This window comes from Novosphingobium sp. LASN5T (genome assembly GCF_003856955.1).
Lineage (GTDB): Bacteria > Pseudomonadota > Alphaproteobacteria > Sphingomonadales > Sphingomonadaceae > Novosphingobium.
In genome coordinates this window covers 1-55,490 of the sequence record NZ_RQSI01000013.1, presented here as the reverse complement: position 1 = coordinate 55,490, position 55,490 = coordinate 1, and the positions used below count along the sequence as shown (strand labels likewise).

At 65.2% G+C, this 55,490-nt stretch carries 56 protein-coding genes, 1 tRNA gene and 1 other RNA gene (1 of these 58 running past the window's edge); 31 read left to right on the top strand and 27 right to left on the bottom strand.

Annotated elements, in window-relative coordinates:
* The 8 genes in view from EH199_RS10695 to EH199_RS10660 are tightly spaced (at most 27 nt apart) and all read right to left on the bottom strand, a layout consistent with a single transcriptional unit that may run on beyond the window.
* Positions 1–90, bottom strand: partial view of a flagellar basal body L-ring protein FlgH gene (locus EH199_RS10695; protein WP_190287228.1) — the beginning only. 600 nt of this gene lie to the left of the window's left edge; only the first 90 of its 690 coding nucleotides appear in the window; the start codon lies at positions 88–90; the stop codon falls past the left edge of the window.
* Positions 91–95: 5 nt separating this feature from the next.
* Positions 96–884, bottom strand: coding sequence for a flagellar basal-body rod protein FlgG (gene flgG / locus EH199_RS10690; protein WP_124809246.1), 789 nt, complete (start codon positions 882–884; stop codon positions 96–98).
* A 14-nt stretch (positions 885–898) separates the two neighbouring features.
* Entirely contained in the window at positions 899–1,642 is a 744-nt protein-coding gene (locus EH199_RS10685) for a flagellar basal body rod protein FlgF (protein ID WP_124809245.1), read from the bottom strand.
* Between the two features lie 9 nt (positions 1,643–1,651).
* Positions 1,652–2,446 (bottom strand): flagellar hook-basal body protein, encoded by a 795-nt coding sequence (locus EH199_RS10680; RefSeq protein WP_124809244.1) that lies wholly within the window; start codon positions 2,444–2,446, stop codon positions 1,652–1,654.
* A 27-nt stretch (positions 2,447–2,473) separates the two neighbouring features.
* Entirely contained in the window at positions 2,474–2,755 is a 282-nt protein-coding gene (locus EH199_RS10675) for a flagellar hook assembly protein FlgD (RefSeq protein ID WP_124809243.1), read from the bottom strand.
* A complete protein-coding gene (gene flgC / locus EH199_RS10670; RefSeq protein ID WP_124809242.1) occupies positions 2,755–3,171 on the bottom strand; it encodes a flagellar basal body rod protein FlgC in 417 nt (138 codons plus the stop codon). The genes EH199_RS10675 and flgC overlap by 1 nt, the downstream gene beginning before the upstream one ends.
* Positions 3,172–3,173: 2 nt before the next feature.
* The gene (flgB, locus tag EH199_RS10665; RefSeq protein WP_124809241.1) at positions 3,174–3,521 is read right to left on the bottom strand and encodes a flagellar basal body rod protein FlgB; all 348 of its coding nucleotides are present in this window, start codon (positions 3,519–3,521) and stop codon (positions 3,174–3,176) included.
* Complete coding sequence (locus EH199_RS10660; protein ID WP_124809240.1) at positions 3,481–3,750, bottom strand: hypothetical protein; 270 nt, start codon at positions 3,748–3,750, stop codon at positions 3,481–3,483. The genes flgB and EH199_RS10660 overlap by 41 nt, the downstream gene beginning before the upstream one ends.
* On the opposite strand from EH199_RS10660, the gene EH199_RS10655 reads away from it, so the two are divergent.
* From EH199_RS10655 to EH199_RS10615, 9 genes are all read left to right on the top strand, one after another.
* Entirely contained in the window at positions 3,736–4,461 is a 726-nt protein-coding gene (locus EH199_RS10655) for a MotA/TolQ/ExbB proton channel family protein (protein ID WP_124809239.1), read from the top strand. The genes EH199_RS10660 and EH199_RS10655 overlap by 15 nt on opposite strands.
* The gene (locus tag EH199_RS10650; RefSeq protein WP_124809238.1) at positions 4,458–4,907 is read left to right on the top strand and encodes a hypothetical protein; all 450 of its coding nucleotides are present in this window, start codon (positions 4,458–4,460) and stop codon (positions 4,905–4,907) included. The genes EH199_RS10655 and EH199_RS10650 overlap by 4 nt, the downstream gene beginning before the upstream one ends.
* Positions 4,907–5,494 carry a flagella basal body P-ring formation protein FlgA gene (locus tag EH199_RS10645; protein WP_223806611.1) on the top strand — a complete coding sequence of 196 codons (588 nt, stop codon included), beginning with the start codon at positions 4,907–4,909 and terminating at the stop codon, positions 5,492–5,494. Before EH199_RS10650 ends, EH199_RS10645 begins: the two co-directional genes overlap by 1 nt.
* Positions 5,495–5,583: 89 nt before the next feature.
* Complete coding sequence (flgM, locus tag EH199_RS10640; RefSeq protein WP_124809237.1) at positions 5,584–5,886, top strand: flagellar biosynthesis anti-sigma factor FlgM; 303 nt, start codon at positions 5,584–5,586, stop codon at positions 5,884–5,886.
* Positions 5,883–6,233 carry a flagellar protein FlgN gene (locus EH199_RS10635; RefSeq protein WP_124809236.1) on the top strand — a complete coding sequence of 117 codons (351 nt, stop codon included), beginning with the start codon at positions 5,883–5,885 and terminating at the stop codon, positions 6,231–6,233. The genes flgM and EH199_RS10635 overlap by 4 nt, the downstream gene beginning before the upstream one ends.
* 157 nt (positions 6,234–6,390) lie before the next feature.
* Positions 6,391–7,254, top strand: a complete 864-nt coding sequence (locus EH199_RS10630; RefSeq protein WP_124809235.1) for a transglycosylase SLT domain-containing protein — start codon at positions 6,391–6,393, stop codon at positions 7,252–7,254.
* Positions 7,255–7,260: 6 nt separating this feature from the next.
* Positions 7,261–9,378 carry a flagellar biosynthesis protein FlhA gene (locus EH199_RS10625; protein ID WP_124809234.1) on the top strand — a complete coding sequence of 706 codons (2,118 nt, stop codon included), beginning with the start codon at positions 7,261–7,263 and terminating at the stop codon, positions 9,376–9,378.
* Positions 9,375–10,106 carry a sigma-70 family RNA polymerase sigma factor gene (locus EH199_RS10620; RefSeq protein WP_124809233.1) on the top strand — a complete coding sequence of 244 codons (732 nt, stop codon included), beginning with the start codon at positions 9,375–9,377 and terminating at the stop codon, positions 10,104–10,106. Before EH199_RS10625 ends, EH199_RS10620 begins: the two co-directional genes overlap by 4 nt.
* Before the next feature lie 61 nt (positions 10,107–10,167).
* A complete protein-coding gene (locus EH199_RS10615) occupies positions 10,168–10,950 on the top strand; it encodes an SDR family oxidoreductase (RefSeq protein WP_124809232.1) in 783 nt (260 codons plus the stop codon).
* A gap of 25 nt (positions 10,951–10,975) precedes the next feature.
* Here the strand turns inward: EH199_RS10615 and EH199_RS10610 are convergent, their stop codons facing one another.
* Complete coding sequence (locus EH199_RS10610; RefSeq protein WP_370449683.1) at positions 10,976–11,611, bottom strand: L,D-transpeptidase family protein; 636 nt, start codon at positions 11,609–11,611, stop codon at positions 10,976–10,978.
* A 215-nt stretch (positions 11,612–11,826) separates the two neighbouring features.
* On the bottom strand, positions 11,827–12,621 hold the full coding sequence (locus tag EH199_RS10605) for a transglutaminase family protein (protein ID WP_124809231.1): 795 nt from the start codon (positions 12,619–12,621) through the stop codon (positions 11,827–11,829).
* 80 nt (positions 12,622–12,701) lie between these two features.
* Here EH199_RS10605 and EH199_RS10600 point away from each other — a divergent pair, with 80 nt between their 5' ends.
* Entirely contained in the window at positions 12,702–13,373 is a 672-nt protein-coding gene (locus tag EH199_RS10600) for a TIGR02281 family clan AA aspartic protease (RefSeq protein ID WP_124809230.1), read from the top strand.
* A 9-nt stretch (positions 13,374–13,382) separates the two neighbouring features.
* On the opposite strand, the gene EH199_RS10595 is transcribed toward EH199_RS10600, so the two are convergent.
* Positions 13,383–14,657, bottom strand: coding sequence for a DUF418 domain-containing protein (locus tag EH199_RS10595; protein ID WP_124809229.1), 1,275 nt, complete (start codon positions 14,655–14,657; stop codon positions 13,383–13,385).
* A 4-nt stretch (positions 14,658–14,661) separates the two neighbouring features.
* Positions 14,662–15,687 (bottom strand): SPOR domain-containing protein, encoded by a 1,026-nt coding sequence (locus EH199_RS25020; RefSeq protein ID WP_124809228.1) that lies wholly within the window; start codon positions 15,685–15,687, stop codon positions 14,662–14,664.
* Positions 15,688–15,945: 258 nt separating this feature from the next.
* Here EH199_RS25020 and EH199_RS10585 point away from each other — a divergent pair, with 258 nt between their 5' ends.
* From EH199_RS10585 to EH199_RS10575, 3 genes are read left to right on the top strand one after another with little or no spacing between them, the layout of a single operon-like run.
* Positions 15,946–16,668 (top strand): ParA family protein, encoded by a 723-nt coding sequence (locus EH199_RS10585; protein WP_124809227.1) that lies wholly within the window; start codon positions 15,946–15,948, stop codon positions 16,666–16,668.
* Positions 16,669–16,681: 13 nt separating this feature from the next.
* Positions 16,682–17,254: a hypothetical protein gene (locus EH199_RS10580; protein WP_124809226.1), complete on the top strand. Its 573-nt coding sequence runs from the start codon at positions 16,682–16,684 to the stop codon at positions 17,252–17,254.
* Positions 17,255–17,280: 26 nt separating this feature from the next.
* Positions 17,281–18,672: a tetratricopeptide repeat protein gene (locus EH199_RS10575; RefSeq protein ID WP_124809225.1), complete on the top strand. Its 1,392-nt coding sequence runs from the start codon at positions 17,281–17,283 to the stop codon at positions 18,670–18,672.
* Between the two features lie 21 nt (positions 18,673–18,693).
* On the opposite strand, the gene EH199_RS10570 is transcribed toward EH199_RS10575, so the two are convergent.
* Complete coding sequence (locus EH199_RS10570) at positions 18,694–19,923, bottom strand: dihydroorotase family protein (RefSeq protein WP_124809224.1); 1,230 nt, start codon at positions 19,921–19,923, stop codon at positions 18,694–18,696.
* Positions 19,920–20,963 carry an aspartate carbamoyltransferase catalytic subunit gene (locus tag EH199_RS10565; RefSeq protein WP_124809223.1) on the bottom strand — a complete coding sequence of 348 codons (1,044 nt, stop codon included), beginning with the start codon at positions 20,961–20,963 and terminating at the stop codon, positions 19,920–19,922. The genes EH199_RS10570 and EH199_RS10565 overlap by 4 nt, the downstream gene beginning before the upstream one ends.
* Before the next feature lie 84 nt (positions 20,964–21,047).
* Between EH199_RS10565 and sppA the strand changes: the two genes are divergently transcribed.
* From sppA to EH199_RS10545, 4 genes are all read left to right on the top strand, one after another.
* Positions 21,048–22,931, top strand: coding sequence for a signal peptide peptidase SppA (gene sppA / locus EH199_RS10560; RefSeq protein ID WP_124809222.1), 1,884 nt, complete (start codon positions 21,048–21,050; stop codon positions 22,929–22,931).
* Positions 22,932–23,040: 109 nt separating this feature from the next.
* Positions 23,041–23,125 (top strand) — tRNA-Leu (locus EH199_RS10555).
* Positions 23,126–23,200: 75 nt separating this feature from the next.
* Positions 23,201–24,781 carry a trigger factor gene (gene tig, locus EH199_RS10550; RefSeq protein ID WP_124809221.1) on the top strand — a complete coding sequence of 527 codons (1,581 nt, stop codon included), beginning with the start codon at positions 23,201–23,203 and terminating at the stop codon, positions 24,779–24,781.
* 148 nt (positions 24,782–24,929) lie between these two features.
* Positions 24,930–25,727 (top strand): lysophospholipid acyltransferase family protein, encoded by a 798-nt coding sequence (locus tag EH199_RS10545; protein WP_124809220.1) that lies wholly within the window; start codon positions 24,930–24,932, stop codon positions 25,725–25,727.
* Here EH199_RS10545 and EH199_RS10540 read toward each other — a convergent pair.
* On the bottom strand, positions 25,697–26,491 hold the full coding sequence (locus EH199_RS10540) for a GNAT family N-acetyltransferase (protein ID WP_124809219.1): 795 nt from the start codon (positions 26,489–26,491) through the stop codon (positions 25,697–25,699). The two genes, EH199_RS10545 and EH199_RS10540, sit on opposite strands and share 31 nt — an antisense overlap.
* 229 nt (positions 26,492–26,720) lie before the next feature.
* Between EH199_RS10540 and clpP the strand changes: the two genes are divergently transcribed.
* Positions 26,721–27,428 (top strand): ATP-dependent Clp endopeptidase proteolytic subunit ClpP, encoded by a 708-nt coding sequence (gene clpP, locus EH199_RS10535; protein ID WP_124809218.1) that lies wholly within the window; start codon positions 26,721–26,723, stop codon positions 27,426–27,428.
* Between the two features lie 158 nt (positions 27,429–27,586).
* Positions 27,587–28,843: an ATP-dependent Clp protease ATP-binding subunit ClpX gene (gene clpX, locus EH199_RS10530; protein ID WP_124809217.1), complete on the top strand. Its 1,257-nt coding sequence runs from the start codon at positions 27,587–27,589 to the stop codon at positions 28,841–28,843.
* 87 nt (positions 28,844–28,930) lie between these two features.
* Here the strand turns inward: clpX and EH199_RS10525 are convergent, their stop codons facing one another.
* The 5 genes from EH199_RS10525 to EH199_RS10505 form a co-directional block, all read right to left on the bottom strand.
* Positions 28,931–29,887, bottom strand: coding sequence for a cation diffusion facilitator family transporter (locus tag EH199_RS10525; protein ID WP_124809216.1), 957 nt, complete (start codon positions 29,885–29,887; stop codon positions 28,931–28,933).
* Positions 29,888–29,942: 55 nt separating this feature from the next.
* An RNA gene (gene rnpB / locus EH199_RS10520) (RNase P RNA component class A) lies at positions 29,943–30,367 on the bottom strand.
* A gap of 7 nt (positions 30,368–30,374) precedes the next feature.
* Positions 30,375–31,079, bottom strand: a complete 705-nt coding sequence (locus EH199_RS10515; RefSeq protein WP_124809305.1) for an N-acetylmuramoyl-L-alanine amidase — start codon at positions 31,077–31,079, stop codon at positions 30,375–30,377.
* Positions 31,080–31,095: 16 nt separating this feature from the next.
* A complete protein-coding gene (locus EH199_RS10510; protein ID WP_124809215.1) occupies positions 31,096–31,737 on the bottom strand; it encodes a histidine phosphotransferase family protein in 642 nt (213 codons plus the stop codon).
* A gap of 158 nt (positions 31,738–31,895) precedes the next feature.
* Entirely contained in the window at positions 31,896–32,291 is a 396-nt protein-coding gene (locus EH199_RS10505) for a Mov34/MPN/PAD-1 family protein (RefSeq protein WP_124809214.1), read from the bottom strand.
* Positions 32,292–32,532: 241 nt separating this feature from the next.
* Here EH199_RS10505 and EH199_RS10500 point away from each other — a divergent pair, with 241 nt between their 5' ends.
* From EH199_RS10500 to EH199_RS10480, 5 genes are all read left to right on the top strand, one after another.
* Entirely contained in the window at positions 32,533–33,576 is a 1,044-nt protein-coding gene (locus tag EH199_RS10500) for an acyltransferase (RefSeq protein ID WP_124809213.1), read from the top strand.
* Complete coding sequence (locus tag EH199_RS10495; RefSeq protein WP_124809212.1) at positions 33,573–35,519, top strand: acyltransferase family protein; 1,947 nt, start codon at positions 33,573–33,575, stop codon at positions 35,517–35,519. Before EH199_RS10500 ends, EH199_RS10495 begins: the two co-directional genes overlap by 4 nt.
* 350 nt (positions 35,520–35,869) lie before the next feature.
* Positions 35,870–36,517, top strand: coding sequence for a WecB/TagA/CpsF family glycosyltransferase (locus tag EH199_RS10490; RefSeq protein WP_223806610.1), 648 nt, complete (start codon positions 35,870–35,872; stop codon positions 36,515–36,517).
* A gap of 129 nt (positions 36,518–36,646) precedes the next feature.
* Positions 36,647–39,103 carry a sialidase family protein gene (locus EH199_RS10485; RefSeq protein ID WP_223806609.1) on the top strand — a complete coding sequence of 819 codons (2,457 nt, stop codon included), beginning with the start codon at positions 36,647–36,649 and terminating at the stop codon, positions 39,101–39,103.
* A gap of 1 nt (position 39,104) precedes the next feature.
* Entirely contained in the window at positions 39,105–40,469 is a 1,365-nt protein-coding gene (locus EH199_RS10480; RefSeq protein WP_190287223.1) for an O-antigen ligase, read from the top strand.
* On the opposite strand, the gene EH199_RS10475 is transcribed toward EH199_RS10480, so the two are convergent.
* The 5 genes from EH199_RS10475 to EH199_RS10455 form a co-directional block, all read right to left on the bottom strand.
* Positions 40,419–41,075, bottom strand: a complete 657-nt coding sequence (locus EH199_RS10475) for a hypothetical protein (RefSeq protein WP_190287222.1) — start codon at positions 41,073–41,075, stop codon at positions 40,419–40,421. The genes EH199_RS10480 and EH199_RS10475 overlap by 51 nt on opposite strands.
* A gap of 44 nt (positions 41,076–41,119) precedes the next feature.
* Positions 41,120–43,231 (bottom strand): AAA family ATPase, encoded by a 2,112-nt coding sequence (locus EH199_RS10470; RefSeq protein WP_124809209.1) that lies wholly within the window; start codon positions 43,229–43,231, stop codon positions 41,120–41,122.
* A gap of 66 nt (positions 43,232–43,297) precedes the next feature.
* On the bottom strand, positions 43,298–44,608 hold the full coding sequence (locus EH199_RS10465; RefSeq protein WP_190287221.1) for an outer membrane beta-barrel protein: 1,311 nt from the start codon (positions 44,606–44,608) through the stop codon (positions 43,298–43,300).
* A gap of 107 nt (positions 44,609–44,715) precedes the next feature.
* The gene (locus tag EH199_RS10460; RefSeq protein ID WP_124809207.1) at positions 44,716–45,171 is read right to left on the bottom strand and encodes a hypothetical protein; all 456 of its coding nucleotides are present in this window, start codon (positions 45,169–45,171) and stop codon (positions 44,716–44,718) included.
* Between the two features lie 94 nt (positions 45,172–45,265).
* Positions 45,266–45,958 carry a polysaccharide biosynthesis/export family protein gene (locus EH199_RS10455; protein WP_223806608.1) on the bottom strand — a complete coding sequence of 231 codons (693 nt, stop codon included), beginning with the start codon at positions 45,956–45,958 and terminating at the stop codon, positions 45,266–45,268.
* 11 nt (positions 45,959–45,969) lie between these two features.
* Here EH199_RS10455 and EH199_RS24975 point away from each other — a divergent pair, with 11 nt between their 5' ends.
* The 5 genes from EH199_RS24975 (at position 45,970) to EH199_RS10435 (ending at position 51,509) form a co-directional block, all read left to right on the top strand.
* Complete coding sequence (locus tag EH199_RS24975; protein ID WP_255420452.1) at positions 45,970–46,101, top strand: hypothetical protein; 132 nt, start codon at positions 45,970–45,972, stop codon at positions 46,099–46,101.
* 18 nt (positions 46,102–46,119) lie between these two features.
* On the top strand, positions 46,120–47,232 hold the full coding sequence (locus EH199_RS10450; protein ID WP_124809206.1) for an acyltransferase: 1,113 nt from the start codon (positions 46,120–46,122) through the stop codon (positions 47,230–47,232).
* Between the two features lie 180 nt (positions 47,233–47,412).
* Complete coding sequence (locus EH199_RS10445) at positions 47,413–49,986, top strand: hypothetical protein (RefSeq protein ID WP_190287220.1); 2,574 nt, start codon at positions 47,413–47,415, stop codon at positions 49,984–49,986.
* Between the two features lie 184 nt (positions 49,987–50,170).
* Positions 50,171–50,941, top strand: a complete 771-nt coding sequence (locus EH199_RS10440; protein ID WP_124809204.1) for a metallophosphoesterase family protein — start codon at positions 50,171–50,173, stop codon at positions 50,939–50,941.
* Between the two features lie 82 nt (positions 50,942–51,023).
* Positions 51,024–51,509 carry a Rap1a/Tai family immunity protein gene (locus tag EH199_RS10435; protein ID WP_124809203.1) on the top strand — a complete coding sequence of 162 codons (486 nt, stop codon included), beginning with the start codon at positions 51,024–51,026 and terminating at the stop codon, positions 51,507–51,509.
* 1 nt (position 51,510) lies between these two features.
* Here EH199_RS10435 and EH199_RS10430 read toward each other — a convergent pair whose 3' ends face one another.
* Complete coding sequence (locus EH199_RS10430) at positions 51,511–52,530, bottom strand: class I SAM-dependent methyltransferase (protein WP_124809202.1); 1,020 nt, start codon at positions 52,528–52,530, stop codon at positions 51,511–51,513.
* 152 nt (positions 52,531–52,682) lie between these two features.
* On the opposite strand from EH199_RS10430, the gene EH199_RS10425 reads away from it, so the two are divergent.
* Together EH199_RS10425 and EH199_RS24370 are read left to right on the top strand one after the other, a co-directional pair.
* A complete protein-coding gene (locus EH199_RS10425; protein ID WP_223806607.1) occupies positions 52,683–53,477 on the top strand; it encodes a metallophosphoesterase family protein in 795 nt (264 codons plus the stop codon).
* Between the two features lie 271 nt (positions 53,478–53,748).
* Positions 53,749–53,892 carry a hypothetical protein gene (locus EH199_RS24370; RefSeq protein ID WP_190287219.1) on the top strand — a complete coding sequence of 48 codons (144 nt, stop codon included), beginning with the start codon at positions 53,749–53,751 and terminating at the stop codon, positions 53,890–53,892.
* Positions 53,893–53,997: 105 nt separating this feature from the next.
* Here the strand turns inward: EH199_RS24370 and EH199_RS10420 are convergent, their stop codons facing one another.
* Positions 53,998–55,308, bottom strand: a complete 1,311-nt coding sequence (locus tag EH199_RS10420) for a sugar transferase (RefSeq protein WP_190287218.1) — start codon at positions 55,306–55,308, stop codon at positions 53,998–54,000.
* Between the last annotated feature and the right edge of the window lie 182 nt (positions 55,309–55,490).

Sequence of the window (55,490 nt, the reverse complement as noted above, 5' to 3'; positions counted from 1 at the left end):
CCATGCCGGGCCTGCGACGTTCAGCGCGAGCAGCGCCGCACCGACAAGCAGGGCCTTGCCGGCGCGCGCGCGATTGAAGGGAGCAAGCATCATGGTCACAGCGTCTGGTTCGCGTTCTTGAGCATTTCATCGACGGCGGAGATCATCTTGGAGTTGATCTCGTAGGCGCGCTGGGTCTCGATCATGTCGACCAGCTCCTGCACCACGTTGACGTTGCTCGCTTCGAGGAAGCCCTGCTTGATGTGGCCGCGGCCGTTGTCGCCGGGAATGCCGATCTGCGCGGTGCCGCTGGCGGCGGTTTCCATCAGGAAGTTGTCGCTGCTGGCGCGCAGGCCTGCCGGGTTGGCGAAGCTGGCGACCGTCAACTGACCGAGCTGCGTCGGTTCGGCATTGCCCGGCAGCGTGGCCGATACAGTGCCGTCCTGGGCAACCGTGATCGCCGATGCGCCTTCCGGAATCGTGATCGTGGGCTGCACGACATAGCCCTGCGCGGTGACGAGCTGGCCTTCGGCCGAACGGCTGAAGTTGCCCGCGCGGGTATAGGCCAGCTGACCGCCCGGCAGAGTCACCTGGAAGAAGCCATCGCCATCGAGCGCCAGATCCAGCGCGTTGTCGGTGTTCTGCAGCGATCCCTGCGATTCGATGCGCGTGGTCGACTGGATGCCGACGCCGGTGCCGAGGTTAAGGCCCGTGGCATAGGCGGTTTCGTTCGACGATTGCTGGCCGGCGACGCGCGCGTCCTGATAGGCCAGCGTGGCGAAGTTGGCGCGATCGCGCTTGAAGGCGGTCGTCCCGACGTTGGCGAGGTTGTTCGCGATCACGCGCATCCGCGTGTCCTGCGCCTCAAGCCCGGTGCGGGCGACGTGAAGGGCTGAACTGGGCATCGTTCGGTACTCCGTTAGCTGCTGATGCGCATGAGCGCGGCGCTGTTTTCATCGACCTCGCGCGCGGTCGAGATCAGTTTGGTGCGGATGTCGAAGCTGCGTTGCGCCTCGATCATCTGGACCAGGACGTCGGCCGGATTGACGTTCGACTGCTCGAGCGATCCGGTCACCACGCGGGCATCCTCATCGCCGGGCAGCACGCCGCCGCCTTCGACGCGGAAGAAGCCGTCGATGCCCTTCTTGATGGGCGACCCATCGGTGCTGACCAGCTTGATCCGGTCCACCACCTGCGGCGGCGTGTCGGGCGTCGCCGGGTCGGCGGCCATGACGCTGCCGTCGGGCGCGACGGTGATCTTCGAACCGAGCGGCACGGTGATCGGCCCTCCACTGCCGATCACCGGCCGCCCGTCGCCATTGACGAGCAGCCCGGTCGCGTCGACCGCGAGATCGCCACGACGGGTATAGGCCTCGGAACCGTCGTCCGCCTGGACCGTCAGCATGGTCTTGCCGTTCATCGCGATATCCAGCGGATTGTTCGTCGCGATGATCGCTCCCTGCTTCATGTCCGCGCCATAGACCTCGCCGTCCGTCATGGCCCGCGCCTCCAGGCTGGGGCCTTTCAGAGTCATTGGCGTGGTCGTGAGCATTTCGGCACGGAAGCCCACGGTCTGCGAGTTCGCCATGTTGTTGGCGATCATCCGCTGCTTCGTCATTGACGTGCTCATGCCCGAATAGGCGGTGTAGATCAGGCGGTCCATGGTTTAGCCTCAGCTCCGCAGGTTGATCACGGTCTGCGAGATCTGCGTGGCCGTATCGATCGCCTTCGCGTTCGCCTGGAAATTGCGCTGGGCCGTGATCAGCCCGACCAGTTCCTCGGCGATGTCGACGTTCGAACGCTCGACCGCGCCGGCGAGAAGCCCGCCGTACTTGCCGGTCGAAGGCGTGCCATAAGCGGCCGGGCCGGAAATGCCGGTCGCGCTCCAGTTCGAGGAGCCTTCCTGGCGCAGGCCGGTGGGCGTGGTGAACGAGGCCAGCGCGACCGTGCCGATCACGGTGTTCGAGCCATCCGCGTAGGACGCCGTGACATCGCCGTTCTCGGCGATGGTGATGCCGGCATATTCCGAACCGGCGCCGTTGGTCAGCGGGATCTGCGCGTCGGTCAGCGTGGAGCCGCCCGGAGCATAGATCTGCAGGCGGTTGTTCGTGTCGTCATGGATATAGCCGCTGCTGTCCAGGTCGAACGAGCCGTTGCGGGTATAATAGGTGTTGCCCGTCACCCCATCGCGCGTGGTGAAGAAGCCTTCGCCCGTGATGGCGACGTCGAGCGCGTTGCCCGTCAGGTCGGTGGCGCCGGCCTTGAAGTTCTGCTTGATCGCCGAAACCTGCGCGCCGATGCCGATGGTCATGGTCGGCGAGGTCTGCGCGGTGGTGGCCACGATATCCGCGAAATCGGTACGGCTCGATTTGAAGCCGTTGGTTTCCGCGTTGGCGATGTTGTTGCTGATGACGCCAAGATCGGTCTGGGCGTTCTTCAGGCCGGTGAGTGAAGTGTAGAAAGACATGGTGGAGGTCCTTTCCGGTTGAAGGTCTTAGCTCGCCGTGCCCGTGAGCTTGGTGTTCAGGGTGGCGATCTGGCTGGAGATGGTCTTGAGCGTGCTGCTCATGTCGTTCGAGGTCGAAAGGCTCGAGAACTGCGCGAGCTGCGCGACCATCTGGGTGTTGTCCACCGGGGCGGTCGGGTCCTGGTTCTGAAGCTGCGTGGTCAGCAGTTTCAGGAAGTCACCCGCGCCGAGCGAACCCCACGAGTTCTTGGCGGTGGACGTGTTGGTCGTCGAACCGGTGCCCGACGTGTTGGAAACGCTGCTGGTCATTATTTCATCCTCATCGTATCGAGCATCAGTTGCTTGGCGGTCTGCATCGCTTCGACAACATTCTGGTACTGGCGAGAGCTTTCGAGCATCTCGACCATTTCCGCACTTTCATCGACCGGAGCGGACCAGACATCGCCGTTCTGGTCGGCGAGCGGGTTGTCCGGCTGGTGATCCTTGATCGGCGTCGCCGACGAACGGTACACGCCGTTGACCTTGACGGTGGCGAGGCCCGTCGACCGGTCCAGTTCTTCGGAGAAGACGGGACGCAGCGGGCGGTAGGCCGTGCTTTCGCTGGACGAGACCGTGCCCGCGTTCGCGAGGTTCGATGCCGCCGCGTTCATGCGCACGAGCTGCGCGGACATCGCGCGGCCGGCCACGTTGAACAGCGTCATGGGGGAGGTGTTTGGGCCTGCCATGGTTATTCGCCCTTGAGCGCGCGCGTGACGGTGTCGATGCGTCCGCGGATGAAGGAGAGTGTCGCGGTGTATCCCACCGCGTTTTCGGCGAAGGCGGTCTGCTCGGTCGCCATCTCGACGGTGTTGCCGTCAAGGCTGGGCATGACCGGCACGCGATAGCGCGTGGCCGATGCCATCGCCTGGTCTTCGCTCGCGCCGGTGGCGCGCGCCTTCAGCGCCGCCTGGAAATCGATGTCCTTGGCCTTGTAGCCTGGTGTTCCGGCGTTCGCGATGTTGGACGTCAGCAGGCCCATGCGCTGCGACCGCAGCTCAAGCGCCTTGCCATGTATCCCGAAAAGACTGTCGCTCATCGTCGGTCAGCTCCGCATAGGTGTTGCCGACATCGATTTCGCAAGCATCGTGCCAAATCGTTTTGTCGCTCCCGGACATCGTCCAGCCGGCAAAATCGCGGCGCATTTCCGGCAAGGGTTTGCCGTTTCGCGGCAGGGACCGGCAAAGTTCGGCCACTCCCTGAAACCTCGGAAAACAAAGCCGTTCTTCGCCCCGAGCAGGAGTTCCTGATCCATGGATTTCACGCATTTCTACAATCCCGCCGCCGCCGTCATCGTCTTTGGCGGCACCGCGCTGGCCGCGGTGCTGCGCTGTGGCCTGACCGCGACCGCCACGACGGGGAAGGCGCTGATGGACCTGTTCCGGCCGCGCTTCCGTGCCGATGCCGTCCGCGCCGTCCTGGCCGGGCAGGCTGCCGACATTCGCGCGAACGGCCTGCTGCGCGCACAGCCATGCCGCAGCGGCGATCGCGAGTTCGATGAAGCCACCAACGCCATGCTGTCGGCCCGGTCGGTCTCCGGCCTGCTGGAAAAGCACGAGGCCTTTCGCGCCACGCGCGGGACGAAAGCGGGCGAGGCGGCGGGGATGCTGGCGCAGGCGGCCGATCTGGCGCCGGTGTTCGGCCTTGCCGGAACGCTCGTATCGCTGACGCAGCTGCCGGCCGACGGTGTGGCACGCGGCGCTTTTTCCAGCGCCATCGGGATGGCGGTGCTGACCACGCTTTACGGGCTGATCTTCGCCAATCTGGTGCTCGGTCCGCTGGCCAAGATGGTCGAGCGGCGCGCGCGTGACGAAGAAGCAGCGCGTCAGTCGGTGATCGACTGGCTGGTTCAGCAGGTCGCGCTCGCCACGCCGCGCCATGCGCGCCATGAGGCGGATCACCATGGTGGCCACACCGCTGCGCGCCACGGTGCGGACGAACATGTCGCGGCGGCGACGCGTGCGGGGGAAGCGGCATGATCGTTCGCCCGTCGACCGGCTGGCAGACCATTCTGGCCGACCTGTCGATGATCCTGTTCATGATCGCGGCTTCCGCGCTGGCCAACACGCCGGAGAAAGCGCAGCCCGTGGCGAAAGCCCATGCCGCCGCCGCTCATACCCCGCCGCCGGCACCCGTCCAGGCCTCGGTTCGCGCCGAGCCGGTGGGCGTGTGGTCCGATGGCGCGGGCGCTCCGCCTTTGGCGCAATGGCTTGCCGATCAGGGCAGCGATCCGCGTTTGCGCGTGACGATCGTGGTGCGCCATGGCCCCGGCGACCAGGCGGCCGCGTTCGCGCGCGCCGCGGCGCTGGCGCAGAGCGCGGGCGAACGCGGCAAAAACGCGCGCGTTGTCGTGGAGCCGGGCATCTCGCGCGGGGCTACGGTCACGCTTGGCTTCGATACCGAAGAAAGCGCATCGGCAACCTGATGGATGGCACGATGTTTGCTTATTTGCGTGAGACACTTACTTATCCGGGGTCCTTACCCATGACGCGCAAGATTCCTTCTTTTAGCTTTATGGCCATGGCGCTGGCTGGCGCCGCGATCGGCACGCCGGCACAGGCCCAGCGGGCCGGGCTTGCCGATCTGACCGATATCGACATCGCCGTGGCGCGCTTTACCGGTTCGCCGATCGGCGTGCCTGGGGGCGCTGCCTTGCCGGTGGATCGCCGGATGCGCCTTGCCGCCTGCCGTGCGCCACTGGCGCTCTCCTGGCGGGGCGGCACGCGCGATAGCGTGATCGTTCAGTGTCCGGACGCCGGCAGCTGGCGCATTTTCGTGCCGTTGGTCGGCCTTGCGCCGGCAACCCGGCAAGAAGCTGCCGCCCCGGCGGTTCTGCGCGGCGAAGCCGTGACGGTTTCCGTGACGGGCGAGGGCTTTGCGGTTTCCCAACCCGGAGAAGCCATGGATTCCGGGGCTGTTGGCGCGTGGATACGGGTCAAGACCTCGGCCAAATCCGACCCCGTGCGGGCGCAGATCGTGCGTCCGGGGCTGGTGGAACTACCGATCGAATGACCGCCATTCGGCAATTTTTTTCCGGGTGCCCTTAACGCACCCGCTTCAACGCCGTTCTTGGGCATGAGAAACGCTATAGGAGCGGGACCATGCCATCATTTGAAATCGGACCGACGCGCCCGGTTGGCGCGGTTCAGGTCAAGACTTTGAACACCGAGACTGGCCTGCAATCGGTCAAAGCGGACGATCAGCCGGCAACCCCCGGCAGTGTGGCTTCCTCCACACCGCAGGTGGAAACCAGCGAAGCGGTCAAGGCCGGCACTGCGCCGGTCAACTCCGAACGGGTTGCGGAAATCCGCAAGGCGATCGAGAGCGGCCGCTATCCCCTGATCCCCGCCAAGATCGCTGACGCGATGATTGCCGCCGGTATGCTCTGGAGGAGCCCGCAATGAGCCATGAAGCCGCCGTCCGTCCCATCGAAATGCGCGACACGCTGCGGCAGATGGTTGCCGTCCTGCAAAAGGAACGGCACGCGCTTGCCGGCCTTGACGTGGATGCGATCATGGGATGCGCGGTGGACAAAGGCAACCTGTGCGGGCGCCTGGGTGAAGCCTCGCCGGATCTGGTCGATGAGGAATGCCGTGGCCTGCTGGATGCGGCGCGGCGCCTCAACGAAGCCAACCGCCGCGTGCGCAACCTGATCGCCTCGAACGTTTCGGCCCGGCTGGACGCGATGGTCGGTGCGCCGACGCTTTACAACGCGCACCGCTCGACCCGCCGGCTGAACTACCGCGCCTGACATTTATTTTCCTGCGCCCCTTAATCGGGGTGTTTGGCACGATCTTTGCTGGTCCCTTTCCTGAAGCCGCTTTCGAAATTCGGAAGCAGCGTGACGGAAAGGGATTTTTGTGAGTTCAGTCCAGTCTCCCGCCGGGCCGGCCGCATGGGCCGCCGCCATGGACGGAACAACCGGGCCGGGCGATGTGCGCGCCGCCATCTCGCGCGCCGCACAGGCGACGGGGGTCGACTTCGGCTACCTGCTGGCGCAGGCACGGCTTGAATCCGGCCTCAATCCCAACGCGCGCGCGCGCACGTCCAGCGCCACCGGGCTTTACCAGTTTACCAATTCCACCTGGTTGCGCACGCTGGACAAGCATGGCGCGGACCATGGCTATGACTGGGCCGGCAGCGTCATCGAGAACGGCAATGTCCGCGATCCGGCGCTGCGCCAGCAGATCATGTCGATGCGCTCCGATCCGCAGCTTTCGGCGCTGATGGCGGGCGAACTGGCGAACGACAACCGCAACTATCTGTTCGGCGTGCTGGGTCGGCAGCCCGGGAATTCCGAACTCTATCTCGCGCACTTTCTCGGCGCGGAAGGGGCGGGACGCTTCCTGACCGCCATGGCGACCGATCCCTCGCAATCGGCAGCGGCACTGTTGCCGCAGGCCGCGGCTTCGAACCGGTCGATCTTCTATGACGATAGCGGCGCGCCGCGTTCGCTGCAGGGGGTGATGAGCCTTCTCAGCGGCCGCCTTGCCGCCGCCGGTGGCGCGACGGGCAGCGACATGGCCTGGGCCGGCGGCTATTTGCCGGCAGCGTCCGGCAACGTCATGCCGGTCGATAGCACGCCCACGTTCACGGGTGGCCCGATCGCGCAGGAGTTTCAGGCGACGGCCTATGCCGCCGGCCAGCAACCGGCCCGTCCGGCTTCCTCGATGGCGGACACGCTGCGCGATGCCTTCGCGCTGAACGACGCTTCCGCCACGCCCAGCCATGTCCGCGCCGCCTACGACCGGCTCCGCTCTTTCGGACTCTAAGCCACGATGCTCAAGCGCCTAGGCTCACCCAGTGCTCTCGCCTTGCCGGCGGGGATTCTCACGCTCATCGTCCTGATGATCGTGCCGATCCCGTCGTTCATGCTCGACGTGTTCTTCGTCCTCAACATCGCCCTTTCGGTGGCGATCCTGATGGCCTCGATGAATGCCGAGAAGCCGCTGGATTTCTCGTCCTTCCCATCCGTCCTCCTGTTCGGCACCCTGTTGCGCCTGGCGCTCAACGTCGCCTCCACGCGCATCGTGCTGGTAAACGGGCATCAGGGCGGCGCGGCGGCGGGCCATGTGATCGAGGCGTTCGGCGCCTTCCTGATCGGTGGCAACTTCGCCGTCGGCCTGTTCGTGTTCATGATCCTGATGATCATCAACCTGATGGTGGTGACCAAGGGTGCTGGCCGCGTTTCGGAAGTGTCCGCGCGCTTCACCCTGGATGCCTTGCCGGGCAAGCAGATGGCGATCGACGCCGACCTTGCCGCCGGCCTGCTCACCGCCGACGAAGCCAAGGCCCGTCGCCGCGAAGTGGCGACCGAGGCGGACTTCTACGGTTCGATGGACGGTGCCAGCAAGTTCGTGAAGGGCGATGCCATTGCGGCCCTGCTGATCCTGGCGGTCAACATCATCGCGGGCTTCTGTCTGGGCATGATCAGCCACGGGCTGACCGCCGGCGATGCCGCGCAGAAATACGTGACGCTGGCGGTTGGCGACGCGCTGGTGGCGCAAGTCCCCTCGCTGCTGCTCTCCATTGCCGCTGCCGTGATCGTGACCCGCGTGTCGGATACCCGCGACCTTGCCGGGCAGATCGGCGGCCAGCTCGCCGATCCGCGCACCTGGCTGCCGGTTGCGGTGATCCTGGGCGCGATCGGCATGATACCGGCGATGCCGCAGTCCATCTTCCTGCCGGCTGCCGGACTTGCGGGCTGGCTGTGGTGGGCGCTGAAGAAGCGCGCCGAACGCCCCGCGCCCGAAGTGGTCGAGGAGGAAATCCCGGTCGATCCGTCGCGCATCACGCTCGAAGAGGTCAGCGACCAGACGCTCGTCACCATCGAGCTGGGCTATGGCCTTGTCCATCTGGTCGACGACCGGCGCGGTTCGCCGCTGGTTGCCCGCATTACCGGCGTGCGCAAGCAGCTCAGCCAGACCTTCGGCTTCATCGTGCCGCAGTTCCGTGTGCGTGATGCGCTCGATCTGCCGCCGAACGATTATCGCATCGTGCTGGGCGGCGTCACACTGGGCGGGGCGAGCATCAAGGGCGAGAAGATCCTGGCCATCGATGTGGGCGAGGCCCGCGAGAACCACGGGCTGCAGGGCGATGCCACGCGCGATCCCAGCTTCGGCTGCCCGGCGCTGTGGATCGATGCCGCTCAGCGCGACCATGCCATCGCCGAAGGCTTCCTGACGGTCGATGCCAGCACGGTCATCGCCACGCACCTCAACCAGCTTCTCGGCGAACGCCCACAAGTGCTTCTGGGACCGGACGAAGTTCGTGCCATCTTCGACGCGGTCAAGGTCCGTGCGGCCGGCCTGGTCGAAACGATCTATCCGCAGCCGCTGTCGCTGGGCGCCGTCACGCGCCTGTTCCATGCGCTGCTGGAAGACGGCGTCAGCATCGCCCATCCGCTGCCAATCCTGTCGGCCTTGAGCGAAGCGGTGTTGCAGACGACCGAGCACGATCGCCTGGTGGACATCCTGCGCGCCCGCCTTGGCGCGATGATCGTCGCGCGGGTGTGCGGGCCGAACGATCGCCTGCCGGTGTTGACGCTCGACGGTTCGCTGGAACAGATGATCGTGCAGGGGTTGCAGGACCCGGTAACCGGCCAGCCAGTGATCGAACCCGATCTTGCGCGCGGGATCGGCGAACGGGTGGCGCAGATCATCAGCGATCGCGGGCCGACTGCGTCGCCGGTGGCGCTGGTGGTCCAGCCCCGCGCGCGCCGTGCGCTTTCCGCGCTGCTGCGGATGCGTGCGCCGACCTGTCTTGTCATTTCGATCTCCGAACTGCCGCCGACGCAGCCGATCGAGGTCATTTCCGTCATCGGAAACGAGGCGCCCAGGCCCGTTCCCGCGCTTCCCCAACCGTCAGTGCTGCACCCCGAGGGCCTTGCTGCATGAAACATGATCAACGTCGATTTGCCGCCGCGCGTGCCTACCGTGACGATACCGCGGATCGTATCCGCCGGTTTCTGCCCATGGTCCGGCGCCTGGCGTGGCACATCCATGGGTCCGGGCGCGCCGGCATGGAACTGGAAGATCTGGTGCAGGCCGGGCTGGTCGCCTTGACCGAATGCGCCCAGAAGCACTCCGGCCCGACAGAGGACGGTTTTGCCGCCTATGCCAAGATGCGCGTGCGCGGGGCCATGGTCGATCTGGTGCGCCGCGTGACGCCGCTTTCGCGCAGCGTTTCCGAACGGCGCAGGATGCTGGCCGATCATACCGCGACGCTGCGCAACGAACTGGGGCGCGATCCCACTGACGCCGAACTGGCCGCCGCCATGGGCCTTACCGACCAGGAGCTTGCCACCTTGCACGCGGGGAGCGAACCAGTGCGCTTTGAAACGATCGATAGCGCCTATTCCGACAGCGACCCGGCTTTCGCCGACGACCGCCCGGACAGCTTCGCCTTGCTGGCCGACGAACAGATGCGCGCGCGGGTGGCCTTCGCCATCGCCGCGTTGCCGGAACGGCTCCAGCTCGTGATCCAGCTCTACTTCGTCGAGGAACTGAACCTTGCCGAAATCGCGCAGGTGCTCGACGTCAGCATTCCCCGTGTCCATCAGCTCAAGGCGCAGGCGCTCGAAAAGCTGCGCGCGGCGCTGGGGGACGAGGCCGACATTCTCTGATCGGCTCTTGCCGCATCGTCTCCCATGATTTAATCGATCGGTTAAATCATGGGAGAGCAAGATGCGGATTGATGCGGGCGTGGCCGCCGTCGTTACCGGCGGCGCTTCGGGACTGGGGCGCGCCACGGCAGAGGCGCTGGCCGCCAGCGGAGTCCAGGTCGCGATCTTCGATCTGAACGAGGAACTGGGCCAGGAGGTCGCGAGCGCGATCGGGGGCTTGTTCTGCAAGGTCGATATTACCAGCGAACAATCGGTGGTGGCCGGCTTCGAAAAGGCGCGCGCCGCGCACGGGCAGGAACGCGTCTGCGTCCACTGCGCCATGGCCAACCGCAAGGGCAAGACCGTCGGCCGCAACAAGGAGACCGGCGAGTTCGTGCGCCTTTCGACCGAAGACTACGAATTTGCTGCGCAGGGCATCCTGATCGCCAGCTACCGTGTCGCCTCTTTGTCGGCGCTGGGCATGGCCGGGCTGGACCCGCTGGAAGATGGCGAACGTGGCACCATCATTCTCACCGCCTCGGTCGCCGCGCAGGATGCGCAGGTGGGGCAGGTCGCCTACGGTTCGCTGAAGGCTGGCGTGAACGGCCTTGTGCTGCCGATGGCGCGCGATCTGATGGACCTTGGCATCCGCGTGAACTCGATCATGCCCGGCATCTTCGGCACGCCGTTGCTGGGCCGCCTGCCGGAAAAGGTGCTGGATGGCCTCAACGCCTCGGTCCCGTTCCCGAAACGGCTGGGCAAGCCCGAGGAATTCGCCTCGCTGGCGATGGAACTGGTGCGCAATTCCTATTTCAACGGCCAGAACATCCGCCTTGACGGCGCGATCCGGATGGCGCCCCGCTGATGCCCATTCGCCTATGCCGCAAGGCTCAGGCGCCCGATGGCGTCTGGGTCTGCTGCTCCACCACGATGGGATCGCCCACGCCGATGCGCTTGCCGTCGGTGATGATGACCTTGTCGCCCAGCTTTGCCTGTTCGAACAGGCGCTTGGCAAAGGCATCCGGCACGCCGATGCAGCCGTTGGTGGCATAGCCCTTTTCCACCTTGCTGCCGTGGATCGAGACGCCGTCGTTGGTCAGCCGCAGCATGTAGGGCATCGGCGCGTCATAGATGTTGGAAACGTGATCGGCGTCCTTCTCGGTGATCGGGAAGACGCCGACAGGAGTGGGCTTGTCGCCATAGCCCTTGAGGATCGCGGTCGCGCCGATCTCGTGGCCGTTGCGGAACACGGAGAGGGTGCGCGCCGCGAGATCGACCGTCACGACCAGCGGTCCTGGCTCGCCCTTGCTTTCGTCCCAGAAGAACTGGCCGAACTTGATCGGTTCGTCGATTTTCAGGATCGACTTGACCACAAAGGGATCGTCGGCCGGCGGTTGCGGGACGGCGGCGTTAGCGGCAGGCTGTGGTGCCGTGGCGGCGGGTTTGGCCGGCGCGGGCTTCGCTGCCTCGTCCTTGTGGGGGAAGAACACCTGCGCCGCATCCTGGCCCACGTGGAACGCCAGCATCGAGGCGAGCGACATGGCAACGAAACCGGCGGGCACGCGAATCCAGCGCTTGCGCAGCAGGTTCATCGGTCCGTCGTCTTTCACAGGTGCCGGCCTTTCATCGCCTTCGGTCGCGAACCGTGCGTCCATGCTTCGCGCTGCCTTGCGCACGGCTTAACATACAGGGCTGAAAGGGAAGTAAACCCGATTGTTCCTCCCGCTATCGGCGGCAGCCGTTACTCGCTGCGGACGGTGATGTCCTTCGATACAAGGTCCATCGTGCCGTAGCTGGTGAAGAAGCTGGCGTCCGCCGCATCGCGCCCCACGCCGATCACCGCGAAGGCGTCGGGCGTGATCATCCCCGTGGCATCGACGATGCGCCAGCTTCCGCCCTGGCCCGCCGGATCGGCAAGGAATACCTCGGCCACGGCGTGAAAGTCCTGCGGCGATACACCGGGGCCATAGCCGGACGCGAAACGGGCGGGGATGGCCGCCGCGCGGGCAAGGGCGATCAGCGTATGGGCATAGTCGCGGCACACGCCCCGTCGCTCGACGAAGCTGTCCAGCGCGGTGGTCGCGGAATTGCTCGATCCCGGAACGTAACGGAAGTGGCCGGCGATCCAGGCGCGCATCGCCTCCACCTTCGCACCGCCCGCCAGTGCGCCGAATTCCTCCTGCACGAAGGGCTGGAGCCGGCTGGCCGGGCAATAGAGCGAATCGAGCAGATAGGGCACCGCCTCTCCCGGCAGGCGGTGCGGCGGCAGCCCGGCTAGCGACGCCAGGTCGAAATCGTTGCGCAGCACTTCGATCCGCGCATCATAACTGACCGAGAATTCGCCGTCGTGGTGAACCCATATCCTTTCGCCGATGCCATCCTGTGCCCCCACGCGCAGAAAGTGCGGGGTGGGCGTGCTGGCGATGTTTGCGGAAAGGATGGACTGTTGCGAGGTCGGGGCCGCTTCGATCTGGAGCAAGGCATCGGTTGCGCCATACATGCGGCAGGAAAGGCGGGTGGCTATGGTGAGGATCATGATCGCTCCAATGGTTTGACCGCCCATGCGTTCCGATGATGTCAGCCGCGTGAAAGGAAAGGCATGGTACGCGCGATTCGATGGACATTCCGGGAAATCTGATCGCTGCCTTGCCGCCGGCGCTGACCGGTGCCCCGCCGCTGCTTCTGGCGGCGGGCGGCGCGATCGTGCTGGTGATGATCGCCGGCATGATTCGCGGCTTTCTACCGTTGACCGGGCGGCTGCTGGGCTTTGTCGGCAATGTCGCGTTGCTGGCGGTGTTCGCGCTGACGGTGGTGCGCTTCGTGCATCTCGATCCCACGTTCGATTCCCTCACCTCCAACATCGGGATGCCGTCGCAGACCGTGGCGGGTGGCGAAACGCGCATTCCCCTGGCGGCCGACGGGCACTACTGGATCGAAGCGCGCGTCAACGGCGTGCGCCAGCGCTTCATGGTCGATACCGGGGCCACCATCACGGCGCTGTCCGAAGATGCCGCCGCCGCCGCCGACATCAGGCCCGATCCGTTGCGCCTGCCGATATCGGTGCGCACGGCGAACGGAGAAGTGGAGGCGCGCATGGCGCGGGTGGGCGAATTGCGCTTCGGATCGATCGTGGCGCGCGACATGGACGTGATCGTCACCGGGTCGACCGGCGGCCTCAACGTGCTGGGCATGAACCTGCTGTCACGGCTCAAGTCGTGGCGCGTGGAAGGCGGGGTCCTGATCCTGAGTCCGAAGCATCCGCAGAAGGCGGCGGATACGCCATCCTGAGCCGCGGGATCAGGATGGCCTCGCGACGAACAGGAACGTCAGGCGTCGCCACGCCGCTTCCATCGGCCCCTGGCGGAATCGGGCAAGCCACCATGCCGGCCAGGCCAGCATCGCGATCCAGCCGAGTACGACGAAAGCCGGCAGCCACATGCGCGGCAGTTCGGGGCCGAGGCCCAGGCCCCAGCCCGAAAACACGGCGCCCATCAGCACCGTGGTCCCCAGGTAGTTGGTGAAGGCGCAGCGTCCGGCGGCTGCGAGGCGGCGGGCGAGCGGATGGGCTCTTGTGCCCGGCCAGCACAGCATCAGCGCGGCGAGGTAGCCCAGCGCCATGATCGCGCGCGGGATGGCCGCAATGTGGTCCATCACCCCCAGCATCGCGCGTGGCGGGAAGTGATGCGCCCAGATCCACCAAAGGACCGGCAGCGTCAGCATCCCGCCGATGCCGATGCCGGCCACCGCTAGGCGGACGATCGCCTGCCGACTCCAGCCGCTGGTGAAAAAGCCGCTGCGGAACAGGGCGATGCCCACCAGCATCAGCGGCAGCGTTTCGGTCGCGGTCGCCAGCGCGATCTTGAACGGCAGGAACGGCGCCAGAGCAAACCGCAGCCGGATCGCCTGGAGGAAGCCGGCGTTCAGGATCTGCGTGTCCTGCGCCATCGATTGCGCGATCCGCGCCATCATCGCGGCCTGTTCAGCCTGTTCAGCCTGTTCCGCTGCGGTGCCATGCCCGGACAGCACGCGCTGTTCGGCCGCTATGCCGGGTAAGTCGCCGATGCCGTCCAGTCCGTGTGCGGCGCAGAACACCGCGATGGCAATGGCGGCCAGCGCGGCAGGCCGCAGGCGGCGCAACACCAGCGCGCCCAGGCCGCACAGGGCATAGGGGAACAGGATGTCCCCCCACCACAGCAGCAGGTAATGCGCATAGCCGAACAGGGCGAGCCAGAACAGCCGGCGGGCCTGCATCGCATCGCCGTTCAGCCCGCGCCGTTCGGCGGCTTCGATGAACAGCATCATGCTGGCCCCGAACAGCAGCGTGAACAGCGCGCGCATCTTGCCTTCGAACAGCAGGAACGAAAGCGCGAACCACGCATCGGCGCCGGGTTCGACGCGGGGCAGGGCGGGGGAGAAGCTGGCCAGCGTCGGCCCCCAGAACCCGGTGATGTTGATCGTCAGGATGCCCAGCACGGCAATGCCGCGGACGAAATCGATCGCCGCGATCCGCGAAGGATCGCCGCGCGATGGAGATGCGGGGGAAGCGGACTGGTCCGAAGCGTGATCCGTCAAAGCCTTACGGCTTTATCACCAGGCACGCGATGCCACCAGCCTTGAGGCCGTCGCACGCCCTTTCCGCGTCCGCCTGTCCGGCGTAGCCGCCGGCGAGCAGGCGCGTCACGCCGCCGGAGGGAATGTCGATCCGGGGATGGCCGGCCACGCCTGGCCGGGCCTTCACCCGGCTCCACAGCGCATCGGCATTGCCGCGCTGCGAGAACGCGCCCAACTGGATACGCCAGTTGCCTGTGGCGTGGGGTGCGGGCGCCGGTGGCCGGGCCGCAGCGGGCGGGGGTTGCGCCGGCCGGGGTGCGACCGGACGCGGCGGCATGGGCGTTGCCGGAGCCGTCGCCACGGAGGAGGCGGGGATGCTCGTGGTGGGCAGCGGTCTTGGCGCGGCGGATCCGGGCGTCTGCAATGCCGGGGCTTTGGCGCCCAGATCGCTGGCGGCGAGTTGCACGCTGCGCGCCTGCTCCGCTTTCCGTTCGAGATCGCCGGCCAGCGAAATGCCCATTTGCCGCTGCTCCAGCGGGATCACGGTGTCCATCGTGGCAAGGCTGGTTGTCGCCTGCGGCAGGCCGCTGGCAGCGGCGCGCGTCATCAGCGCATAGGCGCGCACCCAGTCCTTGCCGACGTAGTCGCCGTTGAAGGCGGCAATGCCGAGGATGTACATCGCGCGCGGCTCTCCGCGATCGGCTGCCGTGTTGAGCCATGGCAGCGCCTCCGTCTGGCGGCCCGACTGGAACAGCACGATGCCATAGTTGTCGCCGGCCTGCGGATGCCCCTTGCGGGCGGCGCGGCCGAAATAGAATTCGGCCTTTGCCATGTCCTGCGGCACGCCTTTGCCCAGCCGATAAGCCTGACCCAGGTTGAACTCCGCGTCCGCATCGCCCCTGGCGGCGGCGGTTTCCCATTGACGGACCGCGCCCGCGAAGTCCTGCCTCTGCCAGGCTTCGACGCCGGACTTGACCACGTTGGCGTTCGCACCGCTCCCCGTTGTCTGGGCATGGACGGACATGACCGGCACAGCCGCGCAGGCTGCCATGATGGCAATTCCTATGGTTATTCCCGCTTTCGGTCGAAGCACGGCAAGGCCCCCGCTCGTGTAATAGCTGCTGCTGATGCGATGGTATTTGTGATCGGTTAACCCCGCATTAGCAAAGAATTCCGGCCTTGCGAGCCAGATTGCCACGAAATCGGGGGCGTGTTGTCCCTTCACCGTCCCGCGCTGCATTAACGGAAATTTCAGTCTGTTCTGCGATCTCCCGTTCAGGACCGTTTCGGTATAAGAGGGGGATACCCATTGCGCGTATTGGCTTTGGCATCGCAGAAGGGCGGATCGGGAAAGACCACCCTGTCCGGTCATCTTGCCGTGCAGGCGCAGCGCGCCGGCGCCGGCCCGGTCGTTCTCATCGACATCGATCCGCAGGGGTCGCTGGCTGATTGGTGGAATGAGCGCGAGGCGGAATACCCGGCCTTCGCCCAGACCACCGTGGCCCGTCTGGCCGCCGACCTTGCCGTTCTGCGCCAGCAGGGCTTCAAGCTGGCCGTAATCGATACGCCACCGGCGATCACGATGGCGATCCAGTCGGTTATCTCCGTGGCGGAACTGATCGTCGTGCCCACGCGCCCCAGCCCGCATGACTTGCGCGCCGTTGGCGCCACGGTCGATCTGTGCGAGCGCGCCGGAAAGCCGCTGATCTTCGTGGTAAACGGCGCGACGCCCAAGGCACGCATCACCTCCGAAGCGGCGATCGCGCTGTCGCAGCACGGCACCGTAGCCCCCGTAACGCTGCACCACCGCACCGATTTCGCGGCCTCGATGATCGATGGGCGCACGGTGATGGAAGTCGATCCCAAGGGGCGTTCGGCGCAGGAAGTCACCGCGCTGTGGACCTATATTTCCGAACGGCTGGAACGCAATTTCCGCCGGACGGTCTTCGCGGTGCCCGCCCAGCCGGCGCCGGTCATTGGTGCTGCACCGCGCGCTGCCGGGGGCTTCGGCCGCCGCGTCAGCGGTTCGTGAAGGGAGCAGCCCGATGACCGAACCTCGTGCTTTCGCTTCGCTGACGCCAAGCCTTCTTGCCCGCAAAGGCGGCGCGCGTCCCGCGATGCGCCCCCAGCTTGCGCCGATTTCCTATGACGAACAGCACCGTGTCGGGCTGGGAGGCGGCCATGCTCCTCTCGACGATCTGGGCTGGAACGATATGGGCGAGGCACCGTCGCATGGCTCACCCCATGGTGCGCCATTGCCCGATCATGCCGACGCCGCGCCTGCCGTGCCCGAAGTGGTGCGCCAGATGAAGACGCTCGCGCAGGCCGTGGCCGAGGAAGCTCCGGTTGTGGAAGAACTTTCGGCCGCAGAGCCGGTATCGGCGCCGTCGGAACCCGAAGTTGCGCCGCAGCCGGCGCGTCGCCACGGCGTTGCCCTCGCTTCGGGCCGCAAAGCCGCTTTCACGCTGCGTCTCGACGCCGATCGCCATTTCCGCCTGCGGCTTGCCAGCACGCTGGAGAACCGCAGCGCGCAGCAGGTCGTGACCGACGCGCTCGACCGCTTTCTCGAAACCGTGCCCGGTCTTGAAGACCTGGCCTGCCGCGCCAAGCGGCCTTGATCCGTTTGCCAGGGGATTTTCCGATCATGCAGCCCTCGATCGATTTTACCGCACCGTGCGCTGCCCCGCTTCGCCGGCGGCTGCGCATGGGGTTAGCCACCGCGCTGGCGGCGGGCCTGCTTGCGGGCTGCGCGGCCGGAGGGCCGCATGCCGACAAGATTGCGGCGAATGCCCGTGCGGAACTGGGCGGCGGCCATGCCGACAAGGCGGTCGCCCTCGCGGAAAAGGCTGTGCTGTCCGATCCGCGCAACGGCGCTTACCGCCTGTTGCTGGGGAACAGCTACTTGCGCGCGGGCCGCTTCGAATCCGCGCGTCAGGCCTATGACGAGGCGATGGAACTGGGCGAGGACAGCGGCAAGGCCGCATTGAGCCTTGCGCTAGCCGAAATCGGCATGGGCCGCGGCAACGAGGCGATCGACACGCTGAACAGCTATCGCGACGCCATCCCGGTCGAGGACTATGGGCTGGCGCTGGCGCTGGCCGGCCGCACCGGCGAAGGCATCGAACTGATGGGCAACGCCCTGCGTACCAGCGGGACCAATCCCAAGATACGCCAGAACCTGGCGTTCGCGCTGGCGCTTCATGGCGAGTGGAAGGAAGCTCGGGTGATGGCTTCGTTCGACGTTCCGGCCGACCAGCTTGATGCGCGCATCCAGCAATGGGCTGCCATCGGCAATCCCGAGGACGTGCGCCGCCGTGTGGCGTCGCTGATCGGGGCACCGGTGCGTGAAGATGCCGGCCAGCCCACGGCGCTGGCGTTGGCCAACTTCCCGGAAACGGCGCAACTGGCCGCTGCCGCTGCCGCGAAGGCGGAAACGCCCAAGGCAGGAAACGCTGGCGCGGCCCCCGCGCTGGCCAAGGCTGCCGTCGAGGAACTGCCGGCGCTCGATACCGCGCCCGCGCCACGGGTGGCCGATGCTTCGACGCAGCCGCGCCCCGCGCAACTGGCGATGATCGACGCGCCCGCAGCGAAAACCGCGCCGGTCGCGGTGATCCAGCCGCAGGCGCGCCCCTACCGGATCGCCGCAGCGGCGGCGCGTCCTTCCGCGCGCCCGGTGGCAAAGCCAGTGGCGATGTCCGCGGCCAAGCCGGCGGTGCGTCCCACGGTCGCACCGGGCACGCATCTGGTGCAGCTTGGTGCGTTCTCCACCGCCGATGGCGCGCGCCGGGCCTGGCGCCACTTTACGTCGCGCAATCCGGCTCTCGCCAGCTACCGCAACGTGACCACCCAGGTAACCGTGAACGGCCGTCGCTTCTGGCGCGTCCAGGCGGCTGGCTTCGTTGGACAGGCTTCGGCCGCCACGCTGTGCCGCTCGATCAAGGCGCATGGCGGCGCGTGCTTGGTCATGGCAGCGCCGCGCGTGGCTCCGCCGCAGCCGGGCCGCACCACCGATACCCGTCTCGCGCGGTTGCGCTGACGGGCTTCGGCCCGCCCGCGTTCAGGCGATCAGCTTGCCGCCCTTGAACAGGGCGTTGACCCGGCCTTCCACGGGCCGTCGGTCGAACGGCGTGTTGCCGGCGCTGGCTGCCATCTTGTCCGAATCGACGATCCAGGGACGGACCGGATCGACGAGCGCGATATCGGCTTCCCAGCCCGCTTCCAGCCGCCCCGCATCCACGCCCAGCAGGCGCGCGGGGGCGCCCGCCAGCAGATCGAACGCGCGGGCCAGATCGATATGACCATCGCGCACCAGCGTCAGCGTCAGCGGCAACAGCGTTTCCGCCCCGGCCATGCCCGGTTCGGCATCGGCAAAGGGCAGGCGCTTGTCCTCGGGGCCGCGCGGATCATGGCCCGATGCGATCACGTCGATCGTGCCGTCGGCGATCGCGGCGATCACCGCCTTGCGATCGGCATCGCTGCGCAGCGGCGGCGAAAGGCGGCAGAACGTGCGGAAATCGGCGAGTTCCAGATCGGAGAGCATGAAATGCGCCGGGGTCACGCCCGCGCTGACCGGCACCCCGCGCGCCTTGGCCTTGCGCACCAGATCGAGCGCGCGCGCAGTCGTCACCTGCCGGAAGTGGACGTGGCAACCCGATAGTTCGGCCAGCGTGATGTCGCGCGCCACCGCCAGCGCTTCGGCCTCGGCCGGGGCGGACGGCAGGCCCAGCCGGGTCGCCATCTCGCCGGCGGTGGCCACGGCCGCGCCGGTGACGCCGGCATCCTCGGCATGGGTGATGACGACCAGCCCGAGCATCGCGCAATAGCGCAGCAGCCGAAGCATCACGCCCGAATCGGCGATCCAGTTCCGCCCGGTCGCGACCGCGCGTGCGCCGGCCTCGCGCATCAGGGCCAGTTCGGCGAGTTCCGCGCCTTCCAGCCCGCGCGTGGCGGCGGCGAGCGGGTGGACCCAGAAATCGGGCTTACCCGATTGCGCGGCGAAGCGGACGCGCGCCGGATGGTCCAGTGGCGGCCCCTGATCGGGCATCAGCGCGGCGCGGGTGATGCCGCCGAAGTGGAACGCCGGCTTGTCGATGGCGAAGACGCCCAGATCGACGAGGCCCGGCGCGATCAGCGCGCCGCGCGCGTCGATCACGTCATCGCCTTCCGCCGGCGAAACATTCCCGATCGCCACGATCCGCCCGTTCTCGCAGCGCAGCGCGCCGGCAACGGGTTCGCCTTCGGGCAGCACCAGCCTGCCGCCGGTGATGGTCAGCGGGCGCGGGGTCATGCAAGGACTCCCTGTTCTTCGGCCCAGCCGGGCACGCCTCTCGCGCGCCGTGTCAGCACGTCCAGACAGGCCATGCGGATGGCGACGCCGCGTTCCACCTGCCGGGTAATCAGGCTGCGGGTTGGATGGTCGGCCACCTGGCTGTCGATCTCCACGCCCCGGTTCATGGGGCCGGGATGCATGACGAAGGCATCGGCTTCCGCCTTGGCGAGCCGGTCGAGCGTCAGCCCGTACAGATGCCGGTATTCGCGGGGGGAGGGGATGAACTGGCCGCTCATCCGTTCCTGCTGAAGCCGCAGCATCATCACCACTTGCGCGCCTTTCAGCGCCGCGTCGAAATCGTGGAACGGCGTCACGCCCATCGCCTCGATCTCGGAGGGCATCAGCGCGGGCGGCGCGCAGACGCTGACATCGCAGCCCAGCGCGGTCAGGGCCAGGATGTTGGAGCGGGCCACACGGCTGTGCAGGATGTCCCCGCAGATCGTCACGCGCAGGCCGTTCAGGTCGCTGCCGGGGGCGAGCTTCAGCGCATGGCGGATGGTCAGCGCGTCCAGCAGTGCCTGCGTGGGATGCTCGTGCTGGCCGTCGCCCGCGTTGAGCACGGGGCAATCGACCTTTTCGGCGATCAGCCGCACCGCGCCGGAACTGGCGTGGCGGATGACGATGGCGTCCGCGCGCATCGCGTTCAGCGTCATCGCCGTGTCGATCAGCGTTTCGCCCTTCTTCACGCTGGACGTGGCGGCGTGCATGTTGACCACGTCTGCCCCCAGCCGCTTGCCCGCGATCTCGAACGACAGCAGCGTGCGGGTGGAATTCTCGAAGAAGGCGTTGATGATGGTCAGGCCGGAAAGAACTTCGGCGCGCTTCTGCGATTGCCGGTTCAGCTCCACCCACTGTTCCGCCTCGTCCAGCAGGAACAGGATCTCGTGCCGGGCAAGCCGGCCGATCCCGGTCAGATCGCGATGGGGGAAGGCAAGGCCGCCGGCGGGATAGCGGGCCGATGGCGGTGCGGCGGGGGAGGTGGGGGTCGATGGGTGCATCGAAGACCACGCCCTAGACCCGCGATGGAGGCATCTCAAGCCTTGCGGCTGGAACTCTTCGCGTTCCGGCCGTAGATATCCCCCATGAAGTTCGCTCGCTCGGCCTGGAAGCTCCTCGTCGCCGTCAAGGACGCTCTCGTCCTCCTGTTCCTCCTGCTGTTCTTCTGGGCGCTCTATGCGGTGCTCACGCTGCGTCCGGCGCCCGGCATGGTGCGTGAAGGCGCGCTCTATCTCGTGCTCGATGGCCCGGTGGTGGAGGAGCGCAGCCATATCGATCCGTTCAGCCTACTCACCAGCGGCGAAAAGCCGCGCCGGGAATACCGCGAACGCGACATCGCGCGCGCGATCGAGCAGGCGGCCACCGATTCGCGGATCAAGGTAATCGTGCTGGACCTTGAAAAGTTCGCCGGCGGGCGGCAGGTGCATCTCAGCCATATCGGCGCGGCGATGGACAAGGCCCGGGCGGCGAAGAAGCCGGTGCTGGTCCGCGCGGTGATGTACCAGGACGATGGCGTGCAACTGGCGGCCCATGCCAGCGAGGTCTGGGTCGATCCGATCGGCGGCGCGATCGTGACCGGCCCCGGCGGCACCAATCTTTATTACAAGGCGCTGCTCGACCGGCTGAAGGTGAAGGCGCACGTCTTCAAGGTCGGCACGTACAAGAGCGCGGTGGAACCCTACATCCGTGACGATGCCTCGCCCGAAGCGAAGGAAGCGCTAAACGCGGTGTACACCGCGCTGTGGGATAGCTGGCAGGCCGAAGTGAAGAAGGCCCGGCCCAAGGCAAATCTGGCGCTGGTGACTGGCGATCCGGTGAAGTGGCTGGCCGAAAGCAACAACGATGCGGCGCAGGCCGCGCTCAAGGCCGGGTTGGTCGACAAGCTGGGCGATCGCATTGCCTTCGGCAAGCGCGTGGCCGAACTGGCGGGCGCCGATCCTGCGGCCGGGCTGGGCGCGTTCCGCTCCACCGACATGGCGACCTATCTCGCCGACAGGCCGGAACCGCGCGAAGGCAAGGCGATCGCCGTGGTGACCATTGCCGGCGAGATCGTCGACGGCGATGCCGGCCCGGGAACCGCGGGCGGTGACCGCATTGCCGCGCTGCTCGACAAGGCGGCGGCCAGCGATGACTACGCCGGACTGGTGGTGCGCGTCGATTCGCCCGGCGGATCGGTGCTGGCGTCGGAACGCATTCGCGCGGCGATCGAACGGATCAAGGCCAAGGGCTTGCCCGTGGCCGTTTCCATGGCGAATCTGGCGGCGAGCGGCGGGTACTGGGTCTCCACGCCCGGCCAGCGCATCTTCGCCGAACCGGATACCATCACCGGCTCGATCGGCATTTTCGCGGTGATCCCGACCGTCGAGGACACCATCGCGCAGTACGGCGTCCATGCCGATGGCCTGCGCACGACGCCGCTGGCCGGTCAGCCCGACCTGCTGGGTGGCCTGACTCCGGCGTTCCAGGGGTTGCTGCAAGGCCAGATCGAAAACAACTACCGCCGCTTTATTGGCCTTGTCGGCGCATCGCGCCACAAGACGCCCGAACAGGTCGACGCGATCGGCCAGGGGCGCATCTGGGATGGCGGCACCGCGCGGCAGAACGGGCTTGTCGACCAGTTCGGCGGGCTGGACGATGCGCTGGCGTGGACCGCCAAGGCGGCCAAGGTCGACAAGTGGCATCCGGTTTTTCTGGGATCGGGCGATGGTACGGTGCGCAGCCTGCTGGAACAGATGGTGAGCGACGACGGAGACGCCGCGGCGGCACCGTCGGGTGATCTTGCCGGCTTCGTCGCGCTGCGCCAGCAGGCTCTGGCCGACCGGCTGATGGCCGATGCCGCGCGCTTGCTCTCGGGTCGCGGCGCGCAGGCCTATTGCCTGGAATGCGCGGCCGACGATCGGTCCGCAGCGCGCCCCGCACCGCTTCCGGGACGGGGGTGGCTGGCCTTGCTGGCGCGCCTTGCACCCTGATCGAAAGGCTTCCCGCGTACCGCATTGCCCGATCAGGGCCCGTTGAGGCCCAAGGCGCTTGCCCTTTTCCCGCCGCTGCGATAGGGGCACCGCCTGCTTTTCGCCGGATGCGGGCGTGGCGGAACTGGTAGACGCGCTGGATTTAGGTTCCAGTATCGCAAGATGTGGGGGTTCGAGTCCCTTCGCCCGCACCAGCCGCTGCGCCATGCTCCGACCCGAGGACGACGCGCCGCGCGGTGCGTCAATGACGTACAGAAAGTTGGATCAGGATGCAGATCGTCGAGACCACCAACGAGGGCCTGAAGCGCGCCTACACTGTGACCATCCCGGCCGCCGACATCGCGTCGCGCGTTGAAGGGGAAGTGAAGAAGATCACGCCGCAGGTGCGGATGCCCGGCTTCCGCCCCGGCAAGGTGCCCGCGAACCTCGTGCGCAAGATTCACGGCCCGGCGCTTCACCAGGAAGCGCTCAACACCACCATCCGCGCCGCGCTCGACAAGCTCGTCGCCGATCACAAGCTGCGCCCCGCCGTGCAGCCCTCGGTTGCGCTGGGCGATGGCTATGCCGAAGGGCAGGACGCCGAACTGACCGTCGCGCTCGAAGTCCTGCCGGATATCGCCGCGCCGTCGCTCGAAGGGCTGAAGCTTGAAAAGCTGGTGGTTCCCGTGGGCGAGGATCAGGTGGACGAAGCCGTCAACCGCATCGCCGCCGGGCAGAAGAAGTTCACCGACGCGCCGAAGAACGCCAAGGCCAAGGAAGGCGATCAGCTGATCATCGATTTCCTCGGCAAGGTCGATGGCGTCGCCTTCGAGGGCGGCACCGCCGAGGACCAGGCGCTGGAAATCGGTTCGGGCCGCTTCATCCCCGGCTTCGAGGAACAGCTCACGGGCGTGAAGGTGGGTGACGAGAAGGTCATCACCGTCACGTTCCCGGAAGACTATCCGGCCGAGAACCTGAAGGGCAAGGAAGCCACCTTCGACATCACGGTGAAGGCGGTGAAGCACGGCGGCGAGTTCGTGGCCGATGACGAGTTTGCCAAGATGCTCGGCCTCGAAAGCCTGGAGCAGCTGCGCGGCCTCCTCAAGGGCCAGCTCGAACAGGAAACCGCCGGTCTTACCCGCACCCAGATGAAGCGCGCGCTGCTCGATCAGCTGGCCGCCGGGCACGATTTCGCCGTGCCGCCGTCGATGGTCGAAGCCGAATTCGAACAGATTTGGCAGCAGCTGACCCACGAAGCGAGCCACGAGGAAAACCCCGAGGAAGCGCTGAAGGAGATCGAGGCGGAGAAGGAAGACTACCGCAAGATCGCCGAACGCCGCGTCCGCCTGGGCCTGCTCCTCTCCGAAATCGGCCAGGCCAACGGCGTGCAGGTTTCCGCGCAGGAAATGGAAATGCTGATCCGCCAGGCGGCCCAGCAGTACCGCGAGGAAGATCGCCAGCGCTTCATCGAATACGTCCGTTCGGAACCGCTTGCCGCCGCCCAGCTGCGCGCGCCGCTCTACGAGGACAAGGTCGTCGACTTCCTGTTCGACAAGGCCGAAGTGGCCGAGCGCGAAGTGACGCGTGACGAACTGCAGGCCGCGATCGAAGCCGAGGAAGGTGTGACGCCGGCGGCCGAAGCGAAGCCCGCCGCGAAGAAGAAGGCTCCGGCCAAGAAGAAGGCCGAAGCGCCCGCCGAGGAAGCGCCCGCCGCCGAAGCCCCGGCCGAGGAAGCCAAGCCCGCCGCGAAGAAGGCCGCGCCGAAGAAGAAGGCGGCCGCTCCCGCCGAAGCGCCGGCCGAGGAAGCCGCTGCCGAAAAGCCGGCTCCGAAGAAGAAGGCTCCCGCCAAGAAGAAGGCCGAAGAGGCCTGATCTTTGGCGCTGTCGCCCCCTTCCGGGGCTGACTGACGAAACAGGAAGGGCGTGCCACCGGGCGCGCCCTTTTTGTTTGTCGCGATCCTGTCATGCCCGTGTCGCATGCCTCGCCACGATGCGGATATATGCGCGGGAGTGATCGTCGATGGCCGAAGGCTGGCGGAAATTGCGCGTGGGCTATCGCTGCGGCCGCGCGCTCGGTTCGCTCGTTCTCGTGCTGATGCTGTCGGTGCCCTGGCGGCTGGCGGGGCGGTGGCGCACGTCGCGCCGGGCGATCGAGAACGCGGCGTGGGACATTCTGCTGCGAGGCTTCGGCATTCGTGTCCGGTGCCATGGCGATCGTCGCCTGGCGCCGGGCACGCTGGCGTTGGCGAATCACCTGTCGTGGGTCGATATCGCGGTACTGGCGCGCGTGGCGGACGTGGGTTTCGTGGCCAAGGCCGATGTTGCCGGCTGGCCCCTGCTGGGCGTTCTGGCGCAACGGCACGGCAGCGTGTTCGTCGACCGCCATCGCCGGGCGGGCGTGGTCGAGGCGCGGGGGGAGCTTGTCGTGCGGCTGACGTCGGGGCGCTCGCTGGTTCTCTTTGCCGAGGGTACGACCAGTACGGGCGAAGGCGTGATGCCGTTCCGCACCAGCCTTGTTCCCGATCAGGCGGTGGACCTTCGCATGGTCTGTCCGGTCACGCTGGCCTGCCGCGATCCGCACCAGCGAGCGTTGGTCGCCTGGGTCGGGGACGACGCCCTGCTGCCGCACGCGCTGGCGCTGGCCGCTGCCGGGGGCGCGACCATCGATGTCGATTTCGGCAAACTGCTAGGCGGGGGCGATCGCAAGCAGGTCGTCCGTGAAGCGCAGGCCCGAATCGCGCTGCGCCTTGCCGACCTGCTGGGCGGTGGCGCCGACCCGTTGGAAGATCAAGCCGCGACGCTGAAGCGGGCGGCGTAGCGTTCCGAGATCAGGTCCACCGGCATCACCACGCACACGTCGATCGTGTTGAATTCACGGTCCACGAACGCTCCGTCACCGAAGCGCGCGCCCGCGCGCAGGTAGCCCTTGATCAGCGGCGGCAACTGCACCAGCGCCCGCCGCTCGTCATAGCTGCCGCGCGGCAGCCGTTCGAGCGCGATGCCCTTGCCGGGAAGCACCGCAGGCCGCTGGTAGTCCGGCGCAAGGCAGACGTGATGGAGGTAGGACAGCGCCGCCGCGTGCGCGTCCGGGTCGATGCCGGGGAACGAGGCGCAGCCGAACATCAGCCCGATGTCATGGAGCGCGAGATAGTCCGCGATGCCACGCCAGAGCAGCGAGATGGTCGCGCTGGTGCGATAGGCGGGCAGCACGCACGAACGCCCCAGTTCGAGCAGTTCGCCGCCCCCGCTTCGCGCACCGGCCAGCCGGGATAGGTCGAACTCGCCTTCCGAATAGAAGCCGCTGGCCTTGCGCGCCACGCTTTCGCGCAGCAGGCGATAGGTCCCAACCACCAGCGGGCCCCTCCCGCCATCTTCGGCGCACCCGTCCTCGTCGACCACGAGCAGGTGATCGCACAGCGAGTCATAGGGATCGCTGTCGATGCAGGATTCGCCGCTGACGGGAATGTTCGCGCCCATCTCTGCGGCGAAGACCTGCCAGCGCAGTTTCTGCACGGCCACCAGATCGCCGTGGTCGCGCGCCAGCCGGACCGAAAGTCTGCGAAGTTGCGTGTGCGAACCCATGGTGTCCTCCGATCCTTGATCGTAGGATGCCTTCGTGACCGCTGCGCGTCGAAGCGGTGACAGTTTGACGGCATGGACGGCGGTTTCGCCACGGTTCCGTCAAGATCGCGCGGGACATTTTCGCGTTTCATCCGCCGATGGGGACGGTATTTCCGGCATGGACGGGTTAACGCCCTTGAACATCTTCCCGTGGCACGCGACATAGACGCGGCAACCACAAGAGGGATTCATGCTCGACCTGTTCGGCCACAACAGCGGCGCCTATGGCGCTCAAGGCAAGTTCACCACCGATCCTGTCACCGGCGCGCTCGTTCCCGTCGTCGTCGAACAGACCAGCCGCGGCGAACGCAGCTTCGACATTTTCAGCCGTCTGCTGCGCGAACGCATCATCTTCGTGACGGGCCAGGTGGAAGATCACATGGCGGCGCTGATCACCGCGCAGCTGCTGTTCCTCGAATCGGAGAACCCGTCGAAGGACATCTCGATGTACATCAACTCGCCGGGCGGGGTCGTCACGGCGGGCATGGCGATCCATGACACCATGCAGTACATCCGCCCGCGCGTGTCCACGGTGTGCATCGGCCAGGCCTGCTCGATGGGCAGCTTCCTGCTGGCGGCGGGCGAGCCGGGCATGCGCATCGCGCTGCCCAACGCGCGAATCATGATTCACCAGCCCTCCGGCGGCGCGCAGGGCATGGCGTCCGACATCGAGATCCAGGCGCGCGAGATCCTGCGCATCCGTGAACGGATGAACAATCTCTACGTCAAGTACACCGGCCGCACGCTGGAGGAGATCGAGCGGGCGATGGATCGCGATACCTTCCTCGAAGCCGACGAAGCGCAGAAATTCGGCCTTGTCGACAAGGTTTTCGAATCGCGTCCGGCCACCGACCAGACCGGCGTAGAAGAAGGTTCGGGCGGCGCGCCGGCCGCCTGATGAGGAAGAACTGACAGGGGCCGCACGGCGCTTAACCTTGGCGAAAGGCACCGTGCGGTAACCCGATTTTCGCTTTGAACGTGTCCGGTTGATTAATGCCCTTGGGGTAGTAGGATGATCGGGCCGGCCTTCCGTGGGAAGGCGCCTGGGATGATAGAATGACGAAGCTTTCCGGATCGGATACCAAGAGCACCCTGTACTGCAGCTTCTGCGGCAAGAGCCAGCATGAGGTGCGCAAGCTCATCGCGGGGCCGACCGTGTTCATCTGCGATGAATGCGTCGAGCTGTGCAACGACATCATCCGTGAAGAGACCAAGGCTGGGATCGCCGGGAAGAAGGATGGCGGCATACCCACGCCGCGTGACATCTTCGAGACGCTGAACGACTACGTGATCGGCCAGGACCGTGCCAAGCGCGTGCTTTCGGTGGCCGTCCACAATCACTACAAGCGCCTCAAGCACAGCGGCAAGGGCAGCGAGGTCGAGCTCTCGAAGTCGAACATCCTGCTCGTCGGGCCGACCGGTTCGGGCAAGACGCTGCTGGCGCAGACGCTGGCCAAGACGTTCGACGTGCCCTTCACGATGGCCGATGCCACCACGCTGACCGAAGCGGGCTATGTGGGCGAGGATGTGGAGAACATCATCCTCAAGCTGCTGCAGGCGTCGGACTACAACGTGGAGAAGGCGCAGCACGGCATCGTCTATATCGACGAGATCGACAAGATCAGCCGCAAGGCGGAAAACCCCTCCATCACGCGCGACGTATCGGGCGAGGGCGTGCAGCAGGCGCTGCTCAAGCTGATGGAAGGCACCACCGCCTCCGTCCCGCCGCAGGGCGGGCGCAAGCATCCGCAGCAGGAATTCCTGCAGGTGGACACGACCAACATCCTGTTCATCTGCGGCGGCGCCTTTGCCGGCCTGGAAAAGATCATCGCCGATCGCCTGCAGAAGCGTTCGATCGGGTTTGGCGCGCACGTTGCCGATCCGGACAAGCGCAAGGTGGGCGAACTGCTGCAGAAGGCGGAGCCGGAAGACCTGCTCAAGTTTGGCCTAATCCCCGAATTCGTCGGCCGTCTGCCGGTGATCGCCACGCTCAACGACCTCGATATCGAGGCGCTGGTGAAGATCCTGCGCGAACCCAAGAACGCGCTGGTCAAGCAGTACCAGCGCCTGTTCGAGCTGGAAGACGTGCAGCTTACCTTCACCGACGACGCGCTGGAAGCGATCGCCAAGAAGGCTATCGAGCGCAAGACCGGCGCGCGCGGCCTGCGGTCGATCGTCGAAGGGCTGCTGCTCGATACGATGTTCGACCTGCCGACGCTGGAAGGCGTGACCGAAGTGGTCGTCGACAAGGATGTCGTCGATGGCCGCAAGGAGCCGGTGCAGGTGCTCAAGGGCAAGGAGGAAGCGGCCTGACGGCCACGCTTCCCGTTCGCTGAACGTTTGAAGAGGCGGGTTTCCTTCGGGACGCCCGCCTTTTTCCATCAAGCGCCTCTTTCGCGTTCAGGCGTCGCCGCCCTGGCACTCGTGCGCGCAATCGAGCATGGGCTCGGCTTCGATCTGGACGGTGGTGTGGCCGATCCGGAAATCGTGCTCCAGCTCGTGCGCCAGTTCGCGCAGGAAGGCATCACCGGGGTGGCCTTCCGGCATGACCAGATGGGCGGTCAGCGCGGTTTCGGTGGTGCTCATCGGCCAGATGTGCAGGTCGTGGACGGCGGTGACGCCCGGCTGGCCGCGCAGGAAACTGCGCACCGCGCCCTCGTCGATGCTGGCGGGTACGCCGTGCAGGCCCATCTTCACCGAATCGCGCAGCAGGTCCCAGGTGCCGACGGCGATCACCGCCACGATGGCGAGGCTCGTCACCGGGTCGATCCAGGCGAAGCCGGTCATCGTGATGAGAAAGCCGGCCACGACGACGCCCGCCGAAACCGCCGCGTCGGCGGCCATGTGCAGGTAGGCGCCGCGAATGTTGATATCGTGCTTGCTGCCGCGCATGAACATCAGCGCGGTGGCGGCGTTGATGACGATGCCGATCGCGGCGACGATCATCACCGGGCCGCCGGCCACTGGCTCCGGCTCGATCAGCCGCCGGATCGTTTCGACCACGATCGCGCCCAGCGCCACCAGCAGCAGCGAGGCATTGGCCAGCGCGGCCAGGATCGAGCTGGACTTGAAACCATAGGTAAAGCGTGCGGACGGCGGCCGGGCGGTGAGCACGCTGGCGCCCCAGGCGATCACCAGGCCCAGCACGTCGGAAAGGTTGTGCCCGGCATCGGCCACCAGCGCCATCGATCCGGCCACGATGCCATAGGCGGCCTCGACCACGACGAAGCCCAGGTTGAGCGCGATGCCGATCGCGAAGGCGCGGCCGAAGCTGGCGGGGGCATGGTGATGCCCGTGGCCATGTCCTGAACCATGGTCATGCCCATGGTGATCGTGATGATGATGGCCGGCCGACATGACCGCCTCCTAGCCCGAACCGGGCCGGTAGGAAAATGCTTTGCGGTTACGATAATTTGCCAGGGAGCCTGTAAGCCGGGTTCTGTCCCGCCGACGGTATGCCATTCGGCACCGTATCGGCGGGGGCAGCCATTCCTCTCGGCGACACGTTGCCGTGCCGCTCCAGCAACCAACCCGGACGTTGCAGGTCCGAAGACCTTGGCGCGAAACACGCCTGCCGGTTGCCCGGCGCGCCGTCCCTATTCGGTCTTGCTCCGGGTGGGGTTTGCCGTGCCGCTTCCGTTGCCGGTCGCGCGGTGCGCTCTTGCCGCACCCTTTCACCCTTGCCTGCGTCTTGCGACGCATAGGCGGTCTGCTCTCTGTGGCACTTTCCCTGACCCCCGCTTGCACGGAGGCCGGCGGGCGTTACCCGCCACCCTGTTTCGTGGAGCCCGGACTTTCCTCGGCATCTTGCGATGACGCGGCTGCCCGGCCCCCTGGCGAGAGGTCACCTAGCATGGCCGAGGTCGCGTTCCAACAGCAGCTCGAACAGAAGGCCACCGATTTGTCCGTCGATCTCGCCGGTGATCCTGTGCGGGCGCCAGCGGCGCTGGAAAGCGCGGACGGCGGCGCGGCCGTCGGAGATGTCATAGCCGAAGCGTTCGAGCGCTAGGAAGAACGCCCCGTCGTTGTCGTACAGCAGCCGCATGGTCGGCTTGGGGGTCGGCAGCGCCAGGCGGTAGCGGGCGAGCAGCGGCCAGTCGAACAATTCGCCGGGATCGTCCTTGCGCGCGGGGGCGATGTCCGAATGGCCCACCACGTTGGCGCGGGGAATGTTGTGGCGCTTCACGATGTCCGCCAGCAGCGGGATCAGCGCTTCCATCTGCGCGTCGGGGAAGGGGCGGTATCCCCATTCGTGCCCGGGATTGACCAGTTCGATGCCGATGCTGGCCGAATTGATGTCGGTAATCCCCCGCCAATAAGATCGGCCGGCGTGCCACGCGCGCTTTTCCTCGGGCACCAGCAGGGTGACCGTGCCGTCCTCGTCGACCATGTAGTGCGCGGAAACCTCGGCGGCGGGATCGCACATGCGTTCCAACGCTTCGGCGGCGGTGCGCATCCCGGTGTAGTGGAGCACCACCATCGATACCGGCAGCGTGCGCTCGTTCCAGTTGGGCGAGGGAACCTCGCGATGGATCAGCCACCGGTTCATCGCCATGGCGGGCGCCTTATGCCGCGGGCACCACCGCGCCCATCACCAGGGCGTCGTCGGAGAGGTGGTACTGCAAACCGCCCCCCATGCTGGCGACAAGCTGGTGCAGCATCGTGGCGGGCGCGGTGCGACTGGAAAGTTCCTCCGGCCCGGCGCTGCCGTCGAGCGCGCGGCCGATGGCCGGATCGAAGGCGATCCGCTGCCCTGAAGCGCGCACCACGATCTCGCTCGTTCCATCGCGCGGCTCGGCGCCGATGTCGAGCGTACCGCCGCGCACCAGCGAATCGAGCGCGATCAGCGAGAGGTTGAGCAGCACCTTCACCGCCGGCTTGGGCAGGCTATCCCCGCCCAGCACCCAGTTCACTGTCACACGGCCATTGTTGCCGACCAGCGCATCGACCAGCGCCTTGGGTTCGGACAGCGGCACCGAATCGCCGAAACCACCCGCCGCGCCGAAGGCCAGTCGAAAAAAACGCAGCTTGTCGGTGGAAATCTTGGCGCTCTGCTCCAGCAGTTCGAAGCAGCGCTTGCGCATCTCCGGGTCTTTTTCATCGGACAGAAGCTCGAGCCCGTTGGAAAGCGCCCCCACCGGGCTGAGCATGTCGTGGCACAGCCGGGAGCAGAGCAGGCTGGCGAGTTCGAGTGCTTCGGTGGTCATGATCCGGCGCTTGCTTTCGGGAATGGAGTGTTCGGGGCTGGTGAAGTTGACGAAGTTGACACGGTCCTGCGCGCATGACCCGCCCCGGAGCGGGATGGCCCGTAAAGCGGCGCGTGCGCGGTCCTCTCGGCGTGTCGGTACGGCATGGTTGCTTCGCCTTAACCTTCTACGGTGTCATAGGAAAGCGGTTCGAAACCGGATGGCGCATCCTTCCACAAGGTGATGCGCCCGCGCGCCACGATGGCCCATATCCGGTTGTCGCCCGCCGCTGCCGCCTGATCGGTCCGGGAAGGATGGGGTAGGCCGTTGGGATGGGAATGAAAATATCCCAGCACCTTTGCGCCATCCGCGCGCGCGTGGCGATGTGCGGCGATCAGGGCCGCCGGGTCGATCTCGAAATGGCGCATCGGGTCGGATGCGACGTTTGCGGTGGGCATCGCAGTCTCCACATGCGCCCCTTGCCCAAGCAGCAGGCCGCACGCTTCCCGTGGCGCCGCGCCGGCTGCGGCTTGGCGCATCGTGGTCAGAGCGGATTGGCGGATAACGAAGGACATTGCGCTCCGGCGGGATCATCGGTGGGTACGCGCCAGGCAAAGGATACCGGATCGCAAAGGCATAGACCACACTTTCGCGGTTTGGCGCAAAAGGGCTGGTGCTCGAGGGCGCTTGTCCACGTTTTGCTTCTGTATTCCGGTGCATTTACCATGTTTCCATGGCGCCGAAGTGTTCCTGTTTGGGATTCGGGTCTTCGCAACCCCCGTTGTCGCTGGTTCGGCAGGGGCGTAAAAAAACGCAATGAAAAAGCTTTACTCGATTCAGTATCTTCGGGCGTTTGCGGCGCTTGCGGTGGTCGTTGTACATGCGATTCTTCATCCGCTGAATGTCGAGATTCCGTCGATCGTCCGTCTGGGCAGCTTTGCCGTGATCCTGTTCTTCGTTATAAGCGGGTTCATCATGGTGTCGGTGACGGGCAACGGCGCTTTTTCAGCTCCGGATTTCCTGCTCAGGCGCATCGCGAGGGTGGCGCCGCTCTATTGGCTGGTCACACTGGTAGTCGCGCTGATAGCGATCGTCTTTCCGATGCTGCTCAAGAATACGACTTATTCGCTGGAGGGCTTTGTCAAATCCGTGCTGTTCATCCCGTTCCGGCGCGGGAATGACGAAATCGTGCCGATGATGAAGCTGGGATGGACGTTGAACTACGAGATGTTCTTCTACGTTCTGTTCGCGGCATTCAGTTACCTGACTGCGGCCAAGCGGTTCATCGGGGTGGCGCTGGTCCTGCTCGGCATCACGCTGTTCAATGCGCTGTTCCAGCCGCAAGGCGTGGCCTTTGAATTCTATGGCCGCCCGGTGGTGCTGACGTTCGTTGGCGGGATGGCCATCGGCCTGTGGCACCTGCGCGGGGGAGATGCGGAGGTTTCCATCGGTTCCGGTCTGGGCTGGCTGCTCGCTGCCGCCGTGTTTCTGGTGGCGGGCATGCGCGTGACGCCCGAGGTGTTGTTCAGCAACCAGGCCGATGCCTGTTTCATGCTTGCCGGAACCTGCCTGGTCATGGGGGGCATCCGGCTGGAATCCGCGCTGCCACGTAGCAACCTGTTGCTTTTGCTGGGCGATGCCTCATACTCGCTATACTTGGTGCATATGTATTGCATCGCCGCATTGTTCATCGTTCTACGCAAGCTGGGGGATTGGGCGATGGATTTCCGTCTTGTGCCTGCTGTTTTCCTTTCCTGCGTGGTGGCGGTGGTGGTGCATTCTTTCGTGGAAAAGCCGATGATGCGCATGTCCCTTAAACCCCGCATGGCGCGGCGCACGGCGGACAGCCTGCCTCGGTGACGGCCACGGCGCACGCAGTCGGCGGCCGACTGCGCCTGGACATCCAGGCCCTGCGCGGCCTGGCAATTCTGCTGGTTCTGGCGCATCACGCGCGCGTCCCGTTCGTGCCGGGCGGTTTTCTTGGCGTCGACATCTTCTTCGTCGTGTCGGGCTTTCTGATGGCACGGATCATCGACGACGGACTGGGCAATGGCAGCTTCACCTTCGCGGGCTTTTATGCCCGGCGCGCGCGGAGACTGCTGCCCGCGGCATATGCCACGCTGGTCGTCACCGCCGCTTTCGCGGTGTTCCTGCTGGATAGCAAGGAACTGAAGGATTTCGCCGCGCAATTGGCCGGCGCCTTTGCATTCGTGGTCAATGTCGTCCTTTGGCGGCAGGCCGACTATTTCAGCAGCGGCGCGGAATTGAAGCCGCTGTTGCACATGTGGTCGCTTGCGGTGGAGGAGCAGTATTACCTCGGCCTGCCGCTGCTGCTGGCGTTCGCTCCCCGGCGCTTCCGCCTGTCACTGGTGACGATGGCGACCGTAGCGAGCTTCGCGGGATGTCTCTGGCTACGCTCGTTTGCGCCATCCGCCGCCTTTTACATGGTGCCGTCGCGGGCCTGGGAGCTGGGTGTCGGCAGCGTTCTGGCACTGGCGCTGGCGCGCGGACGGGTAAAGCCCGGGCGATGGCCGGCGGCGCGGATGCTCGCCGTTGCGATACTGCTGATCGTGCCGCTGGTGGCCGATGATGCGAACCATCCCGGCTGGGCGGCCCTGGTTTGCTGCCTTGCCACCGCGCTGTTGCTCGTGCCGGGCGGAGAGCCGGGCAAGCGGCTTTCCGCCATGCTGGCGCCCATCTGCGCGACGGGCGATCGTTCCTATTCGCTCTATCTGGTCCACTGGCCGGTGTTTGCCTTTGCCGGCAACGTCATGATTGCGCCGGTGCCGTTGTGGGTGAACCTGCTGCTGATCATTCCCTGTCTTGTCTGGGCCGAGGCGCAGTATCGCTGGGTTGAGCGGCGTCTGCGTTCGTTCCGGATGGGCGCGACCAGCTTGGCGGTCTTGCTCGCGATCCCGCTGGTGACCGTGGGGCTGGTCTATGCAGCGACCCTGCGTTCGGGCGCTGCGGTGGGGGACCGTGCACCCAATTTCGGCCTTTCCGCTGCCTGCAATGGCAATGGCTCCACGCTGGAGGATCGCGCCTGCCGTTCCGGACCTGCCCCCGAGACGCTGGTATGGGGGGATTCGTTCGGGATGCACGTTGCGCCGGGCGTAGCGGCGGTCACACCTGGAGGCATCGTGCAGGCGACCAAGACATTCTGCGGACCGTTTGTTGGCGTTGCCGCGGTCAACGAGAAACTCTATCCCCGCAGGCAGGGCGAAGCGTGCCTCCGTTTCAACCGCTCCGTCGTGGCGATGCTGGCCCGGCATCCGGAGCTTAGTACCGTGATCCTGTCGAGTTCCATCGGCCAGTATCTGCCCGATGCCGAACCCGGCTTCGCGCTGCTGGTCGATCGCGGAAACGGCGCGCCTGTTGTTTTGCCACGCAGCGAAGAAGCCTTGCTGCACGCGCTTGATGAGGCCGTGGCGGCGATTCGGGGGATGGGGCGAAAGGTGGTGTTCCTGGCACCGCCTCCTTCGACGGCCACTGACTACGGCCGGTGCGCGCTGCGCCGGACAGAAGGGCGGTGGACCCTGGGCGCGAATGCGGAATGCAGTTTCGCGGAAGCAGAATATCGCTCGGAAAAGCGGGCCGTCCTTCATTTCCTCGAGTCCGCCGAACGCGGACATGATATTGGGGTCGTGCGCATGGATCGCTGGTTTTGTCCGGGCGGGCGTTGCCAATCCTATCGCGACGGCGTCATTCTGTATGCCGATCACGCCCACCTCAGTGCGCGCGGATCGGTGATGGCCGCGCGCGACGGAGGATGGGCGAGCGCGATCGCGGTTCAGGCGCGATGAACGGGAAGACCACGCATAACGTTTTCGAAACTCGGTTATGCCATTGTTCTTCTTGGGGCCATCAAGCGACCTCAGCGCAAAATTTCGCTAGTTTTCTTCTTTTGGGACCATTAAGCATGGCACTATGCTGCACTGCACTACTGGTATTGGTTCTTCATGTAGGCTAGTGAAGCCGTAAGTAATCGGGAGCTATGGTGCGGCTGATTTCTGATACCACTGCCGGAACGCCTGCTTCCGATGAAGCCGATGTGGTGTACATCGGCGGAATTCGTAGTTCGCGGCTGACGCGTGCTGAATTGGCCGAGGTTATGGTCAACGACGTTTCGCGGGCTCGTGCCGGGCAACTTGAAATGCCGCGGGTGGTCGTTGCGACCAATGGACTGGTCATTACCAACTATCATCACGATCCGGATTTTCGCCGGCTGATCGACCAGGCCGATATCGTCGATGTCGACGGGATGCCGCTGGTGCTGGCGACCCGGCTGTTGTGCAAAAACCCCGTGCGGGAACGCGTTGCGACGACGGATTTCGTGCGCGATGCATCGGCGATCGCGGCGGAAACCGGTGTGCGCTTCTTTTTCCTGGGCGCGCGCGATGACCGCGCCGCAAAGTCCGCGTATAATCTGACCAAGGCCTATCCCGGACTGGAGGTGGTCGGTACGCGGAACGGCTATTTCACCCGCGAGGAAGAAGACGATATCTGCGCGCAGATCGTCGCTTCCGGGGCCGACGTGCTCTGGCTTGGTCTCGGCAGCCCCAAGCAGGAAGATTTCGCCATCCGCAACCGGCACAAGCTGGCCGGCCTCGGCTGGATACGCACCTGCGGCGGCCTGTTCGATTTCTATTCCGATTTTGCGCCTCGCGCACCGGCATGGATGCAGAATCTGGGCATCGAATGGATGTTTCGCGCGTGGCAGGAACCGCGCCGGCTGGGATTGCGGTATCTTGCCAGCAATCCGGCGGCTATCTACCATATCCTGACCAAGACGCACGATTAAACGCTTGAAATAGCTTGGAGGAAGCGACTTTCACTCCAAGCGGAAAACAGGTGCGGACCATGCTGGTGCCGGTATGAATTCTGAGCGCGCAGATGCCGGTCGCGCGCCTGGCGATCGCGGTGACATGAAGTGACCACAGCTCCGGCCAGCGTGCATCAGATCGGGATCGAGGCTGGCCGCACCGGCTGGCGCAGGCGTTCGCCTGCGGGGTCGATGGCGCGCGGCCGCGTTTTCAGGGCCGTGCTGCTGGTGATCTCTCTCGGGCTGGGCAGCCTTGCCCTGCTGTGGGGCATGATGCCGCATCTGTTCGAGGACAGCGGCGAGCGCGTCTGGAATCCGCCGAAATCGACACTGGGCGCCCCACGCCCGAACGAGGCGATGGCCTGGCGGCCCGTGGCCATCGGTGGCGGGGGGTTCATCACCGGGTTGTCCGCCGATGACGCGGGCAAGACGTGGGTGGCGCGAACCGACGTGTACGGAGCCTATCGCTGGGACGCGGCGGCGGACCGGTGGGTGCAACTGGTCTCGGCCCGGTCGATGCCTCAGGAGAATGTTGTGCAGGCCGGGGCGGCTGCCGGGGTTTACGAGATCGTCGTGGCGCCGGGCGATCCGAATCGGCTGTATATGGCCTTCATGAACGGTGTTTTCCGTTCCGACGATGGCGGCGGCCATTGGCGGCGCGTGCTTGGTGGGCCTGGCAAGGACGAGGCATTCGCGCTGGACGCCAATAGCGAATTTCGCCTCTATGGCGCTTTCATGGCGGTTTCGCCCGAAAATCCGGATGTTGTAGCGTTCGGTTCCCCTGATCGCGGGCTTTGGCGCAGCGGCGATGGAGGCGGCCACTGGGAACGCGTCGCCGCCGTTCCGCCTGCGCGCGATATGCGGCCGGGCAAGCCCGGCGTGCAGGCACCGGGTATTCTGGTGTGGTTCCGAAAGGATGGGGGGACCACACGATTGTGGGCCGCATCCGCGGGGAACGGTGTCTATGCCGGCAATGCCGATGGGGGCGGAATGGCGTCCGTCGGCGGGCCGCGCTTTGTCCGTCGCGGCGCATTTGCGGCCGACGGCTCGTTCTATGCCGCGGATGGCGAGGAAAAGCGCGTGATGCGGTTGTCGGGCGGCCGATGGGAAGAGTTGACCGCCCGTATAGCCGACGGGCGCGTCTTCGCTGCCGTCGCCGTCGACCCGGCTCACGGAACCGTGATGGTCGGCGATCAGGGAGGGCGGCTGTGGTGCTCGGTTGATGGAGCCACATGGAACATGGCCTCGCGCAGCGCCAAGGTCGGGGACCGCGATCCACCGTGGCTGGCCATCGCCGACCACGCCTATTTCGCCACGGGCCAGATCATGTTCGATCCCAACCGGTCCGGCCGGCTGTGGACGGCGGCGGGAACAGGCGTTTTCACCGCGCAACCTGCGTCTGCCTGCGCACCGGTCGTCTGGGAAAGCCGTACCCGTGGGATCGAGGAACTGGTGACCAACGATGCGGTCAGTGCGCCCGGCTTCCCTCCGGTTTTTGCCGCATGGGATTTCGGCATTCACGTCAAACCGGATCTCGATGCCTTTTCGACCGGATTCGGGCCGCGCCAGCGGATGCTGATCGCCGCGCAGCAGGTGGACTGGACTCCCGCGCGCCCGGGCTTTCTGGTCACCAATGCTTCGGATACCCGCATGGGTTGCTGTTCCGAAGACGGGCAGTCGGTACTGGCCGGCTATAGCGAGGACGGGGGGCGGACGTGGACGCGCTTCGCCAGTTTGCCCACGCCGCCGGGCACCGATCCGGCCGACCCCTGGCGCATGTCATTCGGCACGATCGCGGTTTCGTCGGACGATCCCGACAACATCGTGTGGGAACCGGCATTCAACCGCTCGCCCTTCTATACGCTTGACCGTGGCCGGACATGGTCGCGCGTGGTGTTGCCGGGCGAGATGCTCCCGCATACCGGATCGTTCAAGGACTATTGGCCGCAACGGAAGACGCTGGCGGCGGACCGGGCTGCGCCCGGAACGTTCTATCTTTTACACAGCGGCGATGGCGACAACATCTCGCTCGCGGGGGTGTGGGTCACGCGCGACAAGGGGCAGCGCTGGAGCCGTGTTTTCGCGGGGCAGGTCGTGCCAGACAGTTCGCGCGCGGCCAAGTTGCGGGCCGTGCCGGGGAAGGCCGGCTGGCTGTTCCTGACCAACGGGCAACCGAAATCCCGTGATTCGCGACTGCGGCGATCTGTCGACGGTGGCAAGACATGGACCGTTCTGGAGGACGTGGATGGCGTGGACGATGTCGCTTTCGGCAAGGCGCCGCGCGGCTCGGACATGCCCACAATCTTCGTTTCCGGGCGGGTCGGCGGTCGCTTTGGCATCTGGCGGTCTGTCGATAACGCGCGAACCTGGCAGCGGCTGACCGGTTTCCCGCTCGATCGTCTGGATCAGGTGACGGTAATCGAAGGCGACAAGAACGTGTTCGGCAGGGTCTATGTCGGTTTCACCGGTTCCGGCTGGATCTATGGCGAGCCGGCGCCGTGCCGGCCGGGCACGATTTCGGCCGCCGGCGAGGAAGAGTGCAGTGCGGTGGAGCAGGCGCGCTGAAATGCCTCTGGGAATGGGATCTCCAGGTAGGACGCACAGGCCGGTACTGTCTGCCGACAGGCTGGGCGCTGTTCCCGAAGGCCCGTTCGCGAAAATTCGGGGGCTGATCGAGATTGTTGCCGGGGCGTTGGCCCTGTCGTGCGGGTTCTTCTTCGCCTCGTTCGACAGCATGGAGGGTAGGGCAATGGCCTGCCTGGTCATGGGCCTCTACCTGCTGCTGTTGCTGTTCCGCCCTGTGCCTTTGACCTTCTGGCGAGCGTTCCTGCCGGTGATCGGCCCGGTGCTGCTGGCGATGGCGTGGATCGCGCTGGCGCCGCTGCTCGCCCCTGGGGCCTGGCTGGCACCAGACATGGCGACGGGCAACATCGTCGGTTTCCATGCTGCCGTCATGGCGCTGCTGGCAGGCGCGCTGATCGGGTATCGACACGTTCCGGTGGTGCGCCTGATTGATATCTGGCTGATAATCGTGGCGCTCCAGCTCGGTCTGTCTTTGCTCATGGGGACGGGCGTGCTGGCCGGGCCGTTCGACGTTCCCATGTTTCGCAATGGGCGGCTGACCGGTCTGGCGAGCAACGCCAATATCCAGGCGGTTCTGGCCGGCATCGCCTTGTTGCTGACGGCAGCGCGGGTCGCCGCGCGCTTGCGGCACCAGCGGCAACCCTGGCGCGCTCTGGTGCGCAATCCCGGCATAGCCGCGCAGTTGGGGCTGGTCATACTGTGCCTTGCGGTGATGCTCTACGCCGGATCGCGGTTTCCGCTGTTCGTTGCGGGGCTGCTGCTGGCGGTTCTTGGCGCACGCGCGCTGGCGCGCGGCGGAACGCGGGGGGGGCTTCTCCGGATCGCGTTGATAACGGGTCTTGTCGGAGTGATCAGCCTGGCCGGGATGGCCGATGTCGTCGTGCGCCGCCTTGGCGAACTGGACGTTGGCGCCGCTGTGCGGACCGAAATGTGGTCGCGTTATCTCGCAGCGGCGTGGCGCTCTCCATGGTTCGGCTATGGGCCGGGCGGCTTTCCCACGCTCAACAGCATGCTGTTGCCCGATCCGCTGGTGGCCGAAGCGGCGTGGACGGTCAATTCGCCCCACAACATCCTGCTGCAACTGCTGCTGAAAGGCGGTCTGCCCTATCTGCTGTTTCTGCTGGCGGCGGCGGCGATGGTGGCCGTGCCTGTAGTCCGCCACTTTTCGGGCGGGCGACGGTCGCTGGAAGCATGGGGCATTGCGCTGGCTCTCGTCTTTCTGTTCGCCAACGGCATGATCGATATCTGCCTGGACGTGCCGGCGACCACCTGTTTCGCCATGTTCCTGGCCGGCGTGTTATGGGGCACTGCCCGCCCGGTTCCGGTAGTCGGCGTCTCCAAGCCGTGACCGGCGCCATTCCGTAAGAAGCGGAACGAAAGCGTCGGATTGCCGTGCCATCGCGAACACGCGATCGCGCAGGGATTTGTCTATGCGAGCGAGCCAGACCGCTTCCGCGACGCTGCGCGATCGCGTTTCCGGCGACAGGTCGGACCAGTTGCGGAAGGCATAGGCGACGCGCCAGGCGCCAGCATTGCGCTGGTATGGGGCATCGGCATAGCTGCGTTCGAACGCCTTGCGCGTTTCGGCATCGCGCTCGCCCCGGCGCTGGGCCGTGCTGAAGGCCACCATTGTCCATGCTTCCCCCCAGATGGGGCGCGTGGCGGTGGCTTGCAGGGCGTCGGTGCGCGCGGCATCAAGCAGCCGGCTGCGCAACACCGGATCGTTTTCGGCGCCAGCTGCGAGCACTTTCATGTTGGCCGACGACAACAGCCCGCGCGGGGGGAGACTATCCGTGCCCGCCTGAAGCAGCGACGGTCCCGAAAGTGGATAGTTGCGTTCGGCCAGGAGGCTCAACACGCCGAGCTGGCGGATCAGCGGCGCAACGGCCTGTTCCGTCCGGATGACACCGATGGACTGCGCAAGGCACAGCAGCACGGCACCGGCAACGCCCAAGCTGACGAGGCGGTCATACGGAAAAACCCGACGACCGCCTTCCATCAGGCCGCGGCGCGATAGTACTGCGTGTACTTCTTGGAATAATAGAGACCGCCGATCGCCTCGGCCGCGGAATCGACCATCGTGTAGATCACGCCGATCGGGTTCGAGCCGTCCGACTGCAGCCAGTTGACGGCGGACGCGGCGGCTTGAGGCGGCGTGGAAGCCCAGCGCACCGCCAGAACGGTGGCGTCGGCCATTGCGGCCAGGAAGCGGCCGTCAGCCAGGCCCACCAGCGGCGGAAGGTCCAGCACCACGAAATCGTAACGGTCGCTCAGCTTGTTCAGAAGCGTGACCATGCCGTCGTTGCCGAACAAGTCTTCGGAACTGAAATACGGCGCGGAGACCAGAAGCTGATCCATGCCTTCGACATCGCCCGGGTGGATGGCTTCCGCTTCGCTCGCGGTGCCGTGCAGCACCTCGACCAGCCCTGGCCCCGAACCGGGGTTCTCGACGATATGCCGCACCTGGGCACGGCGAACGTCGCAATCGACCAGAATCACGCGTGAGCCGTTGAGCGCCAGGGTACGGGCGAACGACAGCGACGACGTGGTCTTCCCTTCGCTGGGCAGCGCGGACGTGAAGGCAATGATCTTCGGCGGCTTGGCCGACTTGACCCCCAGAATGGCGGCCCTGGCAATACGGAACGATTCGCTGAACAGCGAGGTCGGCTTTTCGAGCAGCGTGCGCCCCGGGTTCGATGAACGCGGCAGCTTGGGCACGGCGGCCAGCACTGGCAGACCGAGCGTGGATTCGACGTCGTCGATCGTGCGCAGGCCGCGAACCATCATTTCCTGGAAGATGATCGTGGCGATGCCCGCGGCGAGGCCGACGACCAGCGACAGCACGCTCATCAGCAGGCGCTTGGGGAAGGTGGGTTTGGTGGGCACGTCGGCCCGGTTGACGATCACGGCCTGCGAAATCTGATTCTGCGACGCCTGGGTCGATTCGAGCCACATCTGCGACATGCGGTCATAGGCCGCGCGCTTGGCTGCCGCATCGCGCTCCAGGCTGTCGGCGATCACGGCCGCACGCGTGTTGCTGGCCTGTTCGCCCGCCACGCGGCCCATCGTCGAGCGCAGGCTTCCGGCGCGTGCTTCCACGGCCGTCGTATTGGCACGCAGGGATGCCACGGCGCGTTCGGCTTCGTCGCGGATCTGCTGGTCGATCGACGCGAGCTGATCGCGCACACGGATGCTTTCCGGATGCCTGGGGCCGTAACGGGCCTCCACCTCGCCCTGATTGCGCAGGATTTCGGCCCGCTGACGGCGCAAGTCGTTGATCACCGGGGAATTGCGGACCTGCTCGACAGAATCGAGATTGCCGCGCTGGATCTGGCGTTCGGCGGTGCTGAGCGCGGCGCGTGCGGCCGCGGCATCGGATTCGGCCATGGCCAGCTGGCTGGACAGCGGGCCAACCTGCTGGTCGACGATCGTGCCGGCGTTTGAGCCGGAACCCTGCGCGAGGCCCGCCTGGGCGCGGTACTGCGCAACCTGCTCGTCGGCCGCGCGCATTTCGGCGGCCAGCTTGTCGAGCTGTTCGCGGAACCAGTCGGCCTGCCGGGCCGCCGTTCCGGTCGAAGTGTTGACCTTGAGGTCGAGATACCCTTCCGCGACGGCGTTGGCGACACGCGCGGCCTTCTGCGGGTCTTCGGAGGTGTATCCAACGGAAATCAGATAGGTCAGCTTGTCGCGGCTGACCGAAAGGCGGTCGAGCAGTGCGCTCGCCAGAGCCGCATCGCGATCACCACTGACATTGCCGGCCTTGCGCACGCTTTCGAGCAGCTCCGGATCGTTCTCAAGCTTCAGCGCCTTGACGACGCGCTGCGCGAGTTCCGTGGAGCTAAGGACGGCAACCTCGGTCTCGATGGATTCGGGACTGAGCGCTTCCTGAGGCTGCTTGTTATTCAGCGGATTGCGCGATGGGTCGATGCGGATCAGCGCGGCCGCAGTATAGCGCGGCGTGATCAGGGAAATCCCGGCAACACCTGCGACAGTGATGGCCACGGTTACGATAACCAGCGTCAGCCACCGCCGCCGCAAGGTGTCCTGAGCGCTTTGCACAAAGTCCGAGAAGCGTCCCGCTGGTGCTTCGTTTTGATGCGTAACTTCCATGTCTCTATGGATTCCTCAGACGATTGTGCGGTGCACTATAACATTGATTTCCGCGGTGCACCAAGATCAGTATTGCAGCGTTGCGCCGAACAGGACGCGGAACTCGTCGAAATCGGAACCCAACCCCGCCCCGTTGCGGTTGCGGCTGGTGTAGGAAATCGTCGAATTCAGATTCAGCCTGCGATTCGCCAGATAGCGAGCCTGCCCGCGAACTCCGACGACATCATTCTTCAGGTTCGTTCCGACATAGTTCTGGTGCGAATAGTCCACCGAACCGCTTAAGATAAGATTGCGCAGCATCTCATGATCGATCTGTGCCCGTATCCGGTTGTCGAAATAGCCGGTCGTGCCCAGAATGTTCGAATCCTCGATCGTGCGGCTTGCGGACAGCGAAAGCGTGGTGAGTTCGGACGGGAAGTATTCCAGCCGGACCTGCGCCGCGAAGCCATCGAGCGTGGGATAGAGCGAGGGGGTATCATATTTGCGGTGCGTGTAGCCCACGCCGATCGAACCGCGCAGCAGGCCCGCCAGATCGAGATTCATCCCCGCGAGGAAGCGGACCGCATCCGATGACCGGTTGGGAGCGCCACTGAGCAGCAGATTGTCATAATCGACGCGTTCGTAACCCAACTGGCCGAAGACAGTGGCGCTTGGGGTAAGCGCGTACTCGACCTGCCCGGTGACGCGCCATGCCTCGCGATTGCGGTCCCGCTGGCTGCGGATCGTGCCGTTGCCCACGTTGATCGTGCTGAAATCGAGATTGGTCCAGTCGAAGGCCAGCGTCGTGCGCGCCTGGCCGGCCTGATAGCTGCCCCGCAAGGCGGCATAGGTGCGCAAGTAGCTTGAAAGGACCGTAAAATCGCTCTGAATGCCGCCCGAGAATGGCGTTTCATAGATGCGGCCGATCTGGAATTCCGGGGTGACGGCGATGTCTGAACGTACATCCAGCCGGCTGAGCACGCCAAGATCCCAGTTGTTCTGGTTGCGGCGCGGCGTGCTGAAAAAGCGCTGGAAATCGCCACGCGCGCGCGCGCGCAGCTGGTGGCGGTTCCAGTCGGATTCGACGCGCAGCGCAGGGCTGATGCCGGCGAAGCCATCGGTATCGCGGTTGCTGCCGGAAAGCAGGACGTTGTCGGTGAGTCCGGCATAGGTGCTCAGCGAGGGGAAAACGTTCAAGGAGCCAACGTTGATGCCCAGCGGATCGTAATCCGGGCGAGCCTTTTCCTGTACGCTAACGTTGCGGCCCTTGTCGAAATCCGGCGGTATCGCGGTATCGATCAGGACGGAACCGCTCGCCGATTGGGCGTGAGCCGAGGTCGCCACGGCCGTGGCGACGAGCGCCAGCGTGAACGAACCGATGATGTTGAACCGTTTCACTTTATAGTTTCCCCAGTTCGCGAAACCTCCACCCAGGCGGACGATCCGGTCGCAGACAGCAGAGTTAATCCTTCAATGCGCGGCCTTCGCGGCGCGGGCGCGTGGCCTTACGACGTGTAGTTCGAAGAACCGCCGCCAACGCCGACCACGGGCGAGCCGAATGCGCTGTTGCCAAAGCCATCGCCACCGCCATTGATCGCCCCGGTGCCTCGCCGCAGGGTGCGGCGCTTGAGCGCTTCCGCGACGTTGAGGATGGCTTGCCGCTGCACCGCGGAAAGCGACGGCGTGCCGGCAAGGCTTTCAAGGGCGGCAATGGCCGCCTCGTTGGAACAGGATACCTGGCTCACCGCGAACAGGGTGGCGCCTTCGTAGTCCTCCAGCGTCGCGTTGGCCGGAAGCTTGGCGAACTCGGACAGCACGGGGCCGCTCAGCGCGCAGGTCTCGGTGCTTTGCGGCGCGCCACTTCCGTTCTGGCCCACGGCGAAATCCGGCACGATGGCCAGAAGCGATACCGTTGCCAATCCCGCCGCCAGCAGGCGGGTTCCTCGATTTTTTCCCAGCATTTTACAACTCCCTGTAGAAGTCATGCAGCCTGGGACCCTCAGTGCGACTTTATCAACTCAAGAGTGCTGCAGAAAACGATTCAGAAGAAAACGGTTAGAAATAACGCTCGCCGATGCGAATGGTATCGCCCGGCAAAACTCGAAGATCAGGACTGACTTGAAACGCCACTTCCTCGGTGGTGCCTGCCCGCCTGATATAGACGATGCCGCGCGCTGCGCGCGGGGTGAAGCCCTGCGCGGTGGCGACGGCGTTGGGAACCGTCAGGCCTGCGGAATAGGGATACTGGCCAGGCGCCTTGACTTCCCCGAGAATGAAGAAGGGCCGGAAATTGATAACCTCGACGCTGACCTTCGGATCGCGCAGATAGCCATCGGCCAGCTTCGTTTGCACGGCAAGGGCCACTTCCTGCGGCGTCCGGCCCGTGCCTTGCACGTCACCGATCAGCGGCAGGGAAAGGTTGCCGGATGATCCGACCGCGAATTCCCCGGAAAGCGTTGGTTCGTTGAAGACCGTGACCCGAATCTTGTCGCCCGCGCCAAGCTTGTAATCCTCGATGGTATCCGTGTTCGCGTTCGCGACATAGCGATCGCCAGAGGAAACGACCTGTGCTGGCGCGCCCGCGCAGGCGGTCACCGTGCAAAGCAGAACTGCGCTGATCAGGATGCGAAGGAAAGCAACAACTTTCATCATGCCCGGTCCGGTCTTCCTCATGTCAGGGTCACATATTACGCATTCGCAGTATAGAACAGTATGACGTTGATCACAATGACTATCCATGTGTTGCATCGCGGGATGTCTTGTTTCAGGACGGACTCCCAGGGAAATATGTTGCACTGGCGTTGCTGCGCGGCAACGATCCCGACACCGTCCGGCAGATTCAGGAGAGTGAAAGTGCCGACGACGGGGACGAGGCCGGCAAGGCCGGATGACATCGGAAAGGCGGTCGGGTGAGCGGTCAGGCTGGTTCGGGGCATCGCCTCGTTGGCATCCAGTTGTTGCGGGGGCTTGCGGCGTCGATGGTCGTGGTGTCGCACGCGAACACCATGATGGGACATGGCGAATTTTTCGGCCTCAGTCCGTTCCCCATCCTCGACACCGGGGCCTTCGGCGTCTCGATCTTCTTCGTCATCAGCGGCTTCATTATCGTTTTTGTTTCGCTGAACGGGCAGGGTGACGCCCGTGTGTCCACGGGCACGTTCGCCTGGCGGCGTTTCGTGCGGATCGTGCCGTTCATGTGGCTGTGCACCCTTGGCTACAATCTCCTGAGCTATGCCGGAACACATCAGGTCGAATGGGGGCCAATGCTGAGGGCACTGGTTCTGTCGCCCGTCGGGGAACTGAAGCCCAATGTGCTGTGGTCCCTGCGCCACGAACTGATCTTCTATGCCCTGTTCGCGGTGGCTTTGCTGGGAACAAGGCGCCGGATCTGGCTGCTTTATGCCTGGTTTGCGGCGCCGCTGGTTTATGCCGCGCTGTCCCAGGCCGGGTTGTTGTCCGCGCTGGCGGACAGACCGCTTGCCGCAGAGTTCCTGAAAGTCCTGCTCATGGGCAGCGAAGTTGGTGCGAACTTCCAGTTCGCTGCCGGCTTCCTGTTGGGCATCCTCTATCTGCGCTCGGCGCCGATCCTGCGTGCGCGGGCGTGGGCGGGCCTGCTGGTCGCGGCCTTCGCCGTGATCGCGGCCGATGTCGTGGTGGAAGCGACCGCCATCCCCTCCGGGCTTTGGCGGGCCGCGGCGTGGACTGCGCTGGCGGCGCCGCTCGTGTGGCTGGCGCTGGTCGCTCCCCATGAAGATACGATTCTGTCGCGCGCTGCCGAAGCCCTGGGCGACGCGTCGTTCTCGATCTATCTCGTGCACAACCCCGTGTTGCTGATTCTGTTTCGGCTCGCCCGCCCATTGGCGGCGCATGTGCCACTTGCCGGGCTGTACTTCGTGTTCGTCGGGGGCGCGATCGTTGCCGGGATCATCGTGCATCGCCTTGTGGAGCGGCCGCTGCTCGCTTGGGCATCCGGTCGATCGCCTCACTTCCGGGTGACGGGAGCGGGACGCGCCCAAGGCTGAAAGTCCGCGGCGTGGGCTTGCCGGTGAAGCCTGCTTTGAGGGCCTGGCCGCACTATCATCGGCAAATATATAATGCGCAGTTTACCTTTGCGTCTAACTTAAGCGCAATTCGCTTGCCCCATAAGTCGACCCAACTTGGTCGGGGCGCAAGCGATGTATTACAATGCCATCGGAAAAGTCATGCCGGAATCCGGCAAGACTACTAACTGGACGATTACGGGATCGGCAGGCGGGGTTCGCAACGGCACCGCAGGTAACGATATCTTCCACAGCATAGCGGGCGATACGCTCGTCGGCGGTGCCGGAGATGACGTCTACAACCTGTGGGACGCGGCTTCGACGGTACGCGAAAATGCCGGCGGCGGGGTGGATTCGATCTACGTCCGCTTCTGGGGTGGCATGGCGCTGCCCGGCAATGTCGAAAACCTGTACCTCGTTTCGGCGGGATCGAACTGGGGAACGGGCAACAATCTCGACAACCTGATCGTCGCGGGCAACACGGGCGCCACGCTCAACGGCCTGGGCGGGAACGACGTGTTGGTCGGCGGAAAGGGTGCGGACGTGTTCCGCGTTGCCGCCGGGAATGGTTCCGACGCGATCGTCAACTTCCAGCCGGGATGGGATGTGGTCGATCTCGATGGCTATGCGATCACGTCGTTCGATGACCTGCTGGCCCGCTCGAAGCAGGTCGGCGGGGATGTCAAGGTCACGTTGTCATCCTCTGAAACCCTTGTCTTGCGTGGTGTGGCGCTGTCGAGCCTGACGGCGGCCGATTTCGATCTGCCGCTTGCGCCAGTTTCGGCGGCCGACGGTGCCATCGTGATCGACCGGCCCGGCGCCGGCTGGAATTTCAACGGCTGGTATGCGCTGAACAACACCTGGAACATCAGCGGCCTGGCCTGGGGCAAGGACGTGATGGTCACGACCCAGTTCTCGCCCGGCAATGTGACCGATGGGGCAACCTTTTCCTGGTCGGCACCGCTTTCCACCAGCCTGACGCCCACGATCCTGGCGTTCCCGGAACTCATCTTCGGCATTAGTCCGCTGAACCCGGCCGGCGTGAATCCGACGGATACCGAGCACGTCTTTCCCGCGCGTGTGGGAGACATCACCGCGTTCACGGCCAAACAGGATTTCGCCTATACGGGCAACCTCGGCGGCTTCAACGTCGCCTACGACATCTGGTTGACGAGCAAGCCCGGTGGCAACGCCAGCACGATCACCAACGAAGTGATGATCTGGGTGCACAAGGGAGCATTCGAGGCTTATGGCGCCGCCATCGGCACGTATGTATCGCCCGACGGCCAAACCGCCACGATCTATCACAAGGACACCTATACCGCGGTTGTGTTCGACAAGGATCTGCCCACCGCCACGGTCGATGTGGCCGCGGTCCTGAAGGCATTGCAGGCGCTGCACATCGTTTCGGCGGATGAATATGTCGGATCGGTCGAACTGGGGGCCGAAGTCGTCTCGGGCACGGGCCGGCTGGTCGTCAAGAATCTCGATCTGTCGCTGACGACGCAGAACGCGGATGGATCGCAGACGACCAAGGTGGTGACGGGCGAAGGCACCACGGTTTCCACGATCGGCGCGCCCAACAAGGCGCTTGAGGCCGCATGGGCCACCACCACCGTGGATGGCACGACGACAGAACGCGATGCCTATGGCAACGTGCTGACCAAGAAGACCGTGCATCAAGCGGATGGTCATGTGGTGGTCACCACCTTCGATGCGGCCGGCAAGGCCGTTGCGGTAGACACGTCGACCAAGGCGGATAGCGCGATTACCACTGTGCATCAGGACGGCGCCGGAAAGACGCTGGGCAGCACGGTCTCGGACTATTCCACCGTCGGCTCCATCTGGACGTCGGAGTACGACGCGTCCGGGGCGAAGCTCTTGACGAAGCACAGCGTGATTCAGGCTGACGGCAGCACGGTGACGCAGTTCTATAACGCCGCGGATGCGCTCGTCCGCGCGGAAAAGACCATCGTCCAGTCGGATGGCGTGGTTACCCAGCACTTTGATGCCAATTTCGTTCTGACCGGGGCGGACAAGGTGATGGCCGGACTGGGGGTCACCCAGCACTTCGACGCCGCCTTCAACCTTGTCGGCGCGGACAAGACCATCGTTCAATCGGACGGATCAACGATTACCCAGCATTACGACGGTGCCTTCAAGCTCCTGTCGTGGGACATGGTGAAAGTCGCCAATTCGGCGGTGACCACCTATGCCTATTCCGCGAACGGTGTGCTGACCGGTATCCATGTCGATCGGATAGACCCCGGCAATATCGTCAAGACGATTGATCTCGATGCCAAATGGAACGCATTGTCCGCCAAGCTGACCGGAACCGCCGGGAACGATGTTCTCACCGGCGCGACTTACGCCACGGAGTTTCACGGCGGTAGCGGATCGGATACCATCCGCTGCGGTAGTGGAGTGGACACGATCTACTTCGATACGGCAATCGGCCATGGCGACGTGGACACCATCCGTTCGTTCAAGAGCGGAACCGACAAGCTGGTGCTGGACAGCGGGATCTTTTCGGCATTGGGCCATGGCGGTGCGCTGGCCGAAGGCGCTTTCGTGATCGGCAAGCAGGCGATGACGCCGGATCAGCATCTGCTGTACGACAAGGCCAGCGGCGATCTCTACTATGACGCGGACGGTAGTGGGGCGCAGGCTGCCGTGCTGTTCGCACACTTCGAGAACACCGCCACGCTGGCCGCGCACGATTTCGTTCTTATCTAGGGTCAGGACCCTAGCCGGTTGGCGGAACCGCGCTTCCGCGCAGGCTGGCGGAGCGGGCGCGCCGTCGGTTGACAGCGCATGAAACCCGGCGGTTAATATGCGGTTTGGGTTGATGGCGCTAAACCAGCGTCACCACTGGAAACTGGTATCTGGAGATAGGCTTGGCGAAGCGGAAGATCAGACGATGGCAAGCGTGACGGCAGGGCAGCGCGCCCGCCCGGCGACGGATCGTGGGGAACGCATCTACGCGATCGGCGACGTGCATGGCTGCTATGAACTGCTGGTTGCCCTGCTGGCGCGGCTGGACGAACACGATGCGGGGCTGCCCGCCGCGCGGTCGCAGCACATGCTGCTGCTGGGCGACCTGATCGATCGCGGGCCGGATTCGGCCAAGGTGCTGGGCTTTCTGTATGATCTGACGCGCGAGACCGATCAGGTCCTGGTGCTGCAGGGCAACCACGAACAACTGATGCTGCGGGCGCTCGATGGCGAGCCGGGCATGCTGAAGGCGTGGATGCGCGTGGGGGGGAAGCAGACTCTGCAGAGCTTTGGCATAACGCCGCCTGATCCGGATGAGGATGTGGACATCGCGGGCTATACCGCGATGCTCAATCGTTCCTTTCCGCGTCCCTGGATCGACTGGCTGCGCGCCTTGCCGTTGCGCGCGCGGTCAGGCGATTACTTTTTCTGCCATGCGGGCGTGCGGCCCGGCGTGGCGCTCAACCGCCAGACTGCCACCGACCTCCTCTGGATCAGGGGAGAATTTCTGTCCGATCTCGGCGATCACGGTGCGGTGATCGTGCACGGTCACAGCGTTCATACCGAACCCGAGGTACGGCACAACCGGATCGGCATCGATACCGGCGCCTATCGCACGGGCATCCTTTCCGCGGTCTATCTGGAAGGGACGCAGCGGGGCATCATTACGACGGATTCGCTCATCAGAGCAGCTTGACGGTAGCCGCGCCAGGGGCGATGGGATGGCCACGGCGGCCAGGCGTCTGGATTTCCCGCATCCGGCATGAATGGAGCACCCGGTGTCCTTGATCGCTTCGCTAACCCTGCTTGCGGCCGCCGGTACGGGACGCCTGGGTTTCCTCACGGCGGGCGAACTCGCGGATCGCTGCAATGACAGCGCGCCGACCGGCATCACCTATTGCTTCGCCTATGTCACGGCGGTCTACGATACGATGCGCGCCTATGAAATCTGGTTGGGCGAGCGCGAGTTTTGCGTGCCTGGCACGATTTCGCAGAGCGAGTTGCGGCGCAAGTTCGTCGATTACGTGGCAGCGCATCCGGACAGTCGCGCGGGGCTTGCCGCTTCGGGCGTCGCCATCGCGCTGAAGGAAGGTTACAAGTGCGTCGTGGGGCTTGATGAGAATGCCAAGGTGGACGGATTGCCAGGCTTGAAGCTGGTGCCGCCACCCGCCGCACCGGCATCATTGCCCCCGCCGCGTCCGTCGCCGGCCTCTCCTTCGTCGCCACCGCCTGCATCGACGGTTCCCGCGCCGGCCACACCCTGATCTATCCTGGCGGCGTTGAAGCCGTACCTTCCACCTTGGTCTGTGCGATGTTGCCGCTGCGGGCGGCGGCTTCCAGCGGCAGTTGCTCGTCGTAGAACCGTACCAGCCCCTTGAGATCGAGTGGCCGGTCGGTCTTGCAACCGAAGAAGAACAGTCCCGCCGCCGCGTCCAGGCTGCGGCGCGGCGCGCACCACCGGTCGAGCAGGCGGAGCCAGACGAGCGGAAGCGTCAGCAATTGCCCCAACTTGTTGCTGCGTGTGAGCGCAGCCGCGAGATAGCGCAGGGCGAGAAGGCTGGCGGTGCCGGGTCCGGAGGACGTCCCGGCCGCAATCACTGCAAAATCGCGGAACAGCCAGCGATGGCCGCTGGGCGACCAGCGCGTAAAATCATAGGCTTGCTCGTGCACCGGCCAGAGGAACGGCGTATCGGCGAAGACCAGCCCGCCGGGCCGCAGAACGCGGACGATCTCCGCCACGACCCGCCCGGGATCGGCGACGTGTTCAAGCACGGCCTGTATCCATACGGCGTCGATGCTGCCATCGGCGAACGGAATTGCGTGAGCATCGGCCACAAAATCGGTTGTTTGCGAGGCATAGATGTCAAAGCCGATCAGATCGATGTCTGCCGCTGCGTAGAGTGCCTCCGCCCCCGCGCCAATCGCGCCGCCGCCCACCACCAGTACGCGGGCGCGATGCGTGCCCGGCATCGCCAGCCTTGCCAGCATTGCCTGCGCGATGCGGGGCGCGATGCGATTAGTACCGTTCACCGCACGGGTCAGCAGGGCGCGCCATCCGCCCCGCCGGATCGGACTGGCGGCGGCGCTGGCGAGTACCGCGTCCCGATCAAGAATACTGTTGGAGAAATCGACCAGCACCGGCTTGCCGCCCACCACCGGGAATGGCACGCTTGCGAGCGCGCAGTTGCCGCATTGCAAGCCGCCATCGGGCGTATGGCGCAAGCTGGTGCGGCAGCGTGGACAAACCAGATCATCCTGCCAGCGGCTCGACGATGTCTCGATCACAATTCCCCCTTCCGGAACGGACCGGCCTGCTCGGATTCATGGCATAGAAAGGGTGATGCGCCAAGAAGTTGCCGGCACGGCGGGAGAGTCTCGTCACTGGTCGTAGGCGGTTGTCCGGCCTCCGCACCGTGCTTGACAGCCCTGGCGGTGTGGTGGACAGCGAACAGGCAATTCCGCGGGCAGAAAGAGAGGCAGACAGCATGGGATTTCTCTTTCGCCGCCGCCCCAGGCTTCCGGCAACGGCCAAGGGTGACCGCGTCTATGCGATCGGTGACGTCCACGGCCGTCTCGATTTGCTGACCGAGCTGCTGGACCGGGTCAGCGCGCATCAGCGTGGTGCATCGGGCAAGCGATGCCATCTGGTACTGGTCGGCGATCTGGTGGATCGGGGGCCGGATTCCGCGCCGGTCGTCGAGCATGTGTACAATCTGCAGAAGACGACCGGAAACGTGGTCGTGCTTCAGGGCAACCACGAAGACATGATGATGGCCGTCTATGGCGGCGACGGTCGTGTCTTGCGGCCCTGGATACGTTCCGGCGGGGATGAGACGCTCCGCAGCTATGGCCTTGCCGTGCCAGAGGCGGATGCCGACCCGGCAGATACCATTGCCGCCATGCGCGAGCGCATTCCCGCGCATTTGATGGAATGGATGGGGCGTCTGCCGCTGTCAGCGCGGTCGGGCGATTACTTCTTCTGTCATGCGGGTATTCGCCCCGGCGTGCCGCTGGCGCGGCAAGGCCGCAACGACCTGCTGTGGATTCGCGAGGGATTTCTGGATGATGCCACCGATCATGGCGTGGTGGTCGTGCACGGGCACAGCATCACCGCGTCGGTTGATTGGGCGGACAATCGAATCGGTATCGATACCGGCGCATACAGGACCGGAACGCTGACGGCGCTGGTGCTTGACGGGGAAGACCGCGAAATCATCACCGCCGGAATGTAATTCCCGGCCGTTTCGCACCTGACTGCCGGCGCGCCAGGTTGCGGTGCGAATAGAACAACAAGTCATCCCGACCGCACCGGAAGTGGAATTTCGGCTCATTCCTGCGCATGAAATGCTGCGTTGCGGCGCGCTTGCCGGACGGGAGGCACCGCCGCGTGCGCTGGCGTGCCGGTCATGACCGCCGCGGGACTCTTGCAAATCGCCGAACTTTGCCCCAGATTGAGACAATAATAAGAAAAACCAGTAAATGTTTTGGAGTGGGAGCCAAACGATGGGTCGTACTGGAAGCGCAACGTATTTCTGCAGCGATGGTGTCGATGAACGCGCTATCGTTACCATGGTGGTCGGACTGGGACTGGGCGCCGCCTTCTGGGGCAGCGTGTTTCTGGCGCTGACGATACCGCTGGCCTTCTGAATTCGCCACGTGATTGCGTTCCGATAACGCGGATACCTTCGCCGGGGTGAAAAGCGGAAGCCTATGCGCCGCAGGTCAGGGGCTTCCGCTTACCTGTCGCCAGTATCAGTAAGCGTTCTTGTGCAACACCACGCCGAACGTGCGGATCAGGATCAGCACATCGCGCCAGATTGTCCACTTATCGAGGTATTCGAGATCGGACTGAAGGCGATTTACGAGATCTGACTTGCGGTGCGTGGCGCCGCGATAGCCGCGCACCTGGGCCAGTCCGGTCAGGCCCGGCTTGATCGCGTGACGGTGCCAGTAGCGTTCGTCGATGTGCCAGAACAGCAGGTTTTCAGCGGTTGAGCCCAAGGCATGCGGACGCGGGCCGACGATGCTCATATCGCCTTTCAGCACGTTGATGAGCTGTGGCATCTCGTCAATGCTGGTGGCGCGAATGAAGCGGCCGAACGGGGTGATGCGATCGTCATCCCGGCTGGCGGAGCGGCTGCCGACGGCATCCGAGCGGCCGACATACATGCTCCGGAACTTGAGGATGTGGAACAGCCGGTTCGAGCGGCCGACGCGCGTCTGCACGAAGAACACCGGTCCCCGATCCTGCAGGTAGATCACCAGGGCGACGATCACCAGCAAAGGCGCCAGAAGGAACAGCACGGATCCTGCCACGGCAATGTCGAACAGCCGCTTGATGATACGATCCTTCAGGCCCAGCGGCCCACGTGAAACGATCAGCGTGGGCGTGCCGTCCTGCCGCGCCACGCCGATCGGTGACAGTTCGGTCATTTCCGGCGCGATGACTTCGCCCTGCACGTTGGCGCCCTTGAGCGTTAGCGCCCATATCTGGCGGCGTTCGGGCGGGCACTGGACGACCACGCGATCGGCGTACTGAATGACTTCGGCGAAGCGATCATACGTGGCCGGGCTCAGCCGGGAAGGATTGAATACTTCGCCGGATTCCACAAGGATCGTGCAACTGGCCGAGGAAACCGCAGGGGCGGGAACCCCGTCATAGACAACCACGACTTCATAAGGCTCGCCACCTACCAGCGCGCTTGAATGGCGCACGAACAGATAGCGCAGGACGGCGATGAACAGGCCCGAGAGCAGTACGCCGGCGACGAACGTGGAGCGCGACCAGCCCTCGCTGGCCTTGAGGAAAAAGGCGACCAGCATGATCACCGCGGTGGACATCGCGAATGCATTGGTGGCGCGACCGATGCTGGTCCAGCGTTCGTGCATGATCGCCGGGGAGTAAGCACGCATCAGCAACGCGATCGGGACGAAAAGCGGAACGAGAAGGGCCATCTGATCGAGACCCTGCCCGTTGTCTTCGTGAAAGATGTGCAGGTTGCTGGCGAGCAGGAAGCCCGCCGAAATGGCGATGATGTCGCCCAGCAACATCATCAGATACATGCGCAGGCGCAACATGGCTTTGGAGGATGATCGGTGACTGCTCGATTCGGCAGACTGTTGATTTCCGCTGAGAGTTGACCCGGGATTTCCATCGAGAAGTGACCCGGGTGGGTAATATGTCCCGCGATACGGGCGGTGGGTCAAGCGGGTGATTTTTCCTTTCTGGATTTGGGTGCTGCCGA

Excerpts from the sequence above, each read along its gene's own strand:
- flgG (WP_124809246.1), bottom strand. The coding sequence starts at position 884 with ATGCCCAGTTCAGCCCTTCACGTCGCCCGCACCGGGCTTGAGGCGCAG.
- EH199_RS10685 (WP_124809245.1), bottom strand. The coding sequence starts at position 1,642 with ATGGACCGCCTGATCTACACCGCCTATTCGGGCATGAGCACGTCAATG.
- EH199_RS10680 (WP_124809244.1), bottom strand. The coding sequence starts at position 2,446 with ATGTCTTTCTACACTTCACTCACCGGCCTGAAGAACGCCCAGACCGAT.
- EH199_RS10675 (WP_124809243.1), bottom strand. The coding sequence starts at position 2,755 with ATGACCAGCAGCGTTTCCAACACGTCGGGCACCGGTTCGACGACCAAC.
- flgC (WP_124809242.1), bottom strand. The coding sequence starts at position 3,171 with ATGGCAGGCCCAAACACCTCCCCCATGACGCTGTTCAACGTGGCCGGC.
- flgB (WP_124809241.1), bottom strand. The coding sequence starts at position 3,521 with ATGAGCGACAGTCTTTTCGGGATACATGGCAAGGCGCTTGAGCTGCGG.
- EH199_RS10655 (WP_124809239.1), top strand. The coding sequence starts at position 3,736 with ATGGATTTCACGCATTTCTACAATCCCGCCGCCGCCGTCATCGTCTTT.
- EH199_RS10660 (WP_124809240.1), bottom strand. The coding sequence starts at position 3,750 with ATGCGTGAAATCCATGGATCAGGAACTCCTGCTCGGGGCGAAGAACGG.
- EH199_RS10650 (WP_124809238.1), top strand. The coding sequence starts at position 4,458 with ATGATCGTTCGCCCGTCGACCGGCTGGCAGACCATTCTGGCCGACCTG.
- EH199_RS10645 (WP_223806611.1), top strand. The coding sequence starts at position 4,907 with ATGGATGGCACGATGTTTGCTTATTTGCGTGAGACACTTACTTATCCG.
- flgM (WP_124809237.1), top strand. The coding sequence starts at position 5,584 with ATGCCATCATTTGAAATCGGACCGACGCGCCCGGTTGGCGCGGTTCAG.
- EH199_RS10635 (WP_124809236.1), top strand. The coding sequence starts at position 5,883 with ATGAGCCATGAAGCCGCCGTCCGTCCCATCGAAATGCGCGACACGCTG.
- EH199_RS10630 (WP_124809235.1), top strand. The coding sequence starts at position 6,391 with ATGGACGGAACAACCGGGCCGGGCGATGTGCGCGCCGCCATCTCGCGC.
- EH199_RS10625 (WP_124809234.1), top strand. The coding sequence starts at position 7,261 with ATGCTCAAGCGCCTAGGCTCACCCAGTGCTCTCGCCTTGCCGGCGGGG.
- EH199_RS10620 (WP_124809233.1), top strand. The coding sequence starts at position 9,375 with ATGAAACATGATCAACGTCGATTTGCCGCCGCGCGTGCCTACCGTGAC.
- EH199_RS10615 (WP_124809232.1), top strand. The coding sequence starts at position 10,168 with ATGCGGATTGATGCGGGCGTGGCCGCCGTCGTTACCGGCGGCGCTTCG.
- EH199_RS10610 (WP_370449683.1), bottom strand. The coding sequence starts at position 11,611 with ATGCTGGCGTTCCACGTGGGCCAGGATGCGGCGCAGGTGTTCTTCCCC.
- EH199_RS10605 (WP_124809231.1), bottom strand. The coding sequence starts at position 12,621 with ATGATCCTCACCATAGCCACCCGCCTTTCCTGCCGCATGTATGGCGCA.
- EH199_RS10600 (WP_124809230.1), top strand. The coding sequence starts at position 12,702 with ATGGACATTCCGGGAAATCTGATCGCTGCCTTGCCGCCGGCGCTGACC.
- EH199_RS25020 (WP_124809228.1), bottom strand. The coding sequence starts at position 15,687 with ATGGCAGCCTGCGCGGCTGTGCCGGTCATGTCCGTCCATGCCCAGACA.
- EH199_RS10580 (WP_124809226.1), top strand. The coding sequence starts at position 16,682 with ATGACCGAACCTCGTGCTTTCGCTTCGCTGACGCCAAGCCTTCTTGCC.
- EH199_RS10575 (WP_124809225.1), top strand. The coding sequence starts at position 17,281 with ATGCAGCCCTCGATCGATTTTACCGCACCGTGCGCTGCCCCGCTTCGC.
- EH199_RS10570 (WP_124809224.1), bottom strand. The coding sequence starts at position 19,923 with ATGACCCCGCGCCCGCTGACCATCACCGGCGGCAGGCTGGTGCTGCCC.
- EH199_RS10565 (WP_124809223.1), bottom strand. The coding sequence starts at position 20,963 with ATGCACCCATCGACCCCCACCTCCCCCGCCGCACCGCCATCGGCCCGC.
- sppA (WP_124809222.1), top strand. The coding sequence starts at position 21,048 with ATGAAGTTCGCTCGCTCGGCCTGGAAGCTCCTCGTCGCCGTCAAGGAC.
- tig (WP_124809221.1), top strand. The coding sequence starts at position 23,201 with ATGCAGATCGTCGAGACCACCAACGAGGGCCTGAAGCGCGCCTACACT.
- EH199_RS10545 (WP_124809220.1), top strand. The coding sequence starts at position 24,930 with ATGGCCGAAGGCTGGCGGAAATTGCGCGTGGGCTATCGCTGCGGCCGC.
- EH199_RS10540 (WP_124809219.1), bottom strand. The coding sequence starts at position 26,491 with ATGGGTTCGCACACGCAACTTCGCAGACTTTCGGTCCGGCTGGCGCGC.
- clpP (WP_124809218.1), top strand. The coding sequence starts at position 26,721 with ATGCTCGACCTGTTCGGCCACAACAGCGGCGCCTATGGCGCTCAAGGC.
- clpX (WP_124809217.1), top strand. The coding sequence starts at position 27,587 with ATGACGAAGCTTTCCGGATCGGATACCAAGAGCACCCTGTACTGCAGC.
- EH199_RS10525 (WP_124809216.1), bottom strand. The coding sequence starts at position 29,887 with ATGTCGGCCGGCCATCATCATCACGATCACCATGGGCATGACCATGGT.
- EH199_RS10515 (WP_124809305.1), bottom strand. The coding sequence starts at position 31,079 with ATGAACCGGTGGCTGATCCATCGCGAGGTTCCCTCGCCCAACTGGAAC.
- EH199_RS10510 (WP_124809215.1), bottom strand. The coding sequence starts at position 31,737 with ATGACCACCGAAGCACTCGAACTCGCCAGCCTGCTCTGCTCCCGGCTG.
- EH199_RS10505 (WP_124809214.1), bottom strand. The coding sequence starts at position 32,291 with ATGTCCTTCGTTATCCGCCAATCCGCTCTGACCACGATGCGCCAAGCC.
- EH199_RS10500 (WP_124809213.1), top strand. The coding sequence starts at position 32,533 with ATGAAAAAGCTTTACTCGATTCAGTATCTTCGGGCGTTTGCGGCGCTT.
- EH199_RS10490 (WP_223806610.1), top strand. The coding sequence starts at position 35,870 with ATGCCGCGGGTGGTCGTTGCGACCAATGGACTGGTCATTACCAACTAT.
- EH199_RS10480 (WP_190287223.1), top strand. The coding sequence starts at position 39,105 with ATGCCTCTGGGAATGGGATCTCCAGGTAGGACGCACAGGCCGGTACTG.
- EH199_RS10470 (WP_124809209.1), bottom strand. The coding sequence starts at position 43,231 with ATGGAAGTTACGCATCAAAACGAAGCACCAGCGGGACGCTTCTCGGAC.
- EH199_RS10460 (WP_124809207.1), bottom strand. The coding sequence starts at position 45,171 with ATGCTGGGAAAAAATCGAGGAACCCGCCTGCTGGCGGCGGGATTGGCA.
- EH199_RS10455 (WP_223806608.1), bottom strand. The coding sequence starts at position 45,958 with ATGCAACACATGGATAGTCATTGTGATCAACGTCATACTGTTCTATAC.
- EH199_RS10445 (WP_190287220.1), top strand. The coding sequence starts at position 47,413 with ATGCCGGAATCCGGCAAGACTACTAACTGGACGATTACGGGATCGGCA.
- EH199_RS10440 (WP_124809204.1), top strand. The coding sequence starts at position 50,171 with ATGGCAAGCGTGACGGCAGGGCAGCGCGCCCGCCCGGCGACGGATCGT.
- EH199_RS24370 (WP_190287219.1), top strand. The coding sequence starts at position 53,749 with ATGGGTCGTACTGGAAGCGCAACGTATTTCTGCAGCGATGGTGTCGAT.
- EH199_RS10420 (WP_190287218.1), bottom strand. The coding sequence starts at position 55,308 with ATGTATCTGATGATGTTGCTGGGCGACATCATCGCCATTTCGGCGGGC.